The 56,593-nt window shown below is 62.6% G+C and carries 50 protein-coding genes, 2 tRNA genes and 1 riboswitch (2 of these 53 running past the window's edge); of the genes, 25 read left to right on the top strand and 27 right to left on the bottom strand.

From position 1 onward, the window contains the following. The 7 genes from ACNPAA_RS04640 to moaA all read right to left on the bottom strand — a co-directional run. A protein-coding gene (locus ACNPAA_RS04640) for a nitrate reductase cytochrome c-type subunit (RefSeq protein ID WP_029314277.1) crosses the window boundary here: on the bottom strand, positions 1–191 show its 5' end (the start). Its footprint begins 265 nt before the window's first position; only the first 191 of its 456 coding nucleotides appear in the window; the start codon lies at positions 189–191; its stop codon lies beyond the left edge, outside the window. Next, positions 191–1,066 (bottom strand): quinol dehydrogenase ferredoxin subunit NapH, encoded by an 876-nt coding sequence (gene napH, locus ACNPAA_RS04635; protein ID WP_102948211.1) that lies wholly within the window; start codon positions 1,064–1,066, stop codon positions 191–193. Before napH ends, ACNPAA_RS04640 begins: the two co-directional genes overlap by 1 nt. After that, complete coding sequence (gene napG, locus ACNPAA_RS04630) at positions 1,063–1,797, bottom strand: ferredoxin-type protein NapG (protein WP_102948210.1); 735 nt, start codon at positions 1,795–1,797, stop codon at positions 1,063–1,065. Before napG ends, napH begins: the two co-directional genes overlap by 4 nt. A gap of 16 nt (positions 1,798–1,813) precedes the next feature. After that, positions 1,814–4,303 (bottom strand): nitrate reductase catalytic subunit NapA, encoded by a 2,490-nt coding sequence (napA, locus tag ACNPAA_RS04625; RefSeq protein ID WP_010674155.1) that lies wholly within the window; start codon positions 4,301–4,303, stop codon positions 1,814–1,816. A gap of 188 nt (positions 4,304–4,491) precedes the next feature. Then, entirely contained in the window at positions 4,492–4,794 is a 303-nt protein-coding gene (locus tag ACNPAA_RS04620) for a chaperone NapD (protein ID WP_010674154.1), read from the bottom strand. Next, on the bottom strand, positions 4,791–5,300 hold the full coding sequence (napF, locus tag ACNPAA_RS04615) for a ferredoxin-type protein NapF (protein ID WP_010674153.1): 510 nt from the start codon (positions 5,298–5,300) through the stop codon (positions 4,791–4,793). The genes ACNPAA_RS04620 and napF overlap by 4 nt, the downstream gene beginning before the upstream one ends. 251 nt (positions 5,301–5,551) lie before the next feature. Beyond that, positions 5,552–6,547: a GTP 3',8-cyclase MoaA gene (gene moaA, locus ACNPAA_RS04610; protein ID WP_010674152.1), complete on the bottom strand. Its 996-nt coding sequence runs from the start codon at positions 6,545–6,547 to the stop codon at positions 5,552–5,554. Beyond that, positions 6,535–6,674, bottom strand: a riboswitch (molybdenum cofactor riboswitch). Its footprint overlaps the gene before it by 13 nt. A 78-nt stretch (positions 6,675–6,752) precedes the next feature. Between moaA and narQ the strand changes: the two genes are divergently transcribed. The 4 genes from narQ (at position 6,753) to ACNPAA_RS04590 (ending at position 10,553) form a co-directional block, all read left to right on the top strand. Continuing rightward, positions 6,753–8,465 (top strand): nitrate/nitrite two-component system sensor histidine kinase NarQ, encoded by a 1,713-nt coding sequence (gene narQ / locus ACNPAA_RS04605; protein ID WP_417891616.1) that lies wholly within the window; start codon positions 6,753–6,755, stop codon positions 8,463–8,465. After that, positions 8,465–9,103 carry a two-component system response regulator NarL gene (gene narL, locus ACNPAA_RS04600; RefSeq protein WP_039038841.1) on the top strand — a complete coding sequence of 213 codons (639 nt, stop codon included), beginning with the start codon at positions 8,465–8,467 and terminating at the stop codon, positions 9,101–9,103. The genes narQ and narL overlap by 1 nt, the downstream gene beginning before the upstream one ends. Positions 9,104–9,249: 146 nt before the next feature. Further along, entirely contained in the window at positions 9,250–9,675 is a 426-nt protein-coding gene (locus tag ACNPAA_RS04595) for a globin domain-containing protein (RefSeq protein ID WP_043154256.1), read from the top strand. Positions 9,676–9,977: 302 nt separating this feature from the next. Next, entirely contained in the window at positions 9,978–10,553 is a 576-nt protein-coding gene (locus tag ACNPAA_RS04590; RefSeq protein ID WP_043154220.1) for an LON peptidase substrate-binding domain-containing protein, read from the top strand. A 272-nt stretch (positions 10,554–10,825) separates the two neighbouring features. Here the strand turns inward: ACNPAA_RS04590 and ACNPAA_RS04585 are convergent, their stop codons facing one another. Together ACNPAA_RS04585 and ACNPAA_RS04580 are read right to left on the bottom strand one after the other, a co-directional pair. After that, the gene (locus ACNPAA_RS04585) at positions 10,826–12,901 is read right to left on the bottom strand and encodes an ATP-binding protein (RefSeq protein WP_323937823.1); all 2,076 of its coding nucleotides are present in this window, start codon (positions 12,899–12,901) and stop codon (positions 10,826–10,828) included. Between the two features lie 18 nt (positions 12,902–12,919). Beyond that, the gene (locus ACNPAA_RS04580; RefSeq protein WP_041215518.1) at positions 12,920–14,101 is read right to left on the bottom strand and encodes an FIST signal transduction protein; all 1,182 of its coding nucleotides are present in this window, start codon (positions 14,099–14,101) and stop codon (positions 12,920–12,922) included. 113 nt (positions 14,102–14,214) lie between these two features. Between ACNPAA_RS04580 and ACNPAA_RS04575 the strand changes: the two genes are divergently transcribed. Then, complete coding sequence (locus tag ACNPAA_RS04575) at positions 14,215–15,138, top strand: gluconeogenesis factor YvcK family protein (RefSeq protein WP_161470246.1); 924 nt, start codon at positions 14,215–14,217, stop codon at positions 15,136–15,138. A gap of 12 nt (positions 15,139–15,150) precedes the next feature. Here ACNPAA_RS04575 and ACNPAA_RS04570 read toward each other — a convergent pair whose 3' ends face one another. The 3 genes from ACNPAA_RS04570 to lpcA form a co-directional block, all read right to left on the bottom strand. Beyond that, positions 15,151–15,486 (bottom strand): Hpt domain-containing protein, encoded by a 336-nt coding sequence (locus ACNPAA_RS04570; protein ID WP_039038838.1) that lies wholly within the window; start codon positions 15,484–15,486, stop codon positions 15,151–15,153. A gap of 300 nt (positions 15,487–15,786) precedes the next feature. Further along, entirely contained in the window at positions 15,787–16,584 is a 798-nt protein-coding gene (locus ACNPAA_RS04565) for a class II glutamine amidotransferase (protein ID WP_043154215.1), read from the bottom strand. Between the two features lie 111 nt (positions 16,585–16,695). Further along, the gene (lpcA, locus tag ACNPAA_RS04560) at positions 16,696–17,274 is read right to left on the bottom strand and encodes a D-sedoheptulose 7-phosphate isomerase (protein ID WP_039038837.1); all 579 of its coding nucleotides are present in this window, start codon (positions 17,272–17,274) and stop codon (positions 16,696–16,698) included. Positions 17,275–17,526: 252 nt separating this feature from the next. Here lpcA and fadE point away from each other — a divergent pair, with 252 nt between their 5' ends. Continuing rightward, the gene (fadE, locus tag ACNPAA_RS04555; protein ID WP_128296643.1) at positions 17,527–19,983 is read left to right on the top strand and encodes an acyl-CoA dehydrogenase FadE; all 2,457 of its coding nucleotides are present in this window, start codon (positions 17,527–17,529) and stop codon (positions 19,981–19,983) included. Positions 19,984–20,157: 174 nt separating this feature from the next. Further along, positions 20,158–21,675 (top strand): HD domain-containing phosphohydrolase, encoded by a 1,518-nt coding sequence (locus tag ACNPAA_RS04550; protein ID WP_039038835.1) that lies wholly within the window; start codon positions 20,158–20,160, stop codon positions 21,673–21,675. 75 nt (positions 21,676–21,750) lie between these two features. Here ACNPAA_RS04550 and ACNPAA_RS04545 read toward each other — a convergent pair whose 3' ends face one another. Together ACNPAA_RS04545 and dnaQ are read right to left on the bottom strand one after the other, a co-directional pair. Continuing rightward, entirely contained in the window at positions 21,751–23,001 is a 1,251-nt protein-coding gene (locus tag ACNPAA_RS04545; RefSeq protein ID WP_171864876.1) for a TIGR03503 family protein, read from the bottom strand. Further along, complete coding sequence (dnaQ, locus tag ACNPAA_RS04540) at positions 22,998–23,732, bottom strand: DNA polymerase III subunit epsilon (protein ID WP_041212726.1); 735 nt, start codon at positions 23,730–23,732, stop codon at positions 22,998–23,000. Before dnaQ ends, ACNPAA_RS04545 begins: the two co-directional genes overlap by 4 nt. Before the next feature lie 75 nt (positions 23,733–23,807). On the opposite strand from dnaQ, the gene rnhA reads away from it, so the two are divergent. Further along, positions 23,808–24,272: a ribonuclease HI gene (gene rnhA, locus ACNPAA_RS04535; RefSeq protein ID WP_171864875.1), complete on the top strand. Its 465-nt coding sequence runs from the start codon at positions 23,808–23,810 to the stop codon at positions 24,270–24,272. A gap of 6 nt (positions 24,273–24,278) precedes the next feature. Here rnhA and ACNPAA_RS04530 read toward each other — a convergent pair whose 3' ends face one another. Beyond that, positions 24,279–25,001, bottom strand: coding sequence for a class I SAM-dependent methyltransferase (locus ACNPAA_RS04530; protein ID WP_161469592.1), 723 nt, complete (start codon positions 24,999–25,001; stop codon positions 24,279–24,281). A 78-nt stretch (positions 25,002–25,079) separates the two neighbouring features. Here ACNPAA_RS04530 and gloB point away from each other — a divergent pair, with 78 nt between their 5' ends. Then, complete coding sequence (gene gloB / locus ACNPAA_RS04525; RefSeq protein WP_109112289.1) at positions 25,080–25,844, top strand: hydroxyacylglutathione hydrolase; 765 nt, start codon at positions 25,080–25,082, stop codon at positions 25,842–25,844. Positions 25,845–25,931: 87 nt separating this feature from the next. Here the strand turns inward: gloB and ACNPAA_RS04520 are convergent, their stop codons facing one another. Next, positions 25,932–26,204: a hypothetical protein gene (locus ACNPAA_RS04520; RefSeq protein ID WP_010674135.1), complete on the bottom strand. Its 273-nt coding sequence runs from the start codon at positions 26,202–26,204 to the stop codon at positions 25,932–25,934. Between ACNPAA_RS04520 and ACNPAA_RS04515 the strand changes: the two genes are divergently transcribed. After that, complete coding sequence (locus ACNPAA_RS04515) at positions 26,205–27,455, top strand: LysM peptidoglycan-binding domain-containing protein (protein WP_010674134.1); 1,251 nt, start codon at positions 26,205–26,207, stop codon at positions 27,453–27,455. It begins immediately after the preceding gene. Positions 27,456–27,550: 95 nt separating this feature from the next. Here the strand turns inward: ACNPAA_RS04515 and ACNPAA_RS04510 are convergent, their stop codons facing one another. Then, positions 27,551–28,396 carry an endonuclease/exonuclease/phosphatase family protein gene (locus ACNPAA_RS04510; RefSeq protein ID WP_029314263.1) on the bottom strand — a complete coding sequence of 282 codons (846 nt, stop codon included), beginning with the start codon at positions 28,394–28,396 and terminating at the stop codon, positions 27,551–27,553. A gap of 111 nt (positions 28,397–28,507) precedes the next feature. On the opposite strand from ACNPAA_RS04510, the gene ACNPAA_RS04505 reads away from it, so the two are divergent. Beyond that, positions 28,508–28,732: a hypothetical protein gene (locus ACNPAA_RS04505; protein WP_010674132.1), complete on the top strand. Its 225-nt coding sequence runs from the start codon at positions 28,508–28,510 to the stop codon at positions 28,730–28,732. Positions 28,733–28,738: 6 nt separating this feature from the next. Here the strand turns inward: ACNPAA_RS04505 and yciA are convergent, their stop codons facing one another. The 5 genes from yciA to ACNPAA_RS04480 all read right to left on the bottom strand — a co-directional run bounded on the left by yciA (position 28,739) and on the right by ACNPAA_RS04480 (position 36,032). Then, the gene (yciA, locus tag ACNPAA_RS04500; RefSeq protein WP_029314261.1) at positions 28,739–29,137 is read right to left on the bottom strand and encodes an acyl-CoA thioester hydrolase YciA; all 399 of its coding nucleotides are present in this window, start codon (positions 29,135–29,137) and stop codon (positions 28,739–28,741) included. Between the two features lie 139 nt (positions 29,138–29,276). After that, entirely contained in the window at positions 29,277–30,089 is an 813-nt protein-coding gene (locus tag ACNPAA_RS04495; protein WP_043154205.1) for an NAD-dependent epimerase/dehydratase family protein, read from the bottom strand. Positions 30,090–30,335: 246 nt separating this feature from the next. Further along, entirely contained in the window at positions 30,336–31,334 is a 999-nt protein-coding gene (locus ACNPAA_RS04490) for a LacI family DNA-binding transcriptional regulator (RefSeq protein WP_039038828.1), read from the bottom strand. Between the two features lie 178 nt (positions 31,335–31,512). After that, positions 31,513–33,429 (bottom strand): transglycosylase SLT domain-containing protein, encoded by a 1,917-nt coding sequence (locus tag ACNPAA_RS04485; protein WP_417891615.1) that lies wholly within the window; start codon positions 33,427–33,429, stop codon positions 31,513–31,515. An 83-nt stretch (positions 33,430–33,512) separates the two neighbouring features. Next, complete coding sequence (locus ACNPAA_RS04480) at positions 33,513–36,032, bottom strand: EAL domain-containing protein (RefSeq protein ID WP_417891614.1); 2,520 nt, start codon at positions 36,030–36,032, stop codon at positions 33,513–33,515. Positions 36,033–36,424: 392 nt separating this feature from the next. Between ACNPAA_RS04480 and hpf the strand changes: the two genes are divergently transcribed. After that, the gene (gene hpf / locus ACNPAA_RS04475; RefSeq protein ID WP_010674126.1) at positions 36,425–36,757 is read left to right on the top strand and encodes a ribosome hibernation-promoting factor, HPF/YfiA family; all 333 of its coding nucleotides are present in this window, start codon (positions 36,425–36,427) and stop codon (positions 36,755–36,757) included. 63 nt (positions 36,758–36,820) lie between these two features. Here hpf and ACNPAA_RS04470 read toward each other — a convergent pair whose 3' ends face one another. Further along, a complete protein-coding gene (locus tag ACNPAA_RS04470) occupies positions 36,821–37,333 on the bottom strand; it encodes a VC2046/SO_2500 family protein (protein ID WP_052815832.1) in 513 nt (170 codons plus the stop codon). A 126-nt stretch (positions 37,334–37,459) separates the two neighbouring features. Between ACNPAA_RS04470 and ACNPAA_RS04465 the strand changes: the two genes are divergently transcribed. Further along, positions 37,460–37,544: transfer RNA gene (locus ACNPAA_RS04465), tRNA-Tyr, on the top strand. 31 nt (positions 37,545–37,575) lie between these two features. Further along, a tRNA-Tyr gene (locus ACNPAA_RS04460) sits at positions 37,576–37,660 on the top strand. Between the two features lie 204 nt (positions 37,661–37,864). Here ACNPAA_RS04460 and ACNPAA_RS04455 read toward each other — a convergent pair. Both ACNPAA_RS04455 and ACNPAA_RS04450 read right to left on the bottom strand, forming a co-directional pair. Further along, positions 37,865–41,638 carry a translocation/assembly module TamB domain-containing protein gene (locus tag ACNPAA_RS04455; RefSeq protein ID WP_408763180.1) on the bottom strand — a complete coding sequence of 1,258 codons (3,774 nt, stop codon included), beginning with the start codon at positions 41,636–41,638 and terminating at the stop codon, positions 37,865–37,867. A gap of 76 nt (positions 41,639–41,714) precedes the next feature. Then, positions 41,715–43,490 (bottom strand): autotransporter assembly complex protein TamA, encoded by a 1,776-nt coding sequence (locus tag ACNPAA_RS04450; protein ID WP_042017328.1) that lies wholly within the window; start codon positions 43,488–43,490, stop codon positions 41,715–41,717. A 536-nt stretch (positions 43,491–44,026) separates the two neighbouring features. Here ACNPAA_RS04450 and ACNPAA_RS04445 point away from each other — a divergent pair. The 10 genes from ACNPAA_RS04445 to mltB all read left to right on the top strand — a co-directional run bounded on the left by ACNPAA_RS04445 (position 44,027) and on the right by mltB (position 53,658). Next, positions 44,027–44,422, top strand: a complete 396-nt coding sequence (locus tag ACNPAA_RS04445) for a hypothetical protein (RefSeq protein WP_043154193.1) — start codon at positions 44,027–44,029, stop codon at positions 44,420–44,422. A gap of 59 nt (positions 44,423–44,481) precedes the next feature. Further along, the gene (locus ACNPAA_RS04440) at positions 44,482–44,760 is read left to right on the top strand and encodes a peptidylprolyl isomerase (RefSeq protein WP_039039827.1); all 279 of its coding nucleotides are present in this window, start codon (positions 44,482–44,484) and stop codon (positions 44,758–44,760) included. Positions 44,761–44,887: 127 nt separating this feature from the next. Continuing rightward, a complete protein-coding gene (locus ACNPAA_RS04435) occupies positions 44,888–45,598 on the top strand; it encodes a DUF1499 domain-containing protein (RefSeq protein WP_041212718.1) in 711 nt (236 codons plus the stop codon). Then, positions 45,588–46,163 carry a carboxymuconolactone decarboxylase family protein gene (locus ACNPAA_RS04430; RefSeq protein WP_161469597.1) on the top strand — a complete coding sequence of 192 codons (576 nt, stop codon included), beginning with the start codon at positions 45,588–45,590 and terminating at the stop codon, positions 46,161–46,163. Before ACNPAA_RS04435 ends, ACNPAA_RS04430 begins: the two co-directional genes overlap by 11 nt. Beyond that, complete coding sequence (locus tag ACNPAA_RS04425) at positions 46,160–48,316, top strand: FAD-dependent oxidoreductase (protein ID WP_417891613.1); 2,157 nt, start codon at positions 46,160–46,162, stop codon at positions 48,314–48,316. Before ACNPAA_RS04430 ends, ACNPAA_RS04425 begins: the two co-directional genes overlap by 4 nt. 19 nt (positions 48,317–48,335) lie before the next feature. Then, positions 48,336–49,505, top strand: coding sequence for an ABC transporter substrate-binding protein (locus ACNPAA_RS04420; protein WP_227263525.1), 1,170 nt, complete (start codon positions 48,336–48,338; stop codon positions 49,503–49,505). Between the two features lie 48 nt (positions 49,506–49,553). Further along, positions 49,554–51,179, top strand: coding sequence for an ABC transporter permease (locus ACNPAA_RS04415; RefSeq protein ID WP_417891612.1), 1,626 nt, complete (start codon positions 49,554–49,556; stop codon positions 51,177–51,179). A gap of 29 nt (positions 51,180–51,208) precedes the next feature. After that, positions 51,209–51,871 carry an ATP-binding cassette domain-containing protein gene (locus ACNPAA_RS04410; RefSeq protein WP_279955675.1) on the top strand — a complete coding sequence of 221 codons (663 nt, stop codon included), beginning with the start codon at positions 51,209–51,211 and terminating at the stop codon, positions 51,869–51,871. After that, positions 51,864–52,466 (top strand): CDP-alcohol phosphatidyltransferase family protein, encoded by a 603-nt coding sequence (locus tag ACNPAA_RS04405; protein WP_109112012.1) that lies wholly within the window; start codon positions 51,864–51,866, stop codon positions 52,464–52,466. Before ACNPAA_RS04410 ends, ACNPAA_RS04405 begins: the two co-directional genes overlap by 8 nt. A gap of 94 nt (positions 52,467–52,560) precedes the next feature. After that, on the top strand, positions 52,561–53,658 hold the full coding sequence (mltB, locus tag ACNPAA_RS04400; protein ID WP_182954424.1) for a lytic murein transglycosylase B: 1,098 nt from the start codon (positions 52,561–52,563) through the stop codon (positions 53,656–53,658). 45 nt (positions 53,659–53,703) lie between these two features. Here the strand turns inward: mltB and ACNPAA_RS04395 are convergent, their stop codons facing one another. Then, entirely contained in the window at positions 53,704–54,186 is a 483-nt protein-coding gene (locus ACNPAA_RS04395; protein ID WP_010674111.1) for a MarR family winged helix-turn-helix transcriptional regulator, read from the bottom strand. A 94-nt stretch (positions 54,187–54,280) separates the two neighbouring features. On the opposite strand from ACNPAA_RS04395, the gene ACNPAA_RS04390 reads away from it, so the two are divergent. Beyond that, on the top strand, positions 54,281–55,162 hold the full coding sequence (locus ACNPAA_RS04390) for a DMT family transporter (protein WP_109112014.1): 882 nt from the start codon (positions 54,281–54,283) through the stop codon (positions 55,160–55,162). Positions 55,163–55,235: 73 nt separating this feature from the next. On the opposite strand, the gene pgm is transcribed toward ACNPAA_RS04390, so the two are convergent. Next, positions 55,236–56,593, bottom strand: partial view of a phosphoglucomutase (alpha-D-glucose-1,6-bisphosphate-dependent) gene (gene pgm / locus ACNPAA_RS04385; RefSeq protein WP_010674109.1) — the 3' portion only. Its footprint extends 292 nt past the window's final position; the window shows 1,358 of its 1,650 coding nt (coding positions 293–1,650); the start codon falls outside the window, past its right edge; it ends in the stop codon at positions 55,236–55,238.

Genomic DNA, 56,593 nt, shown 5'->3' with positions numbered 1-56,593 from the left:
ATGTACTGGCGATCGTAGAGGTCGCCATCCTTGCGAAAGTTCTTCATGGGGGCCGCGTCGGCATCCGTCACCAGATCCGTGCTTCCCCGCTCCGACTTGATGCCCCCCGTGCTGTTGGTGATCTCGGGGACGGCCGCCATCAAGGAACCCGCCATCAGGCAGGCCAGCATTGCTCCAATCAGCTTCTTCATTATGTGTTCTCCGACGTTTTCTCTGCCTTGACGGCAAAACCTACAGTGATTTCAAAAACTTGCTCCGCGCAGACATCGATGCAACGGCCGCAGTTGGTACACTCCTGAGCCGCAATCAAGGGCCCGTGACCACGCCTGGCACCGTGAACGGGGCCGCGCAGGATGGGGCGCTCCGGGCAGACCGCATAACAATCCATGCAGTTGCTGCACCGCTCGCGCCCCGAGGCTGCAATCTTGATGAACCCGACCCGGTTGACCAGGGCATAGAAGGCCCCCACCGGACAGAGGTGACCGCACCAGCCCCGCTCCACCACAAAAAGGTCGAACAGGAACAGCGCCGCCAGCAGGCCCCAGCCCGCCCCCATGCCGAACAGCAGGCCGCGCAGGGTGAGGGGCACCGGATTGACCAGCTCCCACACCAGCACGCCGGCGATGGCCGGCGCCACCAGCACCATGGCCAGCAGCCAGTAGCGGGTAGCGCGGTTGAACTGACCGTTGCCCTTGAGCCCGAGCCGCCCCCTGAGCCAGGCGGCGGCATCGGTGACCAGGTTGACCGGACAGACCCAGGAGCAGAACACCCGCCCCCCGACCAGCCAGTAACCCGCGAGCACCAGCCCGGCCCCGAGCCAGAGGGTGGGGATGGGCCACTGGCCCGCCGCCACCGACTGCAACAGGGTCAGGGGATCCGTGAGGGGCACCGTCTCCAGCAGCAGGGAGCTGGAGAGGTTGCCCTTGAGGATCCAGATGCCCGCGAGCGGCCCCAGCAGGAACAGCCCCAGCACCCCGAACTGGCAAAGCCGGCGCAGCAGCAGGAAGCGGTGGGCACGCCACCACCCCAGCCTGGCCGTGGCCTCGGCCCCCGGATACCGACTCATAGACCCTCCGGTTTGCGGGTCGGCAGGGTCAGTCGCTCACCGATGAGGGACTTGCCCGCCTTCTCCTTCTCTTCCCACCCGAGCCGGTAGTGGTGACCCAGCTCCCCCTTGGCAAGCTGGCGAGGCACCACCTTGATGGCCGCCTCCTCCAGCACGCAGGCGTGCTCGCACTTGCCGCAGCCGGTACAGAGATCGCTGTGCACCGTGGGCAGGAACATGGCGTGCTTGCCGGTGCGCGGGTTGTGCTGCAGCTCCAGGGTAATGGCCTTGTCGATGAGGGGGCAGACCCGGTAGCAGACGTCGCAGCGCAGCCCCAGGTAGTTGAGGCAGGTCTCGTGATCGATGAGCACCGCCACCCCCATCCGCGCCTGATCGATGTCGGTCATGGCCCGATCCAGCGCCCCGCTCGGGCAGGCCGCCACGCAGGGGATATCGTCACACATCTCGCACGGGACGGCGCGCGCCTTGAAATAGGGGGTGCCGGTGGTCACGGGTTCAAACAGCCGGGCGAGCTTGAGGGTGTCGTAGGGGCAGGCCAGGGCGCAGAGCCCGCAGCGCACGCAGGCGCCGAGAAACTCTGCCTCGTCGAGGGCCGCCGGCGGGCGCAGCGCCTGGGCAGGCAAAGCCTGCACCTGCTGGCGCGCCACGCCGCCAAGCCCCACACCAAGCAGGCCCACACCGCAGGCCCCCTTGGCGAGGTCGGCCAGAAACTGGCGCCGACTACGACTCATCTCGCGCTCCCCCGCCTCAGGCCTTCATGACCTTGACGGCGCACTTCTTGTAATCCGTCTCTTTGGAGAGCGGATCGGTGGCGTCCAGGGTCAGCTTGTTGACCAGCTGGCTCGCATCGAAGAAGGGCATGAACACCAATCCCTTGGGCGGACGGTTGCGGCCGCGGGTCTCGACCCGGGTCTTCACCTCGCCCCGGCGGGAGGAGACGATTACCTCTTCGCCACGGCGCACGCCACGGGCCTTGGCATCTTCCGGGTGCATGAAGAGCACCGCATCCGGGAAGGCGCGATAGAGCTCGGGGACACGGCGGGTCATGGTACCGGTGTGCCAGTGCTCCAGCACGCGACCGGTGGAGAGCCACATGTCGTACTCTTTGTCCGGAGCTTCGGCAGCCGGCTCATAGGGCAGCGCGAAGATGACCGCCTTGCCGTCGGGCTTGCCGTAGAAGCGCACCCCCTCCCCCGCCTTCACGTAAGGGTCGAACCCTTCGCGATAGCGCCACAGGGTCTCCTTGCCGTCCACCACCGGCCAGCGCAGGCCACGGGCTTCGTGATACTGATCGAACGGCGCCAGGTCGTGGCCATGGCCGCGACCGAAGGAGGCGTACTCCTCAAAGAGCCCCTTCTGGACGTAGAAACCAAAGTGCTCGGCCTCGTCGTTCAGGGCCCCCTTGCTCTGCTCTTTCGGGAACTGGTTCACCTGGCCGTTGGCATAGAGCACGTCGAACAGGGTCTTGCCCTTCACTTCCGGCATCTTGGCAATCAACTCAGCCGGCCACACCTCTTCCACGGTGAAGCGTTTGGAGAATTCCATCAGCTGCCACAGGTCGGACTTGGCGCCTTCCGGTGCCTTCACCTGCTGGTGCCAGAACTGGGTGCGACGTTCGGCGTTGCCGTAGGCCCCCTCTTTCTCCACCCACATGGCGGTGGGCAGGATGAGGTCGGCCGCCTGGGCGGTCACGGTCGGATAAGGGTCGGAGACCACGATGAAGTTGGCCGGGTTGCGATAACCGGGCAGCGCCTCTTCGTTCATGTTTGGGCCGGCCTGCATGTTGTTGTTGCACATCACCCAGTAGGCGTTGAGCTTGCCGTCTTTCAGCATGCGGTTTTGCAGCACGGCGTGGTAGCCCACCTGCTCCGGGATGGTGCCTTCCGGCAGCTTCCAGATCTTCTCGGCGATGGCGCGGTGTTTGGGATCCGTGACCACCATGTCCGCCGGCAGACGGTGGGCGAAGGTACCCACTTCACGGGCGGTACCACAGGCTGAGGGCTGGCCGGTCAGGGAGAAGGGGCCGGAGCCCGGCTGGGAGATCTTGCCGGTCAGCAGGTGGATGTTGTAGCAGAGGTTGTTGGCCCAGACGCCCCGGGTGTGCTGGTTGAAGCCCATGGTCCAGTAGGAGACCACCTTCTTGTCCGGATCCGCATAGATCTGGGCCAGCTTCTCGAGCTTGTCCTTGGGCACGCCGGAGAGCTTGGAGACGGACTCCAGATCGTAATCCGCCACGAACTTGGCGAAGTCCTCGAAGCTCATGGGGGTGGAGTCGCCGCTGTCCGGGTTCTTGGCCTTTTGCTGCAGCGGGTTGGTGGGACGCAGGCCGTAGCCGATGTCGGTCACCCCTTTGCGGAACTGGGTGTGCTTGTTGACGAACTCCCAGTTCACCTTGTCGTTCTGGATGATGTAGTTGGCGATGTAGTTGAGGATCGCCAAATCGGTCTGGGGGGTGAACACCAGCCCGTTGTCCGCCAGCTCGAAGCTGCGGTGCTCGAAGGTGGAGAGCACGTGCACCTGCACATCCTGGTGGGACAGACGGCGATCGGAGATGCGCGACCAGAGGATGGGGTGCATCTCGGCCATGTTGGAGCCCCACAGCACGAAGGCGTCGGCCTGCTCGATGTCGTCGTAGCAGCCCATGGGTTCATCCATGCCGAAGGTACGCATGAAGCCCACTACCGCGGAGGCCATGCAGTGACGGGCATTGGGATCCAGGTTGTTGGAGCGCAGGCCTGCCTTCATCAGCTTGGCGGCGGCATAGCCTTCCCAGACGGTCCACTGGCCGGAGCCGAACATGCCGACGGCGGTCGGGCCCTTCTCTTTCAGGGTCGCCTTGAACTTCTCGGCCATGATGTCGAAGGCCTGATCCCAACTGATGGGGGCGAAGTTGCCGTTCTTGTCGAACTTGCCGTTCGTCATGCGCAGCATGGGCTGGGTCAGGCGATCCTCCCCGTACATGATCTTGGAGAGGAAGTAGCCCTTGATGCAGTTCAGGCCACGGTTGACCGGTGCATCGGGATCCCCCTGGGTCGCCACGACGCGGCCAGCCTGGGAGCCCACCAGCACGGAGCAGCCGGTCCCGCAGAAGCGGCACGGCGCCTTGTCCCAGGTGATGGCGGTCTTGTCGGTACTGGTGATCAGGTTCGCCGCCAGAGTGGGGGCACTGACACCGGCCACGGCAGCGGCTGCCGCCACCGCATTGGCCTTCATAAAGTCGCGTCGACTCAGCTTCATGACATATCCTCGCATTGCTTAATCACATCAATGACAGCCATTGTGACGAGCCGCGCTGGCTCAGCTCCATGGCGCTTTATTCCTTTGCTCTGGGCTTTCGTTCATCGAACGCAGACAACAGACCCGGCATCCCGTGTATTACCCATGGCGGTCAGCGAACGACTCTTGCGCTTCTGCCACATGACGCCTTATTCCCCATCTTCGGCGTCCATTTCATCGAACTGGTGGTAGATCAGGGCCGCAGAGAGCACCCCGGGCAACCCCTGAATGGTGTCGATGGCCGCCATGATGGGGCGCTGGCTCGGCCCCTCCAGGGTCACCACCAGCTTGCCCTCCTCGCTGACGGCGTGGATCTCGGCCCCGTCCAGGGTCGCAATCCGCTCTGCCAGGGCGTGGCGCAGATCGGGCTGGGTCAGCACCACCAGGCTGGATACATGGAACTCTTCTCGCGTCATATCACCGTTTTCCAACTTGTTCGTCTCTTGGGTCATCGCGAAGCCTCGCCACGAGACAGACCGATGCTGATGCTGCCCACCGGGCAATCCGCCACGCAGGCCCCGCAGCCATTGCACGACTCGGCATGGATGCTGGGGGTGGGTACGCGCCCCAGCCGGGGGGAAAAGCGGATGGCCTGCTGCTCGCAGCTGTCCTGACAGCGCTGGCAGAACACCTGAGCAGTGGCCAGACAGCCCGCCTCGATATGGGCCACATACTCCCAGGGTGTCTGGGTTGTCGGCCTGAACACCGGCGCCTGGCAGGCGCTGACACACTCGGTGCAGAAGGTGCACTCGCCGCGGTGAAAATCCACCGTGGGGAAGCCCCCGTCTCCCTTGATCAGGATCTGCTCCGGACAGGCCGCCAGACAGTCGCCGCAGCGGGTGCAGCCGGCCACGAACTCGTCCCAGGAGACGGACCAGGGCAACTGGATCCCGGCCTTGGGGGCGCTCAGGCGTCCCCGAAACAGGCCTCTGCGTGACAAGTTGACCCCGTCGGTCATATCGACTCCTCTTTTCGGGGACGGATGCCCCCGCGCGGATCCCGTGACTGGCATTTTCAATACCAATTATAAGCGTGGGTGTATATTGCGGCCCTGACAAGTCAGGGGATATACCACCAGGGAGATAAACAGGGGGGATTCTTGCGCTGGATCAAACCCTTGGCGCAATTAGACACAGCAGGGGCAAGGTAAATTACCCCTATGTGAGGATTGATAATTAATCGAAGGTTATTTGAGGTGCACGGCGGCTGTCAGCCGCCGATGGAGGCCAGGTGGGGTGTCATGCCTGCATTGCCTTCATGGAGGCGATGGGTGGCGGCCTTGCCGGTCAGCGCCTGGCGAATACGCCATTGCAGCGCCTCCTGCTGGCTGTCATCGGTGAGCAGATCCCGCAGTTCCACCCCGTTGTCGCCAAAGAGACACAGGTGCAGCTTGCCCTTGGAGGAGACCCGCAGCCGGTTGCAACCGGCGCAAAAATCCTTGCTGTAGGGCATGATGAGCCCCACCCCGCCCCTCGAGTCCGGATGCGTGAACACCTGGGCAGGGCCATCATCCAGGCCGCGCAGCTGCTGCACCCAGCCGCTCTCTTGCAGGCGCTGCTTGATGAGTTCACCGCTGGTATGGTGGTCGCGAAACAGGGCGTCCATCTCGCCGGTCTGCATCAGTTCGATGAAACGAAGCTCGATGGGTTTGTCCCGGATCCAGGCGAGGAATGTCTCGAGCTGATGATCATTGAGCCCCTTGAGCAGCACGGCGTTGATCTTGACCGACCGAAAACCGGCACTCAGGGCGGCGTCTATCCCCGCCATCACCTCCGCCAGCTTGTTCTCGCCGGTGATCTGGTGGAACTGACGGGGATCCAGGCTGTCGACGCTGACGTTCAGGGCCGTCAGCCCCGCATCGAACCACTCGCGGGCACGCTCCTTGAGGCGATACCCGTTGGTGGTCATGGCCACCTTCTCGATGCCGGGAGTATTGGCCACGGTCTCGATGATGGCCGTGAAGTCGCGGCGCAGGGAGGGCTCACCTCCGGTCAGACGCACCTTGCGCGTCCCCATGGCCGCAAACCCGGAGACGACGCGACGGATCTCCTCCAGGGAGAGGAAGGACTGGCGCCCCTCACCATCTCCTTTCGGCGGGTGATAGCCGTCCGGCAGACAGTAGGTACAGCGGAAATTGCAGACGTCGGTGACCGACAGACGCAAATAGTAAAAGCGACGGGAAAAACCATCTTCAAGTGGCAACATAAACACCTTTCCAAATACGGGAGGCCAGGGCATTTCTTTCCTGACCCTTTCAGCTCGAACATCGGCTGACGGCGATCTCCCCCTATCTCAATGACTTAGGCAAAATCGCTCGGAGTTCATCTAGTTTTTCGATGCTAGCACAACTTGGAGTACACTCCCATGCTACTTTGTGGGGTCTTTGTGGGTGAAAAGGGAGCCGGTCGGCATGGGAAAATGGTTCAGAGTGCAGTCGGTCAGCAGCGCCATCGGTCGCTCCATGGTGCTGATCCTGTTCATGGCCAGCCTGATCGCCCTGGTGGCCATGGTCACCCTCTTCTATTCGGTTCCCGATGCCAAGGCCATCAACCTGTCGGGATCCCTGCGCATGCAGGCCTACCGCATGGCCTATGAAATCGAGAAGGATCAGGTCGTCCTCGGCCGGCTCGCCCAGTTTGAACAGACCCTTCATGCCCCCGAGCTGCAGGAGACCCAGCGCTGGATCACGCCCGCCTCACTGCGCCGCACCTATGGTGAAGTCCTGCTGCAATGGCAAGTGATGCGCGAACACATCGAGAATGCCACCCCCAGCCGTTATACCGACAATACGGAACAGTTCGTCGCCGCCATCGATGACTTCGTCAACCAGATGCAGTACCACGTGGAGTTCAAGGTGCGCATGCTGGCGCTGGCCGAGGGGCTAGGGCTGCTCGCCATCATCACCATCGCCTGGTGCACGGTGCGCTTCACCCGCCAGCAGGTGGTAGCGCCCCTCAACCAGCTGGTCTATTGCGCACGCCAGATCCAGCGTCAGGAGTTCGATCTCACCCTGCCCCCCCACTGTGAGAACGAGCTGGGAGAGTTGTCGGGGGCGTTCGCGACCATGGCCGACGAGCTTGGCAAACTCTACCGGGAGCTGGAGAGCAAGGTGGAGGAGAAAACGGCCAAGCTGCAACAGGCCAACGACACCCTGTCCTTCCTCTATTCCACCGCCCAGAAACTGCACGCGGCGCCCCTCAGCCGCCGCACCCTGCAAAAGCTGCTGGAGCGGGCCGCCGCCCACCAGCACATCGAGTACATCCGCCTAACCCGCTTCGAGCACAATGCGATGCCGGTCTACATCACTGGGCGCAAGGGGTGGCCGGGGGATCTGGACGCCGTGGTGAGCTTTTACCTGCAGATGGATGACGAGGAGTACGGCCGGCTCGACTTGATAAGCGACCACCCCATCGACGAGCGGCTGATGAAGAACTTCTCCATGTTGCTGGCCCAGGTGCTGCACAAGGATCAGACCCTGCTGCAGCACCAGCGCCTGCTGCTGATGGAAGAGCGCGCCGTCATCGCCCGTGAACTGCACGACTCCCTCGCCCAGGCCCTCTCCTACCTGAAGATCCAGGCCACTCTGCTCAAGCGCTCCTTCGCCAAGGGGGACAGGGCCAAGACCGAGGCAGCCATGGAGCAGATCGACGAGGGACTCAGCAATGCCTATACCCAGTTGCGCGAACTGCTCGGCACCTTCCGCCTCAGCATCGGCGATGCCAACCTGGGTGAAGCCATCGCGGTCATGCTCGAGCAGCTCAAACCCCAGACGCACGCCGACATCAGGCTCCAGTACGGACTGACGGACACCGACCTTGAAGCGGGGCAGCACATCCACATCCTGCAGCTGATCCGTGAGGCAGTGCTCAATGCCATCAAGCATGCCAGCGCGCGGCACATTGACGTTAGCTGTGAGACCCTGGCTGATGGTAACATCCAGGTTCAGATTGCAGACGATGGTGTTGGAATAAGGGGCGCAAGCTCGGCGGTGAATCACTACGGTCTCAGCATCATGAATGAACGCGCCAGCAAATTGCGCGGCCAGTTGACCATCAGTGAACCGCCCTCCGGGGGCACCCGCATACACCTGACCTTTCCCACCAGCCTAACAAGAGACGCCTGATGGACGAGATGAAATACAGTGTTCTGGTCGTGGATGACCATCCCCTGATGCGCAAGGGAATTGTGCAACTGCTGGAGTTGGAAGATAACATCGACGTGGTTGGCGAGGCCTCCAACGGCACCGACGCAGTGGCCATGGCCAAGGAGTCCGAACCGGACCTCATCCTGCTCGACCTCAACATGAAGGGGTTGTCAGGTCTCGATACCCTCAAGGCGCTGCGGGCCGAAGAGGTGACTTCCCGCGTGGTGATCCTGACCGTCTCTGACGCCCGCCAGGATGTGGTTGCCCTGCTCAAGGCAGGCGCGGACGGCTATCTGCTCAAGGACACCGAGCCTGACATGCTGCTGGCCCAGCTGGCTGACGTGATGACCGGCAAGCAGATCCTGAGCGAGCCGCTACGTCCCTATCTCGAGAACATCTACGAGCTGGACCACCTGCAGCAGAAGCTGGAGAGCCTGACCCGACGCGAGATGCAGATCATGCGTGAAATCGCCAAGGGGTTGTCCAACAAGCAGGTCGCCTCCGTGCTCCATATCTCCGAGGGAACCGTCAAGGTCCACGTCAAGAGCCTGCTGAAAAAGCTCGAGGCCCAAAGCCGCGTCGAAGCAGCCGTCATGTACCTGGAACAGCGCAACTGAGGTCCCGGCCTCCTGCCAGCAAGGGGTCACCATCCGTGCCTCCTTGCTGGCCCCCTCTCCTTTTCCCCAAATGGCGCGGAACCCGGTGCTCTATTGAGTAGATGGATTATTATTTTCATGACATCGCACGGGAAGGAAACATCGACATGACCTTTGAGCAGATAGAGCTGGTCCAGAAAGCCTGGGGCAGGGTGAGCGCCCTGAACAACAGCTATGTCCAGGAGGTGTATGAAGAGCTGTTCAGATTGTCCCCCGAACTCAGGGCCCTCTTTCCCCCACATGAGGAGCTGCCCGTTGCCAAGGTGTCGGACACCCTGAACACCGTCATCACCAGCCTCTCCCAGCTGGATGCACTGGGTTTCATCATTCGCGATCTCGGCAGGCGTCACCAGCGATTCAACGTTCAACCCCACCAGTTTGCGCTGCTCAAACAGGCGCTGACCCAGGTACTGGCACGGCGTCTCGGCAGTGGTTTTACCCCGGCACTGGCACAGGCCTGGTCGCAGATGTATGACGAAATAGCCGCCCTGATGCTGGACGGCATGACACAGCACACCGAATTGACCACCTGATCCCCTGGCCTTTGCCCCCAATCGCTCAATGGGTCTGTAACAGGCATTTTGCATGAATCAAATTTGCAATATGCGAAAATAGACTCATTCTGCACACGGGGTATGTTCGGCGCCCTAACACCTCACCTGAATCCCTTTCGCACTGCCTTGCCTGCATTCGCGACATCAAATCACAATAGATTGATTTTAAATGGATATTAAAAATAACCACGGGAAATGACTCACCCCTTCGCCACGCCACCTCTCTCTGGCACGGTCACTGCATTGTCACATTCAGCAATGACTGATTAGGAGGATGGAACATGAAACTTCAACAACTGGCACTGTTCCCCTTGCCGTCCCACATACTGCCCGGTGGCAAGCTCCCCCTTCGCCTGTTCGAGCCGCGCCACCTGCAGATGCTCAAGGAGTCCTTCCTCGAGGATCGTGGCTTTGGCATCGTGATGGAAGAGACCACCAGCACGGGCACCTGCGGACGGATTCTCCCGGTCGGAACCCGCGTCAAGGTGACTGATTTTTATACCCTCAACGACGGTTTGCTCGGGGTCACCGTGCTCGGCCTTGAACGCTTCTGCATCCACGAGATGGAAACGGATGACGCAGGCCTCAGGCACGCCCAGGTCGAGCCGTTGCCCAACTGGCCGAGTGCGGATTCTGATATCAGCGACAACCAGCTGGTCAGCCGCTTGAGAGAGGTCTTTGCACAATACCCGGAACTGGATGAGCTCTACCCGGACAAGCAGTTCGACGATGCAGCCTGGCTCTGCCAACGCTGGCTCGAGATCCTGCCCATGCCGATCTATGAAAAACAGATGTTGATTGCCAAACAGAACAGTGAAGCGGCGCGCCAGTTCTTGCGCCGACTGATCGCACAGTGAGTCAAAGAGTGAGTCAACGGTTGGTTTGCAAAACGCGAATTCTCGGCACTACATTCTTATAATGAAAAAATGAGAATTGCATTTTGCAATCATGGTAGCGATAAATAACACACAACTCAGCTACAGGCCGCAAATAACAGGTTTTGAAAAGTTGGCACGACTTTTTCATATAAAACCGTACAACCCGATTTATCCCGTGCTCTCTTCAGTATTTGCTGAAGAATTGGTCAACCACCAGGTTGACCATTTTTTTTACCCAAAATCGGCCGACATCACCTGCAATGGCGGAGCAGGCAGCTTCGCAGCCTGGCAAGACTGATGGGTTTGGCCAGAAAATCGTTCATGCCCTGGGCAAGGCAGCGGGCCCTGTCCTCCATCATGGCATTGGCCGTCAACGCGACGATGGGCACCTCGCACCCCATGTCCCGCAGGCGCCGGGTCGCCTCCAGCCCATCCATCTGCGGCATCCGCATATCCATCAGGACAAGGTCCGGCTGCTGCTTCGCCACCTGTGCCAGGGCCTCCAGACCATTGCCTGCCAGCCTCACCCTGCACACCAGCTTCTGCAGCATCAGGGATACCACCAGCTGATTGACCGGACTGTCTTCCACCACCAGCACATCCAGCTCCAGTCTGGCGCACTCTTCACTGCCGGGGGCGGCGGTCGGAGCACAGGGAGAGGCCATCCCGGGCAGCTCGAACCAGAAGCAGCTTCCCAGCCCAGGCGTGCTCTGCACGCAAATCTCTCCCCCCATCAGCTGCACCAGCCGCCTGCAGATGGCCAGTCCGAGCCCCGAGCCGGAGAAGCGGCGGGTTGCCGAACTGTCGACCTGATAGAAGGGTTCGAACAGCAACGCCTGATCCTCGGTGGAGATGCCGATCCCCGTGTCGCTGACCATGACCCCCAGCTTTTCCTCCTCCCAGGTCAACGCCAGACGCACGCTGCCGACGGAGGTGAACTTCACGGCATTGCCAAGCAGGTTGCCTATCACCTGGGAGAGGCGGACGGCATCCCCTTGAAGGCGTTCAGGGAGCGTCTCATCCAGATGCCAGTGCAGTGTGATGCCCTTGGCACTGGCCTGTGCCTGCAAGGGCTCCACCAGGGCACGGCACAGCTCGGCTGGCTGAAAGGGTTCACAGTGCAGCGTCAGGGTATGTGACTCTATTTTCGAGAAATCGAGCACGTCGTCGATGATGGTCTGCAAGAGATGCGCAGAGTGGGTGGCATGGCCGATGAGGGTCTGTTGCGGAGTGTCGAGCCGGCCGTGCTGCAGCAGATCCAACATTCCCAGCACGGCGTTCATGGGAGAGCGGATCTCGTGGGTCATCATGGCGAGGAACTGGGATTTGGCACGGTTGGCCGTCTCGGCATCATCCCGCGCCCGCGCCAGCTCCTGCTCGCGGCGGATCTGGCTGCCTATCTCCCGCGCCGTGCCCCGATAGCCGAGGAAGCGGCCACCGGCATCATGGCAAGGCTCCGCATTGATCTCCATCCAGCAAGGCCCGCCCGCCAGCATCACCTGGGCCCGCATTCCCCTCACCGGCAGATGGTGGGCGATCAGGTGCCGGTAGTGACTCCAGGCCGGGTCCTGCTTGTCGTGGGCAAAATCATAGAGGCTTCTCCCCGTCTGGCGGGCCAGCACTTCCCCCTGATAGCCAGGGGCAGAGACATAGCTGAGCCTGTGCTGGGGATCGGTCTCCCAGAACCAGTCGGAGGCCATGGCGGCAAAACTGCGAAAACGCTGTTCGCTGGCCTGCAGAGCCAGGGTCTTGAGGTCAACCTGTTCTTGCAGGCGAGCCCGATAGGCGATGTTGACCAGGGCCTGGGAGATGAGCGGGCGACAACGCTGCATCGCCGCCTTGCTCTTGAGATCGAAGGTGCCCGCCACGCCGTGCCGGCAGATGAGCACACCGGAAAACCCCGGTCCCTGCAAGCCTGTCATCATGACGCTGGCCCAGCCCGGCGCCCCCGCCAGCGGCGCCAGCTCAGGCAGTTGGGCAGGATCATAGATAACCAGGGTCTCCCCCTCGATGGCCCTGGAGAAGAGCGGTGTCAGCGACCAGATCCTGCCGACCTCGTCCGGCTGGGTGCTCAGATGGGTGCTGCCCCCCACGGCCTCCCAGGCAACCACGTCCGCCTGTTCGAATCCGATAAAGGGCTTGAGAGCAAGAATGAGACTCTCCAGTACCTGCTCCAGACTCTGGGCCTGTGCCAGGGTCGCCACCCCGCACAACAGGGCTTGGGACTCCTCCCGATATCTGGCCTCCCGCTCCCGGCAACGCATCAGCTCCACCAGCGTGGTTTGCAGTTTGTCACCCAGGGTTTCGAGTTCGCTATTGCCTATCATCTTGAATCCAGCACAGTGTCAGCTCTCGAGGAAGATTACGCTCGACACCATGAGGTTGCCGTGTGCCAGCTCACCATGGGGTAATCGTCCCTGTTCACCGAAGGTAAAGGGCGTGATGAAGGGGATCTCACCCAGCCTCTGACTGAATTGACTGACGATGTCCCCCAGCCTGTCCCCCAGTGCCAGCCGACAACCGGCACAAAACACCACCAGGGCGCCAAAGGGGCGCATATTGCTCGCCATGCCATATTCAGGCTCGATATTCACCGCATTCAGGCTGCGCTGCAACAACCCTTCCTGGCTGCTGTACATGAGCAGCAGCCGCTCTCCCAGTCGGGTCTCGGTAAAGAGGCGCAGCCCCTCCCGCGCCGTCACCGCCTCGGGATGGGAGAGCTTGTAGTAGGGCAGGTCATCGAGCATGCCGACCTGACGGGCCAGTGGCGAGAGCGTCGTCTCCCTGAGGATGGGGCCCACCGGCCAGGGCGTCGCACGCTCGGTCCAGCGACCATAGACCCGGGCCGCCGGCTCGTGATCGATGGTCAGCACCTCCCGCCCGTCTATCCCGGTAATGATGCCGCGACACTCGGTGGGTACATAGCCTGAATGAAACTGGAACGCCAGTTGGCAATCGGGGTAAAGCACCGCCAACACGCACCCTTGTGATCCCTCCCCTTCGTCCCAGCACAGCTGCCACTGCCCGGCCACGCCGTCGTCTGCCGCCGACCCGCCGACGACGGGAACGGTCGCGCCAAACTCGGCGTCGATCCCCGCGAGCACAGCCTCCTCCAGCCCCGGGCTGGTGTGCAGCAACACGAGCTGCGGCAGCTCTCCCGGTCGGCCACCATCGGCGATGGCGCGGCGCAGCAATGCCCGCACATCCGGTTGATCCCCCATCTGGCCAGCCACGCCATAGGCCCCCTTGTCATCATAAAGGGCGGCGACCGACAGGCTCCAGCCATGCCGACCATGATGGCCATCCTGGGTCAGGATACCGCCGCAGGAGCTGCAACCTATCAGCCGGGTATCGGGAAAACGTGCCTTGAGCGCACGGCGCAGTTCCGCCGCCTCGTGTGCTTGGGTAAAATAGACCAGCAACAACGATGGAACATGGGATGACTGGGCATGCAACCGCTCTGTAACTTGTTGGGCGGCCAGTGGGGTCGTCTCGGCAAGCGAGTGAGCCGTCAGGAAGTTCAACATCGTCTCCTAGGGGTACGGGATGCTGGCATCAAGCAAAAATCATACCCTTATCAAACAATTACCTGGCCATGGAGACTAGAATGGTGCCCATTGGCCTCCCACGGGATCACTGCATGTGGCAGAAAAATATCAATGACTTCGACCGGGTTGTCGCCATCGGCGGCGGGCACGGTATGGGCCGGGTGCTCTCTTCCCTGTCGTTCTTGGGATCCCGGCTGACGGGCATCGTCACCACCACGGATGATGGCGGCTCCACCGGACGCCTGCGCAAAAGCCAGGAGTGCATCGCCTGGGGGGATCTGCGCAACTGCCTCAACCAGCTGGTGACCACCCCCAGCATCGGTAGCCAGCTGTTCGAGCACCGCTTTACCGGCCGCGGCGAGCTCGCGGGCCACAACCTCGGCAACCTGATGCTGCTGGCCCTCGACAACCTCTGCGTGCGCCCCCTGGATGCCATCCGGCTCATCAGCGACATGCTGGAAATTGAACCCAATCTGCTGCCCATGTCCGAGCATCCCACCGATCTGTGCGCCCACACCGTCTGTGGCGATCAGATCCTGGGGGAGGTCTCCATCGATCAGCTCACCACGCCGCCACGGGCCCTGAGCCTGAAACCGGTCGTACCCGCCACGCGCGAAGCGGTCGAGGCGCTGAGCCAGGCCGACATGATCATCTTGGGGCCGGGCAGCTTCCTCACCTCCATCATGCCTCCTCTGCTGCTGCGCGAGATTGCGGAGGCGATCCGCAGCAGCCGCGCCATCGTCGTGTTCATCAGCAATCTGGTGGACGAAGAGGGTCCGGCAGGCCAGTTGTCACTGTCCAGTCAACATCGGTGGCTGGAAGAGCGGATAGGCAGCGGCCGGATCGATGCCATTCTGGCTCCCGAGGGCCCCCAGGTACCCGAGCTGCAGCACTGCCTCGTTCGGGCCGAGCTGGGTGAAGCAGCCCTCCCCCACCGCCACGACCGCCTCAAGCTGCGGCTGGCACTCGACACCGTGATCCTGAACAGGCTTGGCGAGCGCGACATGGCGGGCTGATGCCCTTCTGGATCAGTGAAACTGGGCCAGATGGGTGAAGACCTGGGGCAGGGAGTGCTCCAGCTCAGCCAGCAGTCTGCCGGCCTCTTGCTCATCTTCCCGGCGACAGGCGGACTCCAGATCCATGACCTGCTGATAGCTGGGTTTGGCGCCATAGCTGCCACAGGACGATTTCATGCTGTGGGCAACACGCGCCAGGGCTGACCAGTCCCGCTGCTCAAAAAGCGGTCTTAATTGGGCCAACTGCTCGCCTACCTCTTCGACAAACACCGAGATGACGACCGGCATCATCTCGTGACCGATATCATCTGCCAGTTGTCGCAGCACTTTCTGATCCAGCCACTCCATCTTCTCTTCCCTATGATGGTATTCAAACAGACCACAATATAGCGGACCCACAGCCCCGCTGTCACCCGCCCTTCGGGCATACCCGTATCGCTCCGGATGCTCTTGGGACACCAGAATGTGAGCAGCTTCAAGTTATCGGTATGTCAGTCAGAATGGAGAGAGATAAAGGTTGTCACAAAATTAACATTAAAGTAACAATGCAACCCATGAGAATGATGCGGCTCAGCAACACCTCTCTCATCCCTTTTTGCCTGTATGGCTGCTGCGAAGAACCAGGGTAGACATCTACCCTGGTATTTTTTATTTCTGGTTCAACAAGTTGGCTGCATTGCCATATTCCAGCTCGCCCAGCCTGAACAGGCAGAACTCCCCGGGCACCATCTTCACCCAATTCTCGTTGCCGGTGAGCGGCCGGGTGGCGATCAGGGTCACCACATCGTTCGGCGTGGTTTCACTCTGAAAGTCGATGGCCACATCCTCATCCAGCAGACGAGCTTCGCCAAAGGGAGCCCTGCGCGTCAACCAGTAAAGGTTGTTGCTGCAATAGGTCATCACGAACTCTCCGTCCGACAGCAGCATGTTGAACACCCCGAGCCCGCGCAGCTCGTCGCACAGGGTCGCGAGGTAACGGAACATGGCGGGGAAATTTGCCGGCCGTTTGGGGTACTTGTGCTCCAGCCTGTCGAGCAGCCAGCAGAAGGCGTGCTCGCTGTCGGTGTCGCCTACCGGGCGGTGCCGCCCCGTGGGCAGCTTCTTGTAACCGGTCAACTGGCCATTGTGGGCAAAGGTCCAGTAACGGCCCCACAGTTCGCGGGTAAAGGGGTGGGTGTTTTCCAGGGAGACACACCCCCGGTTCGCCTGCCGGATATGGCTGACCACGGCACGGCTCTTGATGGGCAGTGCCTGGACCAGCTTGGCGATGGGAGATTGGGCACTGGGTTCGGGATCCTTGAAGGTGCGAAAACCCCGCCCCTCATAGAAGGTGATCCCCCAGCCATCCTTGTGGGGACCTGTCTTGCCGCCCCGCAGCATCAGCCCGGTAAAGCTGAAGCAGATGTCGGTCGGCACATTGGCACTCATGCCGAGCAGTTCGCACATATACCATCCACTCCCTGAATGTCTTGACTCTGGTTTCGTCAATCAACCGTCACGGCTGGATGAGAGGGCCGGTATGGTCACCCATCCCCCCTCTCAATCCCGGATCGTTGATTACTTGGCCATCTCTTTTTCAACCAGCTGGATCAGGATGTGGATCACCTTGATGTGCACTTCCTGGATGCGGTCGGCATAACCGAAGTGCGGCACACGGATCTCCACATCGGCCAGACCAGCCATCTTGCCGCCGTCCTTGCCGGTCAGGGCAATCACCTTCATTCCTTTGGCACGGGCCGCCTCGATGGCTTTGAGGATGTTGCCGGAGTTGCCGCTGGTGGAGATGCCAAGCAGCACGTCACCACGACGGCCGACGGCCTCCACATAGCGGGAGAAGACATAGTCATAGCCAAAGTCGTTGGAGACGCAGGAGAGGTGGCTGGGATCGGAGATGGCGATGCCGGCATAGCCTGGGCGGTTCTCGCGATAACGACCGGTCAGCTCCTCGGCAAAGTGCATGGCATCGCAGTGGGAGCCGCCGTTGCCGCAGGAAAGAACCTTGCCTTCCTGCTTGAAGGAGTCGGCGAGCAGCTTGGCCGCCGCCTCGATGTTTTTCAGATTTTGCTCATCTGCCAGGAACGCCTGAAGCACGCTGGCAGCCTCGGTCAACTCGTTGCGGATCAGTTCTTGGTACATGGTTCTTGAAATCTCGTCGTCCAACATAGGGTGGCGGCATTGTCGCACAAGCCAGTCCAATCGTCGCCCCCCGCCCGCCAAGATGGGGCGGGCAGCGCGTTATGCCGATCACAGAGCCAAGGTAACAGGCTTGTAAACAGCTTGATAAGTTTGTGCGTATGAATTACAACAGGGGCCACATCCAACAGGTCAGACCTCTGGATCAGTTAACGCCAATTTCCCAACCTCGGCAATTCATGCAAGGAGCAAACAATGACGACGACCCTCACTCTGCTCGGGGTGATCCTGGTGATCGGCGCCATGGCCTATCGCCGTGCGTCCCTGTTCACCGCCACGCTTGCCACGGCCGCCGCCCTGGTCGCCGGCACCTTCTATGGCCATGTGCCCCTGCTGGTGTGGGCGCTGTTCGCGGTGATAGCCCTGCCCCTCAATCTGGTGGAGTTTCGCCGCAACCAGCTGACCAAGCCGCTGTTCAAGATCTACAAGTCCATCATGCCGGAGATGTCCCGAACCGAGAAGGAAGCCATCGAAGCGGGGACGACCTGGTGGGAAGCGGATCTGTTTGCCGGCAACCCGGACTGGAAGAAGCTGCACGCCATTCCGGTCAGCACGCTGTCTGCCGAAGAGCAGGCCTTCATGGACGGTCCGGTTGAAGAAGTGTGCCGCATGGTCAACGACTGGGAAGTGACCCACGAGCGTGCCGATCTCTCTCCCGAGGTGTGGCAATACCTGAAGGACAACAAGTTCTTCGCCATGATCATCAAGAAGAAATATGGCGGGCTGGAGTTCTCCGCCTACGCCCAGTCCTGCGTGCTGCAAAAGCTGTGCGGCGCCAGCGCCGTGCTCGCCTCCACCGTCGGCGTGCCCAACTCCTTAGGGCCGGGTGAGCTGCTGCAACACTACGGTACTGACGAGCAGAAGGATTACTACCTGCCCCGTCTGGCTGTCGGCAAGGAGATCCCCTGTTTCGCCCTGACCAGTCCGGAAGCGGGTTCTGATGCGGGCTCGATTCCCGACTTCGGCATCATCTGCAAAGGCGAGTGGGAAGGGGAAGAGGTGCTCGGCATGCGCCTGACCTGGAACAAGCGCTACATTACCCTGGCTCCCATCGCCACCGTACTCGGCCTCGCCTTCAAGCTGCGTGACCCTGACCACCTGCTGGGTGAGGAAGAAGAGCTCGGCATCACCTGCGCCCTCATTCCGACCCACATCAAGGGGGTCGACATCGGCCGTCGCCACTTCCCGCTCAACGTGCCGTTCCAGAACGGCCCGACCCGCGGCAAGGACGTGTTCGTCCCGCTCGACTTCATCATCGGCGGTCCGGCCATGGCCGGTCAGGGCTGGCGCATGCTGGTGGAGTGTCTCTCCGTCGGTCGCGGCATCACCCTGCCCTCCAACAGCACGGGCGGCGTCAAGATGCTGGCCCTGGCCACCGGTGCCTACAGCCGCATCCGTCGCCAGTTCAAGCTGCCGATTGGCAAGATGGAAGGGATTGAAGAGCCGCTGGCACGCCTGGGTGGCAACGCCTACATCATGGGCGCCGCCGCCAAACTGACGGTCACCGGCATCGATCTCGGTGAAAAACCCTCGGTCATCTCCGCCATCGTCAAGTACCACCTCACCGACCGCGCCCAGAAGTGCATCATCGATGCCATGGACATCCATGGCGGCAAGGCCATCTGTATGGGGCCGAGCAACTATCTGGCCCGTGGCTATCAGGGGGCGCCCATCGCCGTGACCGTCGAGGGAGCCAATATCCTGACCCGCAGCATGATCATTTATGGTCAGGGAGCCATCCGTTGCCACCCCTATGTGTTGCCGGAGATGCTGGCCGCCAGCCACCCCGACAAAGAACAGGCGCTGAAAGATTTCGACAAGGCGATGTTCAGCCACGTGGGCTTTGCCATCAGCAACCTGGTGCGCAGCTTATGGCTGGGGCTGACCGGTGCCCGCTTCGCCGCCGCGCCCTACAAGGATCAGACCAAGGGCTACTATCAGCAGCTCTCTCGCCTCTCCGCCAACCTGGCCTTCCTGTCAGACATGGCGATGGGCACCCTGGGTGGCGAGCTCAAGCGCAAGGAGCGGGTCTCTGCCCGCCTTGGCGATGTGCTGAGCCAGCTCTATCTGGCCTCCAGCGCCCTCAAGCGCTATCAGGATGAAGGACGCCAGCAGGCCGACCTGCCGCTGCTGCACTGGGCACTGCAAGACGCCCTGTTCAAGGCTCAGGAAGCGATCGACGAGTTGCTGCGCAACTTCCCGAATCGCTGGATTGGTCTGGCCCTGCGCGCCATCGTGCTACCCCTTGGTCGCGACCTGAAGCGTCCCTCCGACAAGCTCGACAGCCAGGTGGCCCGCCTGCTCCAGGTGCCAAGTGCCACGCGCAGCCGTCTGGCCGAGGGCCAATATCTGACGCGCGAGGAGGGCAACCCCTTCGGGCTGCTGGAACAGGCGCTGGACGATGTGCTGACCGCAGAGCCGCTGTTTGACAAGGTGTGCAAAGCCGAAGGGAGCAAACGCCCCTTCACCCAGCTCGACAAGGTGGCAGAGGCGGGCCTGAGCCTCGGTGTCATCAACCAGGCCGAAGCGGACCTGCTGCGGCGCGCCGAGGAGAGTCGCCTTCGCACCATCAACGTCGATGACTTCGATCCCGTCGACCTGGTGGCCAACAAGGCACTGTTTGAAGCCTCCGCCTATCACAGGGCAGCTTGATGCCTCTGATGCCAGAACGCCTCCCTTGTGGAGGCGTTTTTCATGAAAGGGCTGGTGGATGGCATTCGATACGAAGAAAGAGAAACCGGCTGGATCATATTTTGGATATCAATCCGTTTCCTATATTGAATGAAGCGGTTAAGGTAAGCACAGGATCACACACAGGATTGCATAATGGATGATCAAATCCTGATTATTGATGATGAAGATCTTCCCCAATCAGCACCGCGTCCCGCCGGCTGGAAGGTGATGATAGTGGACGATGAACCCGAAGTGCATCGCATCACCAAAATCACCCTGAACAAGTTTGAATTCGACGGCAAGCCGATCGATTTTCTGCACGCCTACTCTGCGGCTGAAGCCAAAGCCTTGCTCGCCCTCACCCCGGATGTCGCCCTGCTGCTGCTCGACGTCGTCATGGAGGTCGATCATGCCGGTCTCGAGGTGGTCAAGTTCGTGCGCGACGAGCTGCAAAACAAGATGGTGCGCATCGTGCTGCGAACCGGTCAGCCTGGCCAGGCCCCGGAAGATGACGTGGTGACCAACTACGACATCAACGACTACAAGGACAAGACCGAACTTACCTCCCAGAAACTGCGCACCCTGTTGCGCGCCAGCCTGCGTTCTTACCGGGACATCCGAACCCTTGAGAGCAATCGACAGGGGCTGGAGAAGGTCATCGAGGCGTCCAAGGGGATCTTCGAGCAGCGTGCCCTGCGCCAGTTCGTCGAAGGAGCCCAGACCCAGCTCAGCGCCCTGCTCAATCTGGAAGAGTCCCAGATTTACGATGTGAAGCACCTGGCGTATGAGGTGCGGGATCAGGTGCTCGAGCCTCTGCTCAGCGATGGTCCCATGCTGCGCCTCGTCGATGCGCCGGAAATCCTGCGCTGTGCCATGGCCAAGGGAGCCAATGTCTACGATGGCAACCAGATGGTGCTCTATTGCCAGAATGCCCGTCATCACCTGCTGTTCCACATCGAGACCACTCGCCCGCTCAGCCAGATGGATACCGGGCTGCTGAGCCTGTTCACCGAAAACATCATAGTGGCGCTGGAGAATATCCGGCTCAACGAGGTGATCGGTGACAACCAGCGAGAGATCATCTATCGCATCGGCGAGCTGGTGGAGAGTCGCTCGAAGGAGTCCGGCTTGCACGTCAAGCGGGTGGCCCTCTACACCGAACTGTTCTGCAAGCTGCTCGGCATGAATGAGGACAGGTGCGAGCTCATCAAGCGGGCCTCTCCCCTGCACGACATCGGCAAGGTGGGGATCCCGGACGCCATCTTGCACAAACCGGGCAAACTCACTCCCGAGGAGTGGGAGATCATGAAAACCCACGCCCAGCTTGGGCAGGACATGCTCTCCGGCAGTGACCTGGCCCTGTTCCAGATAGGCGCCACCATCGCGGGCAACCATCACGAGAAGTGGAATGGCAGCGGCTATCCCCGCGGATTGAAGGGAGAGGACATTCCGCTTGAAGGACGCATCGTCGCCCTGGCGGATGTGTTCGATGCCCTGGGCTCGGATCGTTGCTACAAGCAGGCCTGGCCGCTGGATCAGGTGCTGGCGCTGATCAAGGAGGAGAAAGGAGAGCACTTCGACCCCCTCCTGGTGGACCTGATGCTGGCCAATCTGGAGAAGTTCCTCGATATTCGCGAGCAGTACAAAGACATCTATATCGGCGCTCACTGATATCGGGTTCACCCCATCCACTTGCCACCATGAAGAAGCCGCCCATTGGGCGGCTTCTTTGCAATGTGCGCGGAATTATTGCTCCGGCAGATTGAGATCCAGTTTGGGGGTTGCTGGCGTCTCTTCAAGTTGCGCCTTCTGCGCCGCCATCGCCTTGTGCAGGGTGCGGCGCTTTTGCAGCAGAATGAAACCACCGGCCCCCAGCAAGAGCAGCAACACGCCACCTCCCCCCAGCGCCCAGGGCAGCCAGACCGGACTCTCCCGCTCCTCGAACCGGTCGGGGGTGGCGGCGGATGCGGGCATGGCCGCAGAGGGTGCGGGAGGGGGGGGAGGCGGTGCTATGGTGAACGACTTGGCCGGCAATTGCAGTTGCACCTCGCGACCGAGCCGGGTTGTTCCAAAGAGGGTGGCCTCCACCTTGTACTGCCCTGCCGCCTTGAGGGCGGAGAGATCCACGCCAAAACGCGGCGCTGTCGCCACCTCGTTGAACGTCATGCTACTGCCGCTGCCGTCGATGGCCTTGCCCTGGATGACCACGGAGGCGGGATCCAGTTCATCCACATCGATGACCAGAGAGAGCTTGGCTCCCCCCTCCCCGGAGGGGGGATTCAGGGAATAGCTGACCGGCCAGGGGTAGAGCAGCACCTGCTGTGACTGGGCTCGTGAGAAGACCTCATTGCCGGTGCTGAAGAGGGCTCGGTATTTTCCCGCAGGGACGTCCAGTACCGCCTCGGCGGTCAAGATACCGTCCCCCGGCACTTCGTCCACCCCCTTGCCATCATCCATGTAGCGTCCCAGGGTCTCCTCGAACACGGGATCGCCGCTCTGGCTGGCATCGTTGAACTGCTGCAGCTTGACGGTCATGCCCAGATCGGTGAGGTAGTAACCCGCCCCAGGCGCCGCGCCATCGATCAGCAGACGGGATTGCAGTTTGACACGCTCACCCTGATAGAGGCGGGCCGGCAGCGGCTCGCTCTCGACCTGGATGTCGGTGAGCAGGCGCACCCGATTGTCGGGGTCCACCTCCCCGATCGCCTGCCAGGGGCCGGGCATGGGGTCGCGGATGGTGATGAGATCCTGATCCTTGAGGGGCAACCAGCCCACGTCGGGCGGCTTGACCTTGCCCACATAGAGCTTGCTGCCATCGGGTCGCACCAGGATCACCGAGGGCGTCCCCGGCTTGCGCTTGATGATGAAGGTGATCTCCTTCACGCCGTAATCGATGCGAAAGCGGTTGTCGAGCAGAGGAATGTCGGAAGGCGCAAACACCTCGTTGGCCGCGGCCGGGAGGGAGGCCAGCAGCAGCAGCCCCCAAAGCGATCTCATTGCCGCCACAGGCAGGCACCTCCTTTTTTCTGTACCAGATCCAGCCTCGCTTCATGAACGGCCGCCACCTCGTCGCTCGCGCGAACCACCCTGAGCGGCGGGCGATTGCTCTCCAGACGACGAATGCCGGTATCCTGGCTGGTCTCGCTCTCGCTGGTTTCACTCGCCAGATTGAGTTTGGTCTGGCCACCCGTCATCAGGAGGTAGACGTCCGCCAGGATCTCCGCATCGAGCAAGGCGCCGTGCAGGGTACGGTGAGAGTTGTCGATGCCGTAGCGATCGCACAACACGTCCAGGTTATTGCGCTTGCCCGGGAAGAGATCCCGCGCCATCGCCAGGGTATCCGTGATGCCGCAGATATCCGCCGTCTTGAAGTTCAGACCGAGCTTGCTGAACTCATAGTCCATGAAGCTCACGTCAAAGGGGGCGTTGTGGGCGATGAGCTCGGCGCCGCGAATGAACTCGATGAAATCGTCCGCTATCTGGCTAAAAGAGGGCTTGTCCGCCAGGAAGGCATCCGTGATGCCGTGCACGGCGATGGCCTCGGGGTCCACCAGCCGATCCGGCTTGATGTAGACGTGGAAATGGTTGCCGGTGAGTTTGCGGTTGATCACCTCCACACAGCCGATCTCGATGATGCGGTGCCCAAGATAGACAGGGCCGCCCGCGGTGTTCATGCCGGTGGTTTCGGTATCCAGAATGATCTGGCGATTCAGTTGGGGTGTGCTCATGATCAAATCCATGTCAAACTTCGGTTTTACTCGCTAGTTTACCCCAAGCCTCTCGCTAAAACAGATTGATTGCTCATGTTGAAACAGATTGATTTATTCACGGATGGCTCCTGCTTAGGCAACCCGGGCCCCGGCGGCTATGGTGCCGTCATGGTCTATGGCAAGCATCGCAAGGAGATCTCCGCCGGTTTTCGATTGACCACCAATAACCGGATGGAACTGATGGCTGCCATCATGGGGCTGCGGACCCTGAACGAACCCTGCCAGGTGCGGCTCACCACCGACAGCCAGTATGTGCGCCAGGGGATCACCCAATGGATCATCGGCTGGAAGAAGAAGGGCTGGATGACCGCCAACCGTCAGCCGGTCAAGAACGTCGATCTCTGGCAGGCCCTTGATGCGGAAGTGGCCCGTCACCAGATCGAATGGTTCTGGGTGAAAGGACACTCGGGCCACCCGGAAAACGAACGCTGTGACGAGCTGGCCCGTGAGGCCGCCAACGGCAAGCAGCTTGCCGAAGACAGCGGCTACCAACCCTGATGCCCGCTAGCCGCCCTGGCGCGCCATTCCTGGCGCGGCCATCGACTCCGGCAGCCGCCAGCGGCGACGCACCGGTGTCACGGGGAAACGCCGCTTGCGGGCGGCAATCACGTAAACAGACGCCAGGGAGCGGCAATAGTCCCGCCCCAGACTCTCCCGCCACCAGCCGATCTTGCTCTGCCTGCCCATGAAGGAGAAACCGAACCGCTCGTCGAACATCACCTCGCAGCCGAGCAATTGCAGCCAGTCGGTCACCCGTGCGGGCGTGAACATGCGGGCAGACCAGGGCAGATGCCGCCGCATGAAGGGCAGATAGTGACCCAGCCCCACCAGGCTGAGCGGGTTGTAACCGCTGACAATGAGCCAGCCATCGTCGGTCAGCACCCGTTCTGCCTCCCGCAGCACCTGATGAGGATCCGGCGAGAAATCGAGGCAGTGAGCCAGCAGGCAGGCATCCACGCTCCCCGATCGCACCGGCAAGGCGAGCGGATCCCCCTGGATGTCCAGCAGCCGTCCGCCGGAGGCGACACCGATTTGATGGCGAATGGTGGAACAACCGCAGGAGAGTTCGGCGCTCAGGGCACCTATCTTGAGCAAGTGATAGCCAAAGAGGTGGGGGCACCAGTTGTCGAGGCGCTCCTGAAGCTCGGCGGCCACCCAGTCCCCCATGGGCAGTGCGGACCAACTGGTCGGAAGCGCGATCTGTTGTTCGGTACGTGCCAGTTGCATAATGGGACCAACTCGGGGGCGAATGCCATCCAGTTATATAAGATCCCTTCCTTAAAGAGAACACAAGAGCCTCGACCCATGTACACCGTCATCACAGTTCCCGCCTTCAGCGACAACTACATCTGGTTGATCCGTCACGAAAATCACTGCCTGGTCGTCGATCCAGGCGAGGCCGATCCCGTGCTGGAACGGCTGGCTGCGCTGGATCTGGTGCTGGATGCCATCCTCCTGACCCATCACCACCGCGATCACGTCGGGGGCGTATCCGAGCTGCTACAACACTTCCCCCACGCTCGCCTCTATGGTCCCAAGCATGACCCCATGCCGGACCATCACGGCCAGTGGCTCGACGACGGGGATCAGATCAACTGGCATGGCCTGAGTCTGGATGTCCTCCATGTGCCCGGTCATACCCTGGGGCATATCGCCTATTACGGCCAGGGCATGCTGTTTTGTGGCGATACCCTCTTCAGCGCCGGTTGCGGCCGTCTGTTCGAAGGGACCCCGGCACAGATGCACACTTCCCTGCAACGGCTCGCGGCACTGCCCGATGAGACCCTCCTTTATTGTGCCCATGAATACACGCTCTCCAACCTGCGTTTCGCCCATGCGGTCGAGCCCGACAACCTGGCGATCCAGCGGCAGATCGGCGTGATCAGCAAACTGCGTCAGCAGGGCCTCCCGAGTCTCCCCTCCCGGCTGGGAGATGAGCGGAATTTCAATGTTTTTCTGCGCTGCGAGCAGGACTCGGTAAAATTTTCTGCTGAGAAATACGCCCTTAAATGCTTGGAAAATCCAGAGGATACCTTCGCTGTTCTGCGGGCCTGGAAGGACGTTTTTTGAACAAACCTTGATCAGGGGGGCATTGCCCCTTATGATGCGAGCTGTTTTTCCACAGATGACCTGAGCGAGATGAAGCTACGAACGGCCTTATTGGCAGCGCTGTTTCTCAGCGGCTGTCAAAACCTGAGCCATCAGGATGACCGGGCGGTAACGGCAATCGAGCCGATCAAATCCCCCCAAGTCAGCAAGAAAACGTACAAAAAACACTCTTCGCGGATGCTGTTCGGCGACGAACAGATAGAAGAGCTGGATGACACTGATAACCTGTGGGTGCGTATCAGCGATGATATGCAGCTGGACTCGCACGATAATGCCCGGGTTCGCCAACAGCGTGATTGGTTGTTGCGCAATGATAAGCATATGGCGACCATTGCCAGCCGGGCTGAGCCCTACCTGTATCTGATGGTAGAGGAAATCGAACGGCGTGAGCTGCCAATGGAGCTTATTACCATCCCCATGATCGAGAGCATGTTCGATCCCAATGCCCGCTCCCGCAGCAATGCGGTCGGTCTTTGGCAGTTCGTTCCTGCAACCGGCAAGAATTTCGGCCTGCGCCACGACAACTGGTACGACGGTCGACGCGATGTCCTGGCATCCACCAATGCCGCACTGGATTACCTGGAGTACCTGAACCGGTTCTTCGACGGTGACTGGCTGCAGACCCTGGCCGCTTACAATGCCGGTGAAGGTCGGGTGCGCAACGCCATCACCCGCAACGAACGGGCTGGTCGTCCGACCGACTACTGGTCGCTGGACCTGCCCCGCGAAACCCGGATGTATGTGCCCAAGATCCTGGCCATGGCCGACATGATCCGCAATGCGGACAAATACAATGTCACCCTGCCGGTGCTGGCCAACAAGCCGCAATTGCGAACCATCAATACCGGTGGCCAGATTGATTTGAACGTGGCCGCCCAGCTGGCTGGTGTTTCCGCCTCCCAGCTCAAGGCGCTCAATCCTGCGCTCAAGCGTGGCATGACCTCGCCGCAGGGCCCTTACAACCTGCTGGTCCCCGTCGAGTACGCCGACACCCTGGAGCTGGCCCTGGCCGATCTGCCCCAGCGTGAACGTACCCGTGGCGTGCGCTCCTATCAGGTCACCAGTGGTGATACGCTGTCACGGATCGCCCAGAATCACGGGGTGACCGTGCAACAGCTCAAGCTGGCCAATAACATGCGTGGCAACAACCTGCGCCGTGGCCAGAGCCTGATCATCCCCAATGGCGGGCGCGCAACCCAGGTTGCCCAGAGCAAGCCGCAGCAGCTCGCCAGCCGCAGTGGTGGCAAGGTGAACTATCAGGTGCGCTCCGGTGACAACCTGTGGAGCATCAGCCAGGCACACGGGGTCACCCACGCCGACCTGGCCAAGTGGAACGGCCTGAACGCCAAGTCGGCCCTCAAGCCTGGCATGAAGCTGGTGGTCTGGCCCAAGCAGGGCAAGAGCAGCAACAAGTCCATGGTCTATCAGGTGCGCCGCGGTGATTCCCTCTCCTCCATCGCAGCCCGCTTCCAGGTCGCCGTCAACGATGTGATGCGCTGGAACCAGCTCGGCAAGAGTGACTATCTCAAGCCGGGTCAGGAGTTGACCCTGTTCGTGAAGAACAACAGCTGATCGCTCGTCGCAATCCAAAAAATACCCCGCTTGATGCGGGGTATTTTTTTGTCTGCATGAACCAGCGGCGACTCCGCTCTCCCCTGAGGGATGACTCAGGGAGTGATAGCCTGGGCCGCAAAGCGCGCCAGAATGGGGTTGTGGTCAGAGGCATCGGTAGCAGGTGAACTCACCTCCACCAGATCCAGATTGCGATAGTAGAGGTGATCCAGCGGGCGGCCAAAAGCGGTGCGACGCAGATCAGGCACAGGTATGGCCTCCTGCAGGCCAAGCTCGCCCACCAGCTTGTTCAACCAGAACGCGCGCTTGTCGCTCCAGGTGTTGAAATCGCCGCCCAGGATGACCGGCCCCTGGTGGCGATGGATCAACGCAGTCAGATCGTTGAGCTGCTCGCGGAAGGTCGCCATGCCCAGTTCGAAATTGACCGCATGGAGATTCACCACCAGCACGCCGTCAGGATCCCCCTGCAAGGGATAGAGACTGACCAGACCTGACTTGGGGATACGCAGCAGGGGTTCGGGGGAACGGACGCCACAAACAAACGCCTGCGGCGTTTTCGCCACTGTCATCACGCCAAAGGAGACACCTCCCTGGGTGAAGGCCTGCAACTGCTGCCACTGGAAATCGCCTCTCTTCAGCCAGTCCAGCATCTCGGGCCGGGTCGCCGACTCTTGCAGCAGCACCAGATCCTGGGACTTGGCATACTCATCCAGCCCTTCCCGCCAGTTCTTGCGTTGTCCCTTGTAGAGGTTCCAGACGGTGATGCCAAACTCCCTCGGCAAGGCCGTGGAGGCGAGCGCCACCAGAGGTGGTCTGTCACAGCTTGCGCCAGGTATGATACCTGCCGCAGTCACCAGATGATCTTGATCCGGTACCTCGAAGCAACCGACCAGCCCCAACGTCAGCAGGGACGTTCCCAGAATCCGATAACTATTTTTCATTGGCTAACAATCACCTGCCTCTGCAAGACGACATGGCCCTCACACAGGCCACGGTCGCCGACTAGTCTCATTATTCGTGTCCGGCCCGACTCATCCAGAAGGAATTCAACGATGGCGAGACAGCACCAGTACCGCGTGACATTTTACGATCAACAGGGAACCTGTCATCAAGTGGAGCTTTCCACCGTCTATCAAATCAGGCGGGATCCCCAATGTGATCTCTGTCTGTTCGACACCCGGCAGTGCGTGGGGTCGGAAGAGATGCTGGAGCGCATGATACGGCAAAAAACCGGGCTTGAGCAGGAAATATCCATCATCAATGCCCGGCTCATCTGAGCAGACTCAGACCGGGACGGGGCGGGATTTGCCCTGATCGTCGATGGCCACATAGGTGAAGACGCCCTCGGTCACGCAGTACCGCTGGGCTTCGTTCTCCCGCAATACCGGCTTGACCCAGACCTCCAGCTTGAGTCGCATGGAGCTGCGACCAATCTTGAGGCAGCGACCGTAACAGCACACCACGTCACCCACCTTGACCGGGCTGTGGAAGGTCATCCCCTCCACCGAGACGGTACAGATGCGCCCTTTTGCCAGCTCCTTGGCCATGATGCCCCCACCTATATCCATCTGGGACATAATCCACCCGCCGAAGATATCGCCATTGGGGTTGGTATCGGCTGGCATTGCCAGGGTTCTCAGCAACAGCTCCCCATCGGGGTGGCGCTTGGTCTCTTCCATCATTACCGCTCTCTTTATCATGGATGGCGGCATGATAGGGGGCGATCCCCCCCTTGGCAAACCTCAATTGTCCCGGAGCGCGCGCCGTATCTGGTTTGCACGCCAGATGACCGACTCCGGGGCCCGGATGGCGACGACCCGTTCAACCCTTCAAGGCCGCCCCGTCCGCAAACCAGTGGGCCGGATCCGGCCAGCGATAGACGAAACCAAGCTGCTGGCAGATGCGCTGACCTTCGATGGGAGCAAACTCCCCCGCCGGCTCGACGAACTGCGGCGGCACCAGCCCGAGCAAGCGGCTCGCGAAGGGGTAGAGCTGCTCCCGGCGCGGGTGAACGGGGGCACTCAGATTGTAGGCATCCCCATCCTGCCCCTGGGCCAGCATCAGCTCACAGGCGGCTACCACGTCGTCCAGATGCACCAGGTTCACAGCCTGGCCTCCCCCGGCCAGCGTCTTGCCCGCCAGAAAACGGCCGGGGTGACGGTCAGGACCATAGAGTCCGGCCGGGCGCAAGATCATGGCGCAGTCAACATGCCCTTCCAGCACGGCAAGCTCGGCCGCCCGCATCCGCGAGCCTCTGTCATGGGCTGGAGCGGGCGTATCCTCCTCCCCCTGTCCGGCCCCCCAGACCGAAGTCGCGCTGATAAAAAGAACCCTCTGAACACCCGCCTCCCTCGCCTGTCGGCACAGGCGGGCCACGGATGCCGGGTAATCCCCGGTCTTGCTGGGGGGCACGCAGATCACCAGGTCATGACAGCGAAAAGGCAGTGATCCCATGTCAGGGGTGAGCAACAGCGGCCAGGCGGCGATGCCCTCCCCCCGCAGCCGTTCAGCCTTTTCGGCCGTACTGACCGTCACCGCGACAGATTGCCCCTGCTCTTGCAATGCCCTGGCCAGGGGCAACCCCAGCCAGCCGGCGCCCACGATACCCGTCTGATACTCAAATTCGTTCGTCATACCCGGATCCTGACAAAAAAAAACGGCCATCCAATGATGACCGTCGAAAGTAACGAAGGAAATAGCCGGATTAACCGGTTACCTCCCACAGCGGGAAAATCGGGAGCGCACGCTCCTAATTCGTGGCCCTATCCTAGTGGCAGCGCGGTCAAAAAGCTTTGAAGCGGATCACAGTTGAAAAGGATTTCTGAAAGCGCTTTCACTGTTATGCAAAAAAGTCGACCCGCACGGGGCCAACTTCATGACTCAGGCCACAGATTCCCGCCGTACCAGTTCGGCTTCGAATTTGAGCGCCAGCCCCTCAACCGGCTTGTGATCCAGCAGCCTCAGGGCCAGCTCAGCGGCCCGCTCTCCCATCTCCTCGATGGGGTAACGTACCGTGGTGAGCTTGGGATAGATGTATCGGGCATAGGGGATGTCATCAAAACCGACCACAGAGACCTGCTGGGGTATTTTGTAACCCCGCTCCAGCAGACAGGAGATGGCCCCCGCCACCATGGCATCGTTGAAACCCAGCACAGCGCTGAACTCGACGCCGCGCGCCAGCAGCTCGCTCATGGCCACATAGCCACCTTTTTCGTCGGCATAGGCACGGCCGATGAGGGCAGGATCCAGCTCGATACCTGCCCGTTGCAGGGCGAAGCGATAGCCGGCCATCCGCTGCTGACCATCCACAAACTCCTCGTCATCGGAGGTGACGAAGGCAATCTTGCGATGTCCCGCGTCCAGCAGATGCTGGCAAGCCGTGGTGATGCCGGCCTGGTTGTCCAGCCAGACGCAGCGATCCTCGCAGCCTGGCACCTGACGGTTGATGAAGACGATGGGGGTCGTGCCCGACGCCAGCTCGCTGAGCTCTTCGTCAGGCAGCGCCTTGCTGTGAAGGATAAGGGCATCACACTGGCGCTGCAGCAGCGCCTGGATGGCGTGCCGCTCACGGGTCGCGTCGTGGTTGCCGGACACCACGATGGTGAACTTGTTCGCCTTGTCGACCATGCTTTCGATGCCGCGCATCATCTGGGCGAAGAAGGGGCCGCCACACAGATCCCCCACCAGCACACCGATACAGTTGGAGCGCTTGCTCACCAGGGCCTGGGCGAAGCTGTTTGGACGAAAGCTGAGCTCCTTCATGGCCGCGAGGACAGCCTCGCGCTTCTCGGGCGCCACCTGCGCCGTGTTGTTGATCACTCGAGACACTGTCGAAATGGAGACATTCGCCAGCTGAGACACATCTTTGATCGTTGCCACTCTCGATTCCTTTGTTGGAAAAGCCTGTCAGTGATGATCGGGCATTGTATCGAACCTGACAGACCAAGACGCGGCGCCCGATCACCTGGCAGGTTTCCTTTTGTAACAAAGCTTAAGGGATGATAACCATTTTGGGGCAAGAATGGGAGGCCGCCGCCACAACGACTGCCCCCCGAACTCAATAGGCGTGATTCAGCTCGCGTTCCGACATAAAACGCAAAGGCTGCTGCAGCTTGTGTTGATAGATGAGATCGAAAGAGAGCACGTTCTGGACATAGTTGCGCGTCTCCCGATAGGGGATGCTCTCCACCCAGACATCCATCGGCTTGTTGTCGCTCTGCTCGCGCCAGCGCTTGACCCGGCCAGGACCCGCATTGTAAGCCGCCGCCGCAAGGATCCGGTTGCCGTCATACACATCCAGCAGGCGCTTGAGGTAGGCGCTGCCAAGACGAATGTTCATGGCCGGGTCGAACAGTTGCTGCTCGTTGCGATAGGGCACCCCAAGCTTGCCGGCCGTCTCTTTCGCGGTGGCAGGCATCAACTGCATCAACCCCCTCGCCCCGACCGGTGACTGGGCCAGGGGATAGAGTGCGCTCTCCTGACGGGAGATGGCGTAGAGCAGACTGGTGTTCATGGTGCGCTCTTGTGCCATCTGGGAGAAGGTGCGCTTGAGGGGCAGCGGGAAGCGCAGGTCCAGCGCATCCCAGGCCTCGGCACGGATGCTGGAGAGGATCGCCAGCTCGTGCCAGCCCTGGTTGAGGGCGATGTGGCCAAACTCCAGGCGCTGGGCCACGCTGTTGCGATCCATGTTGTGGATCCACTCAGAGCGGGCCGCCGTGATCTCGTTCATCGCCAGCAGTTCACGCACCCGCAGCAGGAAGGGCCAACGGCGACTGGCACTTTGCCAGTCCGGCACCTTGTGCGCCACGCTCTGGTTCTTCATGCGATAGGGCACACCGGTGCGCTGGGCCGCCATGAAGCCGTAGAAGCCGCGCAGGCTCGCAGTCTCGAGATAGAGGTCCCGCGCCGGTTTCTGCCGCCCCTGTTTCTCCAGCGAACGCGCCATCCAGTAACGCCAGCGATCCTCTTTTTGCAGCCCCATGGGCATCCGCTTGACCCAGCCTTCGAGGCCGCGCCAATCCTGCTCCCAGATGGCAAGACGGGCCCGCAGCTCCACCAGCTCCGGATCCTTGAGCCGCACCAGAGCCGTATCCAGCCAGGCGCGCTGGTCAGAAGATCGGTCCAGCAACAGGCGGCGGGCGGCCGCCTTCTCTACCCGATTCACCTCGGCATGGTTCAGGCCGAAGCGACGGGTCATCTCCCCCAGCTGGCGCAGAACCGCGTCGGGCTCCTGGTTGGCATAGCGGGCCAGCCCCAGTGAGAGCAGATGCCGCGACGGGGGCGCCGCCGTGAAGTTGGCCGGATTCATCGCCCGCACGGGTTGGTCATACAGGGCGATCATCTGATCGCCATACCCCTTCATGCCGCTGCCGAGCTGGGCCCCGAGGTGGCGAATGAGGTTGGGGTTCTGGGCCTCGAAAGCCAGGTTCATGCGCTCCCAGATCTTCTCCTGGGTGCGCAGACCCGCTTGCTGCCAGAGCTGGAACAGGGGATCGCAGGCATCGGGCCTGGATTGACCGCTCAACCAGAGCTTGCCTGCCTCCTGCAGGGCTTCACTTTTGTGCCCCGTGTAGTAGCGGGCCTGATAGTGCTGACAGAGCAGATCGGTGGAGCTTGGCTTGGCCGGATAGAAGCGCAGGAACTGGGACCATTGCTGGCTCTGGGCAAGATAGGTGAGATAGCTGCGCTCGAGCCGGTTGGACTGGGGGGTGTCCCCGTGCTGGCGGATGAAGCGGGTCACATCGTTGTAGTCTGCCGCCCCGGGACGGAACGCAAGCTGGTAGTAATCCAGATAGGGCAGCAGTGGATAGTGGATCAGGCGTGCCCGAAGCTGGCTGAATTTGACCTGATCATTGGCACGCACGGCCTCATGGGCCTGGCGATAGAGAGACTGCTCCATGGTTTGCGCAAAGGCGGGTGCCACTAGCCCTGGCACGCACAGCGCCGAAAAGATGATTCCCTGCACGGCTTTCACGAAAGGTATTCTCCCTTGAGAGGCATAACCACCGCCCGCTGGCGGTGGTGAGATACCTTCATTCTACCCGTTAAATATGGGCGCTACGCCACACTATTTTTATCGGTGCAGACGGGGCGATCACCGCGTACCTGGCGGCTGACATAGCGTTCAAGGTAGGGAACAGGGAGCGGCTTGGAGGCGAGGTATCCCTGGAAGAAATGGCAGCCCTGCGCCTGCAGAAACTCCAGTTGCTGGCGGGACTCCACCCCCTCCGCCGTCACGTTGAACCCCATGTGGCGGGCCATGGCGATCACGGCCTCGACGATGGCCATGTTGTCACCATCCTTGGGTATGTCCTGGATGAAAGAGCGGTCGATCTTGAGCTCATCGGCCGGCAGCCGCTTGAGGTAGCTCAGGGAAGAGTACCCCGCCCCGAAGTCGTCGATGGCAAAGCTGATGCCCAGGGTCTTGAGTTCCGCCATCTTGCTGATGGTGTCTTCCGCATGACCCAGCACCACCGACTCGGTGATCTCCAGGTTGAGGCAGGCGGGATCCATGCCGGTGGCCGCCAGCACATCGTGAATGCGATCGACGAAGTCGGGAGCATGGAACTGTTTGGCGCTCACGTTGACCGAGAGCTGAGGGACGTGGATCCCGTTCTCCTCCCAGGAGACGTACTGGGTACAGGCTTCGTGCAATACCCAGTTGCCGATGTCGACAATGAGATCCGTCTCCTCGGCAATGGGGATGAACTCGGCAGGCGACACCAGGGCACGCCCGGGGGGTTGCCAGCGGATCAGCGCCTCGACACCGATGATCTCCCCCCCCGCCACCATGTGCTGGGGCTGGTAGTGGAGAGTCAACTCCCCATTATCGAGGGCACTGCGCAGCTCGTTGTGAATGTGCAGACGCCGGTCGGCCTGCAACTGCATGGAGGCATCAAAGAAGCGCCGGGTCTTGCGGCCCGCCGATTTCGCCTGATACATCGCGGTGTCAGCCTGCTTGAGCAGATCCCCCGCCTCCTGCTCCCGACCGGGAAAGAGGGTGATGCCGACACTGGCGCCGATGTGCAGCACCTGGCCTCTGAAATCATAGGGGGCGGCGATCTCCCCGATGAGCCGCTCCGCGATGAGGTCGGCCTGCATCTCCGCCTGGGGAGGGCTGATGGAGAGCGCTGGCAGCAACAACACGAACTCGTCGCCGCCGAGACGGGCCAGACAATCCCCCTGGCGCACCAGCCGCTTGAGACGGCTGGCCACCTCCTTGAGCAGCCAGTCGCCGGTGGCGTGACCCAGGGAATCATTGATGGTCTTGAAGTGGTCGAGATCGATGAACAGCAGGGCCCCGATGAGGTGACTGCGATTTGCATCGGTGAACGCCTGGGTCAGGGTTTCGTGCAGCTGACGACGATTGGGCAGGCCGGTCAGCTCGTCATAGAAGGCGAGATCCTGAATGCGGCGCTCCGCCGCCTTGCGCTCGGAAATATCCTCGAAGAAGATGACATAGTGGCTGATCCCCCCCTTCTCATCCTGCACCGGCGTGACGATCTCCCACTGGGGATAGGCGTGACCGTCGGCGTGCAGGCGCAGGGTTTCCCCCTGCCAGCGATCCAGGGCGTTGAGCTCGTAACCCAGCCCTCCCAACCCCGACCAGAGATCGTTACCAAGATGCAAACCAATCACCCCCTGGTTGTCAAAGCCGGTGATCTGGCTGAAGGCGTAATTGACCCGCAGGATCTTGAACTCGGGATCCGTGATGATGATCCCTTCGTGAGTTTCAAAGGCCACCGCAGGCAGCCGCATCAGGGCATCGCTTTGCAGGCGCTCCAGCTCGGCCACCATGCGCACCGAGAAGATGGTCAGGACAGAGTCCAGATCCGTGGTCCGGGTCTGGCTCGGGAACAGCAGGGCGAGATGACCCAGGATCTGACCGTTGCGATCGAGCAGCGGCTGGGCGTAATAGTGCTGGCACGGGGGCAGGTCAGGATACCCGGTCAGGGGTTCACTCACGGGGACCGCGCAGGAGGACCCCTGGCGATAGAGCTGCTGGCAGGGCATGTCACAGAGGGCATACTCCTTGACGTCGATGCCGTGGCTCGCCAGCACTCTCAGCCTGTCGAGACCAACCCGCTCCGTCAGCCAGACGGCAGTGGCTCCCAGGATATGGGCCAGCTCGTTGACCAGGGTCTGGCAAAAATCGAGCCCCGTCTTGGCGGAAAGCGCCTGCGCCAGCTTGGCCAGCAAGGGGGCCTGCAACATGGGAAGCGGCGGTGTCACGCCTGCGGGGGAGTTGGCGCGATCCATCTCGCGATGCATCATTTCGAGGGGGGCAAGCCAGCCACAACAGAGCCCCTGTGCAGGCACATACTGACCGTACCAGAGCGCGTGGTGTACCTTGCCGTCCTCATCGCGCAGGTGACCGATGAACTGGCCTGGCTGGCAGGAATCGTGGAGTCTTGCAAGAAAATCGGCGAAACCCGCTTCATCTTCCCGCTCAAGTTGGGTGGCCCAGGGGTGGGTTCCCTCCCCTGCCCAGGGTTCACAAGAGACATGATCAGACAGGCTCCATTGCCCATGCTGCCGATCATAAAACCACATCATCTGGGTGGCTTGCTGCTTCATCTACGACTCCAACCACTACAACCACGTTATCCACCCCGACTCCTGCAGAAAAGCATATCCGTTTGCGCGCATATCTCCACCGGCGCATGGCAATGATTTTGCGATGCGATGAGGCGATGTGGGTGGAGAAAATTCGAGACTATGCGGCAAAAACCAAACATCGGGTCGACACAAGGCGCTGCCGAGGGGGGACAGAAACGATCCTATTTGCTGATACTGCCTGCCTGTTTCACTGAGCTCAAGCGGTTTTTGGCATGAAACGGGAAAAGCTCACAATTTATGGACAGCGGGATTCCCAAGGGCATTTTTCGTGATATAGATCACATTTTGATTTGGCGACATGGGTAATCTGGAGGTGAAGACACAAGCAAGACGACCCGAAGGGGGCCATTATGAAAATCGAAATGACCAGTAAAATCATCGACATCACCCCAGCCATCCGCGAGCGCATTGAATCCCGTTTTGAAAAGCTCGAGCGTCTTCAGGTGCCTCTCATCACACCCCATGTGATCATCTCCAAAGAGCGTTTGATGTATATCGTCGAAGCCACTATCGGCATTCCCAACGGCAAACTGTTTGCGCAGGCAGAGCACGAGGATCTCTATGCTGCCATCACGGACCTGGGCCAGAAGCTGGAACGCCAGCTCAACCGTCACACGGAAAAACCCATCGCCCGTCGTGCCGCCGGCAAGGAAGTGCCCCAACCGGACGAAGCAGACGCCTGACAAGGTTCACCACTCATAAAGCAAAAGGCGGGTTATCCCGCCTTTTTGCATTCTACCGTGCCGTCACCCCAGCCAGCGCAGCCTGGCATCCACCCCATGCGCAAGCTCATCGAGCAGCGGCAGCATCATCAGCGGAGCCTCCTCCCTGGGGTCAGCGCCCATAGGGCGGGCCTGCCATCGCTCGCGACCCAGTGCCGAGAGGTTGTCATACACCGCGGGATCCAGCGCGGGCGTTCGGCTCACCAGTGGCGGGGAGCGCAGCGCCAGCCAGAGTCTCACATCCGTCATGCACCCGCCCTGTTGCAGACGCTCGTTGAGGCTGGTGGCATCGCTCTCTTCCACCCCGCCTTGCAGGGACGCCCGGGGCATCAGACCGAAACGGGAGCGCCAATCCATCTCACCCGACGCAGGCTTGGGCGGGGCATCAAACCAGGGCTGCTCTTCCACTGCATCAGTCAGCAGCGCCAGATGCAGCCTGAAGTCGGCACGGTCCCCCGCACGGAGATCCTGGTTGAGCCGTTGGCCCAACTGGGCCTCATCCACGAGCAAGCGGTCACGAATCGCACTGGGCAGCATGAGATAAATCTTGGAAATGAAGGTTTCATTGCTTATCGGCCATCAACCCGATCCTTTAAGCATTAAAAATCCCGGCAGAGGGGTTCACAAGCGCGACAGATCTGTTAGTATGCGCCTCGCACTTGGGGAGGGGTTCCCGAGCGGCCAAAGGGATCAGACTGTAAATCTGACGGCTCTGCCTTCGAAGGTTCGAATCCTTCTCCCTCCACCATTCAAGTGCGCACAATCAGGTCATGCCCCGTGGAGGGGTTCCCGAGCGGCCAAAGGGATCAGACTGTAAATCTGACGGCTCTGCCTTCGAAGGTTCGAATCCTTCTCCCTCCACCATCTTTCAGAGAACCCGGCTTTGTGCCGGGTTTTCGCTTTTCTGCCTTCCACAAATCCCCTTCTTCTTCAAAAAAACGGGAGGCCAGGCCTCCCGTCAATATATGCACGCTCTCACCCCGAACCTGCTTGCGACAGCTGTCATCAGCAGGTCGGGCAGAGGGGGATCAGCGTCCCCCCAGGCATCTGTCTTGTCATCCGCGCCCCTTACAGGGTGAAGCGATAGAAGATATCCACCGCCTGGGCCACCCCGCTCATGGCCTGCAGATAGAGCCTTGGCATCAGCTCGTAGCGCAGCTTGAATTCGGCGATGGGGCTGAACACCCCGACCCCGTACTGGAACTGCAAGCCGGGCAGCAGATAGGCCGACAGGGTCACCTGGGTGTCATCGCCACTGCCTGCGGTATCGAGGGCCACGTCGCTCATGCCGAGGGACTCCCCGATGCTGGAGACCACGCCGCTCGCCTGGCTCACGGCCCCCGCCACCAGCAGGCCGTTGAAGCCGCCATCCTCGCCGCTGGTCTGCAATCCCTTGCCCCGCAACAGATAGGAGAGCTGTTCGGACTGCGCCATCTGCGGCTCGGAATAGACAGTGATCTTCGGCTTGGCGGCCGGCCCCGTCACCCGCACCCCGACGGTCACGTTGTCCTCGATGGTGTCCGGATCCCGATAGGTCTCGATGTTGAGATAGGGCTGATCGATGGGGCCGGAGAAGAGGATCCGCCCCTCCTTGATGATGAGGTTCTGGCCATAGGCCTTGAAGCGCCCGTCCCTGAGCTCCAGTTGCCCGTTGCCCGAGAGCGGCTTGGAGGGATCCTGGCGAATGTTGAGGGCCCCTCCCACCTTGGTTTTGAGTCCCATGGCTTCAAGGCGGACGTCGTCCCCGAGCCGGATGGCGAGCCTGATCTCCATGGGCAGCGGTGCCGCCTTGGGGACCGGCGGCAGATCGTCGTAGATGACGGTGACGTCATCGGAGACCGCTACCGCGCTGTCTGGCAGGCTCTTGACCAGGATGCGCGACCAGGGGATGTCCACCTGCCCGGTCACCCTGGTCTCCTCCCCGAGAGAGATGGCGATGTCAGGGGTCACCCTGACCCGGCCCATGCCCGGGTACTGGGCCTCCAGCTCCTTGCCCTGAATGGTGAGGCTGCCGGTCACCGGCTGCTGGGCCCAGCTCAGCCAGCCCCCCAGCACCAGGGGGCCCTTGCCCACCATCATGGAGCCGTCGAGTTCGGCCCGGTTGCCTTCTATCTTGAGGCGGGTCACCAGCTTGGAGAGGGTCACCATGTCGGAGTGGGTCTGAACCTCCCCCTCCTTCAGGTTCAGCTCGCCATACAGCAGGGGGGCAGCCAGGGTACCGTCGAAGCGGGCATCCGCCGAGATGACCCCTTGCAGGGAGCGCACTTCGGGAATGAGCGGCGCAAAGGTCGCAAGCTTCAGATCGTCAAACCTGAGTTGACCGCCGAGGTTGCCGCGGCCGGCGGGATCCCGGATCAGCAGATCGGTGTCGATGTTGCCGATCTGCTCGGAGGCGAAATCGACCCGGATGGCGGCCTGCTGGCGCTCGAAGTCGATCCCGAGCTCGAGGCGCTGGTAGTCGGTCTTGAGTTCGTCGGCGACGAAGGTCCCAGGCGTGGTGCGCACGGTGGCGTGCAGGGTCGGCTGGTTGCCGCGCCAGCTGGCGCGCCCGTCGGCCGACAGCACCGCCTGCCAGCGGAAATTGTCCGGCAACCAGGGGCGCAGCCGCTTGAGATCAAATTCGTTCAGGGCAAATTCCAGATTGCCCTGGGACTGGGCTATCCGGCTCCCCTTGACGCAGAGACTGGCCTTCTGGGACGCGAGGCAGAGATCCCCCATGGTCAGCTGCTGTTTCGGCAGATCCAGGTCCAGAGACCAGGGGGCGGTCAGCGCCCAGCGCTTGAGGGGGGTCTTGAGCTTCAGCTCGGCAAGGGCGCCACGCCAGCGGTCACCGCGCAGGCTGCCATTCAGGCTGAGGTCTGCCGCCAGCGGATCCCCCTTCATGGTCAAGGTGAGCCCGTGGCGCTCGAGATCGCCGCTCAGGTTCAGGGCGATTTGCGAGAGCTTGGTCTCCCCCTGCGCCAGGCTCGCCACCGTCACCGCCACCTCACCGGCGGGCTTCTCCCCGACCAGGGCGTTGGCCCTGATGACGGTCTCCTTGAGGACGGTGCCCGCGTAGGCGAGTCGGCCCGACACCAGATCGGCATTCACGCGCGGCGCCTGCTGGTTGCCGGTGACGCGCACCTGGCCCTTGATGTCCCCTCCCAGACCCGGGTAGATACCCCCAAGCTTGGGCGCATCCAGATCCGCATCCAGCTTCCAGGCCTGGGTCGTGAGCGAGCCTTTGGCCTGCAGCCGGTTGGGGCCGCTTTGCAGCGTCAGGGCCGGGATGGTCCACTCCATCTTGTCGTTGCCGCTGAGCCTGCCCTGCAAGGCCAGGGGATACTGGTTGAGCTTGCCATCCACCTTGAGCTCGGGCAGGGCAAGCTGCCAGTGGCCCGCCTCATCCAGATCGAAGCGACTGGTGATCTTGCCCGCCAGTGCCCCCTTGATCTCGGGCACCAGCTCCGCCGGGTTGATCCCCTTGAATTCGGTCGTCCCCTGCCACTGGACCCCCTTGCTCCAGGCCAGCTTGCCGTCGAGCTTGAGCTCCCCCTTGAGGGCCCCCAGCAGCAGCTCGATACAGCTCAGCTGGTTGAGATCCCCCTTGCCCGAGAGCGCCACCTTGAAGGGGGGCACATCGGTCCCCTTGCCGGCGGTGTTGAGCGCAAACTGATAACCGGAGAGCTTGCCCTTGGCGCTCAGGGTGCCCTTGTCCAACCGATAGCTGGGCTCATCCTTGGCAGGCTTGTGCAGGGGCCAGGAGAGGCTCTTCCAGTCCAGCGCCAGATCGAAGGGCAGATCCGGGTCGAGGGCCGCAAGGGATCCTTTGAGATTGGCGCCCACCGGCCCCTTGGCCTTGAGTGCCAGCCCAAGCTTGCCCACAGAACCGTCCAGGACGAGATTGACCTGCTCCCCCTTGAGCTCCCCGTCCAGCAGCCCTTGACGCGCCTTGGCATCCAGAGTCAGGGTGAGGGGGTAATCCTCGTGCAGGCGCACCTGACCACGCAAGGCCAGATCCGCCATGGCATGGCGCAAGGAGAGCTCCCGGATGTCGATGCGCTCCTCCTCGGCGGTGGCCGACAGCAACAGGTTGTCAAGCCCCTCCACCAGCTCACCTTGCTGATAACGGAACGCCGTGGCTTTCAGCCCCTCCAGCTGGATGGGGAAAGGCAGTCGCACCGCCGGCAGCACCATGGGCTCGGGCTTGCTTGCGGCCTGCGTCTTGTCACCGGGGACAGCCTTGCCCTCGCCGGCCGCCAGGGTGGCGCTTTTCTCATCCGCCGGTTTGGCGCCCTTGTCACTGGCCGCCTCCACCGGGGATGGTGCTACCACCACGTTCAGGCCATCGAGCACGGGGCCGCGCACGATGAGCCCGGCGCGATCCAGGGCGGCGCCAATGTCCAGATCCTTGAGGGTGATCGTCACGCCGGGCACCGCCACATCGAGATCGGCAACCTTGAGGCTGTCGACCTGGATTTTGAGCGGCAACGGATGCCAGACGAAGGGCTCCGACGGCTCTTCCGGCACCGGCTCGGACTCCGCCACCCGGACCACGGGGCGAGTCACCGCCAGAGTCTTGATCCAGAGCTTGCCCTGCAGGAGCTTGCCCAGATCCCAGTCCAGCACGGCCCGCTCCACGGTGACATCCACCAGCTCGTCCTGCCAGCCAACCCCTTCGAAGGTCCAGCCATAACCGAGTTGCCCCGCCACCAGCTCCCCCTTGAGGGAGGGCAGCGCGGCTCTGGCCTGTTGCCACAGCCACTTGTTGCCCTGATGGGTGAAGCCCAGCAGGCTGACGCCGATGAGCAGCAGGAAGAAGAGGCCCATGAGCCACAAGAAAATGCGTTTTACCCAGATCACGATGCAGACCCCTGCAAGGAAAGCAGCCGCAGCGGCCAGAAAAGAGAAAGAAGAGGATATGCGCCTGGTTGCCGGGTCATAGTTCCGGCCCCAGTGCGAAGTGCAGCCGCAGCGGCTTGTCCTCCTCGGAGATGCCCACCGCCAGATCGAGCCTGACCTGACCGATGGGGGTGACCCAGCGCACCCCGACCCCGGTGCCTATCTTCCAGGCCTCGCTGTAGTCGACGGTGGCGGTCCCGGCGTCCACGAACAGGGCACCGAGCCACTTCTCGCTGAAGCGGTAGTTGTACTCCAGGCTGCCGACGCTGGCGTAGCGTCCGCCGGTCAGCTTGCCATCGTCCCCCCGTGGCGAAATGGTCTCGTAACCGTAGCCCCGGACCGTCTGATCGCCGCCGGTGAAGAAGCGCAGGGAGGGGGGGACCAGGGAGAAATCATCCCCGACGATGGCCCCCTGTTCGGCCCGCATCAGGAAACGGTGATCTTCGCCCAGGGTGCGCAGCCACTTGCTGCGCCCCCACACCCGCATGAAGCTGATGTCGGACCCCCAGTAGGGGCTCGAGAACTCCATCGTCAGTTGCTGGCGATCCCCCCAATCCGGCACCAGACCGCCGCGCACCCGCAGCCGTGACCAGGAGACGCCGGGGATCAGCAGCAGGCTGTTCCCCTCGTCCTGACCCTGGACGTAGCGCTCGTTCTCCAGGCGCACAAAGACGTCTCTGTCCCAGCTCTCCGGTCGGCGTGTCCAGCGGTGCACCCCGAAGGTGGCCAGATCGGAGCGGGTGTCGTTGTTGTCGGTGTATTGATAGCCCGCCTGCAGGGAGTAGTAATCCCGCAGCGGGTTGCCCACCGGGATCTGGTAGTCGAAGCTGAGCTCCGCTTCCGGCGCCGAGATCTTGGCGGTGCTGGAGAGGCGGTGACCATAGCGGTTCACCCAGGGTTTCTCCCAGGTGGCACTCAGGCGCGGCCCCACGTCCGTGGCATAACCGATACCGGTCTCAATCTCGTGATCGACCCGGTTGGAAAGGGTCACCTGCACCGGCACCCGGTTGCCCTCGGCCTGGCTGATCAGGGGTTTGATGTCAACCTGCTTGAACAGCTTGGTGGAGGAGACATCCTGGGACATCTCCGCCAGACGGATCGCCAGATAGGGGTCGCCGCTCTTGATGTTGATGAGCGGGCGAATAAGGTGCAGTGCCTCCGGCGTCGCGTCATAGCGGATCTCGCCGAAATGGTAGCGCGGGCCAGAGCGAAACAGGATGTAGATCTCCGCCTTGCCCTGTTCCGGGAAAACCTTGACCTGACTCTTGCTTATCTTGGCGTCAAAATAGCCACGGGCCAACCCCAGACTGCCGAGATCCGCCTTGATGGATTCATATTTGCCGTGGTTGAGGGGATCTCCCTCCTTCAGGGGCAGCTTGTCCAGCAGCTCGCTGTACACCTCGTCGCTCCCCGCATCCCCTTCCAGCAGGATGTCGAGGCGCGAGATGATCACGGGTTCCCCCCGCTCAATCTCGATCACCACCTTGGCGGGCGTCTTCTTGTCGCGGTTCAGGGTGATCTTGGGCTGGTAGTAACCATAGACCTGCAGCGCCTTCTGTACGCTCTCGGTGATCTTGGCGCGGGCGGGGCGGTACTGGCGTTCCTGATAGACGGGCAGGGCGTTGAGGTAGGCCTCGACGTTGTCTTTCTGCTCTCCCCTGACCCCCTTGATCTGGTAGGTCAACTTGGCCGCCATGGCGGGCATCGCCATCAGCCAGAGAGCGAGGGCGAGCAGCAAGAGACCGGGCCCGGGGCGACGGGATCGCCCGGATGAAGTGCTCCCGGTGAGAAAAGTAGGATAGCATCCTGTCAAACGTCATTTTCCCCGAATAACATGATTTAAAGATTGTGTTATTTAGTACGATACCGAGACTCATCCCGGGCGAGTGCCGCTCATCCTAGCATAATCACGACGGCGAAATCCCACGCTCGGGGCCCCTTTGCGTGCCGCTCTGCCGCCCCCGGTGCGGGGATCGCTTCGGCCCAGCAAGGAGCCAGCCGGGTGTGAGGAGCCAAACTGCGCACAATCCGGGCAAGGGGCGAACAAAACGCCACCACCGACCCCGCCACGCCGGATCTCCCCTGGCGGCCTTGGGCTGGCAGCAGGGTCCGGCTCGTCGCGACAACCCTTGTCGGACACCCCGCATCCGGCGGGTTTCGTCAACCCGTCCCCCTCGACTTGCTCCGTGCCCTCTTCCCCGCCCTGCCTGCTATTGAACAGGAAAATAAGTTTAAATCAATCACTTGAATAGATGGCACTAAAGCTTCGTTCAATTCAATCGATTTATCCCGCTGCCCCTGCGCTCCTGCCTGTCCCACACTGATCCCAATCATCGCAGGAGAGACCCCATGCACCTACGTAGCGAACAACTGGCTGACTACATCGCCGACCGACTCGAGTTCATCACCTTCCTGGCCTGCTGCAGCGCCCTGCTGGCATTGCTGACCGGCATGAACGGCCAGCAGGCCCTCGCCTTCACCGCGCTCAATCTGCCCTTTGGCCTGGCCCTGCTGCTGGGCATGGCCCTGCTCGCCCCCCTGTCTGCCCACTGGCGCCTGCCCGGCATAGTCCTGCTGCTGGTGAGCGCAGCCCTGGCCACCCTGCAGATGGGAGGCAACTGGCTCAACCCCCTGGCCATCTGGAGCCTCTATGCCCTGCTGGGGCTGGAGATCCTCTGGCAATCCCGGGCCAGGGTCCCCCTGGCCGCCGGCCCCCGGAGCCGGGTCTCGCGCCCGAGGGGCTGACGCGGAGGCGCAATTGCAGTAATCTTGCGCCCCCTTTCCCCTCGCCGAGGAGCATTCCGATGAAAAAAGCCTGTGCCCAGCACATCCTGGTCAAGACCGAGAAACAGTGTCTGGAGATCAAGGAGAAGCTCGCCAAGGGCGCCGATTTCAGCCAGATGGCCAAGCGTTTCTCCACCTGCCCTTCCGGCAAGCGTGGCGGCGATCTGGGAGAGTTCTCCAAGGGGGACATGGTCAAGTCCTTCGACGATGCCGTGTTCAAGGGGGAGCTGCTGACCGTGCTGGGGCCGGTGCGCACCAAGTTCGGCTTCCACCTCATCAAGGTGCTCTATCGCAACTGATCCAGGGCGACGAGGCCATCGGTTCTCTGAGCCGCACGCCTGGGATTGATGATCATTTACTAACGTTATCAGGCAATTAAGTTTATCCTTCTGGGCATAGTTCCATCCTGACCCGTGGATCCCTCTTATGCACAGCTCTTTGTGGTGGCCGCTGCTGACCTGGCTATTGCCCCTTTGTGGGGCTCTTGGCAGCCGCGCCCATCTCTGGCCCTGGTGGCTCGGCTTCATCCTCTGTCTCGCCAGCGCCCTCCTCAGCCTCGTGCTGCTGCTGCGCCTGCCCTGGCGCTATCGCCGCACCACCAACCTCTGGCCGGATATCTGGGGCATTGCTCCCCTGCTGTTGCCCCTGCTGTTTCTCGTCCAGGCGCTGCGCTCCCCCCTCACCAACGACGTCAGCACGGATCCCTACCATCCGCCACGGCTCCAGTGGGCCGAGCAGCTCAGAAGCCCGGAGGATCTCCCGGTCTCCCCCCCGCCCCTGCAACTATTTCCAGGCAACCCCGGTCCTCTCTATACCCGGGCATCCCCGGTCGAAGTGCTCGCGGAAGCCGAGGAACTGATGACGGAGCTGGGCTGGCAGGTTCACCCGGGCAGCGAGGGTATCGATGCCGTCGTCACCACCGGCTGGTTCGGGTTTCAGGATGACGTGGCCCTGCGGGTCTTTGCCGGGCCCAAAGAGACCCGTATCGACATGCGCTCCGCCTCGCGCCAGGGGCGCAGCGATCTGGGGGTCAACCGGGCACGGATCATCGATTTCCTGAATCGGTTGAACGAGCGCCTGGGCGGGGCCTACAAGCCCAAGATGGAGAAGCTCAAAGAGGAACAAGATGCGCATTGAGGTCAAACCGGACCGGGCCTACGCCTGGTTCATCCGCCCCTTCTTCTGGCTGCAGAAACGCAACTACGGTCAGGTACTGATCCCGGGCAAGTGCTGGGGGCGCTCCCCCAGGCTGTTCGCCGCGGTCGCCACCCTCTACGGCGTCATCAACCGCAAGCGCTCCCCCATCGACCCCGTGCTGCGCTCCCTGGTGACGGTGCGGGTCTCCCAGCTCAACTGGTGTCGTTTCTGTGTCGACATCAACGCCATGACCCTCGTCAAGCGGGCAGGCTCCAGCGACAAGGTGGAGGCGCTGGCCCGGTGGCGCGACAGCCCCTTGTTCGACGAGCGGGAACGGGCCGTGCTGGACTATGCCGAGGCCATGACCGGGCTGGATGGCGTGAGCGACGAGCAGGCCGCCCGCCTCAAGCCCTGGTTCGATGACGACGCCCTGGTGGAGCTCACCGGCCTCATCGCCTTCCAGAACATGTCCGCCAAGTTCAATGCCGCTCTCGACATCGCTCCCCAGGGGTTCTGCCAGTTGCCGGTGCAACCCGAGAGTCCCCTCGACAAGGGGCAGGGATGAACAGGGCACGCCTGCTGCTGTTGCTGGCGATGGGGGTCCTGGTCGGCACCTTCTTTGCCCTCGACCTTGACCACTATCTGAGCCTCACCCAGTTGCAGGCTCATCAGGCGCGCCTGGCCCTTTGGGTCGACCGCCATGTTGTCGCAGCCAGCCTGCTGTTTCTGGTGATCTATGTGCTCACCACCGCCCTCTCCCTGCCGGGGGCTGCCCTGCTCACCCTGGCGGGCAGCGCCGTCTTCGGCATCCTGTGGGGGCTCTTGCTGGTCTCCTTTGCCAGCTCCCTCGGCGCCACCCTGGCCTTTCTCAGCGCCCGCTTCCTGCTGCGGGACTGGGTCGAGACACGCTTTGGCGACAAGCTGGCGAGCGTTCAGGCCGGCATGCAAAAGGAGGGGGCCTTCTATTTGCTGAGCCTGCGCCTCATCCCCCTCTTCCCCTTCTTTCTGGTCAACCTGGTGATGGGGCTCACCCCCATCAGAGTCAGCACCTACTACTGGGTCAGCCAGCTCGGCATGCTGCCGGGCACCCTCGTCTACGTGCTGGCGGGGAGCGAGCTGGCGACCCTCACCAGCACAGGCAACCTCTTCTCCCCCGGCCTGCTGGCCGCCCTGACCCTGCTCGGCCTGATGCCCTGGCTGATGCGTGCCTTGCAGCGCCGTCTCGCCCTCTACCGGTTGCACGCCCCCTACCGCAAGCCGGCGCACTTTGACTACAACCTGCTGGTGATAGGTGCCGGCGCCGGAGGCCTGGTCACCAGCTACATCGCCGCCGCGGTGAAAGCCAGAGTGGCCCTCATCGAGCAGCACAGGATGGGGGGGGATTGCCTCCATACCGGCTGCGTCCCCTCCAAGGCGCTGATCCGAAGCGCCCGCTTCGCCATTGAACAGCGCAAGGCCGGGGAGCTTGGTTTTACCCCGAGCCAGAGCCGCGCCGACTTCGCCGCCGTGATGGCGCGGGTCGCCCGGGTCATCGAGGAGGTCGAACCCCACGACTCGGTGGCGCGCTATGAAGGACTCGGGGTGGAGTGCATCCAGGGGCGGGCGCGAGTCACCTCCCCCTGGGAGGTGGAGGTCAACGGCAAGCGCCTGACCAGCCGTCATATCGTGATCGCCACCGGCGCCCGCCCCCGGGTGCCCGCACTGCCGGGGCTGGACAGGGTTCCCTACCTCACCTCCGACACCCTCTGGCAGCGACTGCGCGAGCCCCCCCGCCATCTGCTGGTGCTGGGAGGAGGCCCCATCGGCTGCGAGCTGGCCCAGAGCCTGGCCCTGCTCGGTATCCCCGTCACCCTGGTGGAGCAAGGCCCTCAGCTGCTGCCCCGGGAAGATAGGGACGTCGCCGGGGCCCTGGCCGCGCAGCTGGAGCACGACGGCGTCACCCTGCACCTCGGCTGGCAGGCTACCTCGGCCGGGTATATGGACGGTAAAGGCGCCAACCTGCCCATCCGGCTGTACCTGCGCCGGGGGGACGAGACGCTGGTGGTTGAGGGGGACCAGCTGCTGCTGGCCCTTGGCCGGGAGGCCAACGTGAGCGGTTTCGGGCTGGAGGCGCTGGGGGTTGAACTGGCCCCCGGCGGCACCCTGGCCATCGACGGCTTCCTCGCCACCAACTACCCCAGCATCCTGGCGGTGGGGGACGTTGCCGGCCCCTACCAGTTCACCCATTTTGCCGCCCATCAGGCCTGGTATGCCGCCATCAACGCCCTCTTTGGCCAGTTCAGGCGCTTTCGGGCAGACTACAGGGTCATGCCGGCGGCCACCTATACCAGTCCGGAGATAGCCAGGGTCGGCCTCAACCAGAAAGAGGCTCGGGCCCGAGGCATCCCCTTCGAGTCGACCCGCTTCGAGATGGCCGAGCTGGATAGAGCCATCACCGACGGCGAGTCAGGGGGCTTTGTCGAGGTGCTGACGGTGCCGGGCCGTGACAGGATACTCGGGGCCACCATAGTGGGTGCTCACGCCGGCGAGCGGATCGCCGAGTTTGCTCTCGCCATGCGCCACCGCCTGGGACTTGGCAAGATCCTCGCCACCGTTCACCCCTACCCCACCCTGATGGAGGGGAACAAGTACGTGGCTGGCGCCTGGCGCCGTGCCCGCCAGCCCGGGCGCCTACTGGCGCTGCTGGCCCGTTATCACCGCTGGCGCCGCGGCGCCTGACTCTGACGAGGCAACCATCATGTTCACGACCCGACTTCGCGCCCTGCTCCGTCCCCTGATGGCCGCTGTCCCCCTGCTGCTGACCTCCCCGCTCCACGCCAATGACGCATCGTGGCAGCAGACCCTGCTGGCCGCCAGGGGGCAGACAGTCTACTTCAACGCCTGGGGGGGCAGCCCCGAGATCAACGCCTACCTGGTGTGGGCCAGGCAGGAGATCGCTCGCCAGTACCAGGTCGAGCTGGTGCAGGTGAAGGTGGATGACATCGCCCAGAGCGTGAGCCAGTTGCTGGCCGGCAAGCAGGCTGGCAAGACGTCGAGCGGCCCCATCGACCTGCTCTGGGTCAACGGCGAGAACTTCAAGGCGCTCAAGGAGCAGGGGCTGCTGGGGGACCCCTTTACCGACGAGCTGCCCAACATGGCCTTGGTGGACACCGCCCTGCCGGTGAGTGAAGACTTCACCGTGCCGGTCGAGGGGCTGGAGGCCCCCTGGGGCATAGGCCAGCTCAATCTGATGGTGGATGGCGACCAGGTAGACGCACCTCCCACCTCGGCGGCTGCCCTGCTTGCCTGGACCAAGGCTCACCCCGGCCGCTTCACCTACCCCAAGCCTCCCCAGTTTCACGGCTCGAGCTTTCTCAAGCAGATCCTGCTGGAGCTGACACCGGATCAGGCGCCCCTCTATCGGGAGGCGACCGATGCCGACTTCCTCCGCGTCACCGCCCCTCTCTGGGCCTGGCTCGACCAGCTTCACCCCGCGCTCTGGCGAAAGGGCAGGCTCTTCCCCACCGGCGCCGCCGAAACCAGGCAGTTGCTCGATGACGGCGAGCTGGCCATGGCCATCAGCTTCAACCCGGGGGAAGCCCAGAGTTCGGTGCAAAACGGCACCCTGCCCCCCACCGTCCAGGCCATCGCCATGGAAAAAGGGGCGCTCACCAACAGCCATTTCCTCGCCATCCCCTTCAATGCCTCCGCCCGGGCCGGGGCCAAGGTGGTGGTCAACTTCCTGCTGAGCCCCGCCGCCCAGGCGCGCAAGAGCGACCCCGCCTTCTGGGGGGATCCCAGCGTGCTGCGCCAGGAGGCGCTGCCAGGCCAGACCCGTCCGGCATTGCGCTTCAAGGGAGTGGCAGAGCCCCACCCCAGCTGGCAGACACGGCTGGAAGCGGCCTGGGCCGAGCGCTACGGCCACTGATCCATCATGCAGGCGCGCGCCCCTCTTCTCCTCCTGCTGCCCTTTTTGATGCTGGGAGCCCTGCTGCTGGGGATCCCGCTCGCCGGGGGCCTGCTGTTGCTGGTCATCGAGGGGCTCTCCCCCGCCAATCTATCCCTCTTGCTCCCCCAGCCCGGACTCTGGCACTCCGCAGGGTTGAGCCTCTGGGTGGCGGGGGCCTCCACCCTGGGGGCCCTCGGCGCCACAGCCCTGCTGCTCGCCCAGGGGGACGGGCGTCCCTGGATGCGCTGGCTGCGCCGCCTGCTCTCCCCCCTGCTGGCGCTTCCCCACGTCGCCTTTGCCATTGGCATCGCCTTTCTGATCGCTCCCTCCGGCTGGCTGCTGCGCCTCGTCGCCCCCCTGCTTGACCTCACCCATCAGCCCCCGGACTGGCAAACCCTCAAGGATCCCTGGGGCCTTGGCCTCATCGTGGTGCTCATCCTCAAGGAGACCCCCTTCCTGCTGCTGATGGCGCTGGCGGCACTGGATCCCGCCAAGGTGGCGCGCCAGCAGTGGCTGGGGGCCAGCCTCGGCTTCAGTGCCCCCCGGATCTGGTGGCGCCTGCTGCTGCCCGCCCTCTGGCCCGCCCTGCGACTGCCCCTCTACGCGGTGGCCGCCTATGGTCTGGCGGTGGTGGATCTCGCCCTGCTGCTGGGGCCGGATGCCCCGCCGCCCCTGGCGGTGCGACTCTGGCTCTGGTATCAGGATGCCGACCCCGCCTGGCGCGGCGCCAGTGCCAGCGGCGCCCTCTTGCTGCTCGCCCTCAACTTGCTGCTGCTTGGCGCCCTCAGGCTGCTGGAGCGGACCCACCTCACCCTCGGCAAGGCACGCTGGCTGGATGGGCGACGCGCCCCCGCCTCGCCCTGGCCCGCACTCATTGCCCGCATCGGCGTGTGGGGGCTGCTCCTGACCAATCTGCTGGTGCTCGCCGCCCTGCTACTCTGGTCCCTGACCCGGCGCTGGCCCTTTCCCGCCCTCTGGCCTAGCCAGTGGAGCGGCCGCTATTGGCTCGAACTGTTGCCGACCCTGTCGCCGCTGCTGACCACCAGCATCCTGCTGGCGCTGGCGAGCGGAGCCATAGCGCTGGTGATGGCGGTGCTGAGTCTGGAGGCGCAGGCCGGCCGCCGCCCCTGGCCGCTCTGGCTCATCTGCCTGCCGCTGCTGCTGCCGCAGGCCAGCCTGCTGTTCGGCATTCGCCTCGGGGTGGACAGGTTCAGCCTCGGGTGGGGGGGCGATGGCATCGGCTGGCGCTGGGTGCTCTGGAGCCAACTGCTGTTCGTTTTTCCCTACGTTTATTTGTGCCTGCACGGCCCCTATCGCCAGTTCGACGCGCGGCTCACCCAGAGCGCCCTGCTGCTGGGGGCAACCCCATGGCGAGCCTGGTGGCAGGTGAAAGGGCCGCTGCTGGCGCGTCCGCTGTTGTTTGCCTTCGGCGTCGGTGCCGCGGTGAGCCTGGCCCAATACCTGCCGACCCTGCTGTTTGGCGCAGGCCGGGTGGTCACCATCACCACCGAGGCGGTGGCCATCGGCAGCGGCCTCAACCGGCGGTTGGCGGGCCTCTACGGCCTGCTGCAACTGCTGCTGCCGCTCGTTATCTATCTGCTGGCGCTCTGGCTGCCGGCCCGACTCAACCCGGCGCTCAAGGGGGGCGGCTAACGATGAACTCTCATGTTGGAAATAACCATATGCTGAGCACCACGCCCCTTCGCCTCTATCTGGAGGAAGCCCTGCTGCTCTCGCTGCCCGCCCTGCAGGTGGCACCGGGCGAGGTGTTGACCCTGATGGGCCCCAGTGGCTGTGGCAAGAGCTCCCTGTTGGCGGCGCTGGCGGGGGTATTGCCGGCAAGCGGCCCCATCCGGCTGGAGGGGAACGTGACCCTCGGCGCACGCAGGCTCACACAGCTACCGCCCCAGGCGCGGCGCATCGGCATGCTGTTTCAGGATGATCTGCTGTTCGACCACCTGACGGTGGCCGAGAACCTGATGTTTGGCATGCCGGCCAGCGTGAAAGGGCACAGGGTGAGGCGAGAAAAGGCGGTGGCCGCGCTGGCACAGGTAGATCTGACAAATCAGGCGGACAAGCTGCCAGGGGCGCTCTCCGGCGGCCAGAAAGCCCGCGTCAGCCTGCTGCGTGCCCTGCTGGCCGAGCCTAGGGCATTGCTGCTGGACGAGCCCTTCTCCCGCCTCGACAAGCCGCTGCGGGCGGCATTCAGAACCCTGGTGTTCGAGCGCCTGCGCACGCAGGCCATCCCCGCGCTGCTGGTGACCCACGACGAAGAGGATGCGCCGGGCACCATCTTGCAGCTGATCCCCCCAGCCATCCCAGAAGAGGAGCACCACCTTGTTTGATCGCCACCTGATCCCGGTTATCCGCCGCCCCCTCGCCGCGCTCGCCCGCCCCCTGTGCCGGGCCGGGGTGAGCGCCAACCAGGTGAGCCTCGTCGGCTTTCTCATCGGCATGCTGGCGCTGCCGCTGCTGGCATTTGGCTGCTATCAGTGGGCGTTGGCGGCGATTCTGCTCAACCGGCTGCTGGACGGGCTGGATGGCGCCGTGGCGCGGGAAACGGGCATCAGCGACTGCGGCGGGTTTCTCGACATCACGCTGGATTTCATCTTCTACGCCGCCGTGGTGCTGGGCTTTGCCCTCGCCGACCCGGCCAACGCCCTGGCCGCCGCCACCCTGCTGTTCGCCTTCATGGGCACGGGATCGAGCTTTCTGGCCTTTGCCATCATGGCGGGCAAACGGGGCATCGAGAGCCCCGTCTACCGCCACAAATCCCTCTACTATCTGGGCGGGCTCACCGAGGGGAGCGAAACCATCGCCCTCTTCGTGCTCATGTGCCTCTGGCCCGCCGCCTTCGTGCCACTGGCCTACGGTTTCGCCCTGCTCTGTGCCATCACGACCCTGACCCGGATCTGGAGCGGCTACCACACCCTGCGCTGACGGGATCCCGGGGGACGCGCCGGCACGGAGCACTTGCGCCTGCACGCCAATGTTTTACCATGACGGCACTCTTTTTCAGGCTCACGAGAACCCTATGCGTCGCCTTGTCTGTGTCCTCTCCCTGTTTCCCCTGATCTACGGCTGCAGCAGCACGCCGGCGCCCAAGCCCGTGGTCAAACCCCAACCCAACAGCGCCTTCATCAACCAGACGCCGCCGAGCAAACCCTTCTACGGACAGGTGAGCCAGCCCGGGGTCAGCAAGGGGGACTTCGCCAATCGTTCCAACGTGGACAACTTCGTGCAGCGGATGGTGCAAAAGCACGGCTTCGACGGCGCCGAGCTGCACCGGGTACTGGCCCAGGCCGAGCGTTATGACTGGATCATCAAGCTGATGGACGCCCAGGCCCCCACCACCAGACCGCCCACCGGCCCGACCGGCGCCTGGAACCGCTACCGCGCCAAGTTCATCACCCCGGACAACGTACAGAACGGCGTCAACTTCTGGCGCGAATACGAGAGTGAACTCAACCGGGCGCAGCAGATCTACGGGGTGCCACCCGAGATCATCGTCGGCATCATCGGGGTGGAGACCCGCTGGGGTCGGGTGATGGGCAAGACCCGCATTCTCGACGCCCTGGCGACCCTGGCATTTGACTACCCGCGCCGCGCCGACTTCTTCACCGGCGAGCTGGAAGCCTTCCTGGTGATGACCCGGGATGAAGGGATGGATCCCACCGAACCCAAGGGCTCCTATGCCGGGGCCATGGGCTACGGCCAGTTCATGCCGTCGAGTTTTCGCAACTACGCGGTGGACTTCAACGGCAACGGCCACACCAACCTGTGGGATCCGGTGGATGCCATCGGCAGCGTGGCCAACTACTTCAAGGCCCACGGCTGGGAGAAAGGGCAGCCGGTGGCGGTGCGCGGCCAGGGACAGCTGCCGGGCTATGAGCACGGCTTCCAGACCCGCTACCCGGTGGCCACCCTGCGCGGAGCCGGGTTGACCCCAATCGGCTCCCTTGGCAATCACAAGGAGGCGAGCCTGCTGCGTCTGGATGTCGGCACCGGTTACCAGTACTGGTACGGCTTGCCGAACTTCTACGCCATCACCCGCTACAACCACAGCACCCACTACGCCATGGCGGTATGGCAGCTTGGCCTTGCCGTCAGGGATGCCAGAGGCGGCTACTGAGTCAGCCTCAATGCCAACGAAAACGGGCCCGCAGGCCCGTTTTTTTTATTCGTTTTCCAGCAGCCAACGTTTGAGCAGGGCGGCCAGCTGCTCCTGTTCGACCAGGCTCAATGGGGCCAGCAGGCGGCGCTCGTTCGCCACGTGCTGTTCCACCGCATGGTCAACCAGCTCCCGCCCCGGCTCCGTCAGGCAGACCAGCAGGCTGCGCCTGTCATCGGGGGAGGCTTCACGTCTTATCAGGCCACGCTGCTCCAGTTTGTCGAGCCGGGCCGTCATGGCCCCTGAACTCAGCATGGCGGACTGGTAGAGCGCGGTCGGAGTCAGCGGCTCGCCGGCCCGACGCAGGGTCGCCAGGATATCGAAATCAGACCCCAGCAGACCGCACTCCTTGAGGGTCTCGCTCACTTCGCGCCCGGCGATCGCCGCCATGCGCGCCACCCTCCCCAGCACCCCCATAGGGGAGCAGTCGAGGTCCGGGCGCTGCCGGGCCCACTGGGCCAGCAGCTGATCTACATGATCACTCTCCATTCGGGCTCCATTATCTTTACATGAAGATTCTTGATAATAAACCAACTCGCGGCTAATGTATCTTTACTTAAAGATACTTTATTACGAGATAACCATGCCACTGCTGATCGCCCTGCTTGCCCCCCTGCTCTGGGGCAGCACCTATGCCGTCGTCAGTCTCTACCTGACCGACTACTCCCCCTACTGGGTGGCCGTGTGGCGCGCCCTCCCCGCCGGGGTGCTGCTGCTGTTGCTCCATCCCCGCAGACCGCCTCTCGTCTGGAGCAGGCAGTTCCTGCTGGCGTTTTGCAACATCACCGCCTTCTTCGCCCTGCTGTTCGTGGCGGCGTTTCGCCTGCCCGGCGCCGTGGCGGGTACGTTGGGAGCGACGCTGCCCCTCATCCTGATGGGGCTGGCCTGGCTGCAAGACGGTGTCAGACCGACGCTCAAGTGGCTGTTGCTGGGGGTGATGGGGCTCGTCGGGGTGCTCTTGCTGCTCAATCCCTCTGCCAATCTGGATCCCGTCGGCGTGGCGTGCGCCCTGCTCGCCACCCTGCTCATCGGCCAGTCGAGCCGCTGGATGCAACGCTGGCCGGTGGACGATCTGCTGGCCCTGACCGCCTGGCAGCTGCTGCTGGGCGGCCTGATGCTGATCCCGCTGGCCTGGTGGCTGGCCGGCCCCATGCCCCTGCCCCGGGCTGACGCCACTCCCGGGCTTATCTGGCTGGTGATCCTCAATACGGCTCTGGCCTACTGGGCCTGGCTCTGGGGACTCAAACGCCATGGCCCTGAGGTGATGGGGATGCTGGCCCTCACCAATCCCATGGTGGCGGTCTCCTGCGGTGTGCTGATGGTGGGAGAAACCCTGGATGGCCGTCAGTGGCTCGGCATCGGCATCATCCTGCTCTCTCTCTTCCTGATGAAGCTGCCGGCCCGCTCTTTCCTCAAGCGCTGGCAGAACCGCAAGGCCGCCACCGGCAGCGTCGACAACGGCTGATCCGCAGTCAACCCGACACAAAAAAAGAGGAGCCACCAGGGCTCCTCTTTCACATGGGTTGTTGCCGTGAGGGTCAAACGCCTGCCTTGGCCAGGGCGGCGGAGACGATCTGCTGGGCTTCCTGCTGGATGAGGTCCAGGTGCGCCTCCCCCTTGAAGCTCTCCATGTAGATCTTGTAGATGGACTCGGTACCGGAGGGGCGCGCCGCGAACCAGCCGTTCTCGGTCACCACTTTCAGGCCGCCGATGGCGGCATCGTTGCCAGGCGCCTTGGTCAGCTTGGCGAGGATGGGCTCACCGGCCAGGGTGGAGGCTTCCACCAGGGCCGGATCCAGCTTGGAGAGCACCGCCTTCTGGGCGCTGTTGGCCGGAGCATCGATGCGGCGGTAGCTGGAGCGGCCGAATCTGGCTTCGAGCGCATCGTAGTGGGCCTGGGGATCCTTGCCGGTCACCGCCAGGATCTCGGCCGCCAGCAGCGCCAGGATGAAGCCATCCTTGTCGGTGGTCCAGACGGTACCGTCCTTGCGCAGGAAGGAGGCACCCGCGCTCTCCTCGCCGCCAAAGCCGAACTCGCCGCTGTAGAGACCGTCCACGAACCACTTGAAGCCGACCGGCACCTCTTTGAGGGTGCGACCAATCTCGCCGGCCACCCGGTCGATCATGGAAGAGGAGACCAGCGTCTTGCCGACGGCCGCCCCCTTGGGCCAGCCGGTTCTGTGGGTGAACAGATACTGGATGGCCACCGCCAGATAGTGGTTCGGATTCATCAGGCCCGCCTTGGTGACGATGCCGTGACGGTCGTAGTCAGGGTCATTGCCAAGGGCGATGTCGAACTTGTCTTTCAGAGCAATCAGGCTCGCCATGGCGAACGGGCTGGAACAGTCCATCCGGATCTTGCCGTCTTTGTCCAGGGTCATGAAGGAGAAGGTCGGGTCGACCTTGTAGTTCACCACCTCGATGTCCAGACCGTAGCGCCTGGCGATGACGTCCCAGTAGGCGACGCCGGAGCCACCCAGCGGATCCACGCCGATCTTGATGCCAGCCTGCTTGATGGCGGCCAGATCCAGCACGTTTTCGAGATCATCCACATAAGGGGTGACATAGTCGTGTTCCACCACGAACGGGCTCTTGAGGGCCTCGGCAAACGGCATCCGCTTCACGCCGGCCAGGCCCGCTTCCAGGATCGCGTTGGCGCGGTCTTCCACCCACTTGGTGATCTCGCCTTCGGCAGGACCGCCGTGGGGCGGGTTGTATTTGAAGCCACCATCTTCCGGCGGGTTGTGGGACGGGGTGATCACCACGCCGTCCGCCTGCGCCACGGGTTTGCCTGCGTTGTGGCGCAGGATGGCATGGGAGATGACCGGGGTCGGCGTGAAGCCGAGGCCGGCCTGAATGCGGGTCTCGACACCGTTGGCCGCCAGCACTTCCACCG

Source organism: Aeromonas sp. PS2Canimalfood6 (assembly GCF_048276795.1).
Taxonomy (GTDB): Bacteria; Pseudomonadota; Gammaproteobacteria; order Enterobacterales; family Aeromonadaceae; genus Aeromonas; species Aeromonas caviae.
This window is presented reverse-complemented; position numbering and strand designations above follow the sequence as displayed.

Excerpts from the sequence above, each read along its gene's own strand:
- napH (WP_102948211.1), bottom strand. The coding sequence starts at position 1,066 with ATGAGTCGGTATCCGGGGGCCGAGGCCACGGCCAGGCTGGGGTGGTGG.
- napG (WP_102948210.1), bottom strand. The coding sequence starts at position 1,797 with ATGAGTCGTAGTCGGCGCCAGTTTCTGGCCGACCTCGCCAAGGGGGCC.
- napA (WP_010674155.1), bottom strand. The coding sequence starts at position 4,303 with ATGAAGCTGAGTCGACGCGACTTTATGAAGGCCAATGCGGTGGCGGCA.
- ACNPAA_RS04620 (WP_010674154.1), bottom strand. The coding sequence starts at position 4,794 with ATGACCCAAGAGACGAACAAGTTGGAAAACGGTGATATGACGCGAGAA.
- napF (WP_010674153.1), bottom strand. The coding sequence starts at position 5,300 with ATGACCGACGGGGTCAACTTGTCACGCAGAGGCCTGTTTCGGGGACGC.
- moaA (WP_010674152.1), bottom strand. The coding sequence starts at position 6,547 with ATGTTGCCACTTGAAGATGGTTTTTCCCGTCGCTTTTACTATTTGCGT.
- narQ (WP_417891616.1), top strand. The coding sequence starts at position 6,753 with ATGGGAAAATGGTTCAGAGTGCAGTCGGTCAGCAGCGCCATCGGTCGC.
- narL (WP_039038841.1), top strand. The coding sequence starts at position 8,465 with ATGGACGAGATGAAATACAGTGTTCTGGTCGTGGATGACCATCCCCTG.
- ACNPAA_RS04595 (WP_043154256.1), top strand. The coding sequence starts at position 9,250 with ATGACCTTTGAGCAGATAGAGCTGGTCCAGAAAGCCTGGGGCAGGGTG.
- ACNPAA_RS04590 (WP_043154220.1), top strand. The coding sequence starts at position 9,978 with ATGAAACTTCAACAACTGGCACTGTTCCCCTTGCCGTCCCACATACTG.
- ACNPAA_RS04585 (WP_323937823.1), bottom strand. The coding sequence starts at position 12,901 with ATGATAGGCAATAGCGAACTCGAAACCCTGGGTGACAAACTGCAAACC.
- ACNPAA_RS04580 (WP_041215518.1), bottom strand. The coding sequence starts at position 14,101 with ATGTTGAACTTCCTGACGGCTCACTCGCTTGCCGAGACGACCCCACTG.
- ACNPAA_RS04575 (WP_161470246.1), top strand. The coding sequence starts at position 14,215 with ATGTGGCAGAAAAATATCAATGACTTCGACCGGGTTGTCGCCATCGGC.
- ACNPAA_RS04570 (WP_039038838.1), bottom strand. The coding sequence starts at position 15,486 with ATGGAGTGGCTGGATCAGAAAGTGCTGCGACAACTGGCAGATGATATC.
- ACNPAA_RS04565 (WP_043154215.1), bottom strand. The coding sequence starts at position 16,584 with ATGTGCGAACTGCTCGGCATGAGTGCCAATGTGCCGACCGACATCTGC.
- lpcA (WP_039038837.1), bottom strand. The coding sequence starts at position 17,274 with ATGTACCAAGAACTGATCCGCAACGAGTTGACCGAGGCTGCCAGCGTG.
- fadE (WP_128296643.1), top strand. The coding sequence starts at position 17,527 with ATGACGACGACCCTCACTCTGCTCGGGGTGATCCTGGTGATCGGCGCC.
- ACNPAA_RS04550 (WP_039038835.1), top strand. The coding sequence starts at position 20,158 with ATGGATGATCAAATCCTGATTATTGATGATGAAGATCTTCCCCAATCA.
- ACNPAA_RS04545 (WP_171864876.1), bottom strand. The coding sequence starts at position 23,001 with ATGAGATCGCTTTGGGGGCTGCTGCTGCTGGCCTCCCTCCCGGCCGCG.
- dnaQ (WP_041212726.1), bottom strand. The coding sequence starts at position 23,732 with ATGAGCACACCCCAACTGAATCGCCAGATCATTCTGGATACCGAAACC.
- rnhA (WP_171864875.1), top strand. The coding sequence starts at position 23,808 with ATGTTGAAACAGATTGATTTATTCACGGATGGCTCCTGCTTAGGCAAC.
- ACNPAA_RS04530 (WP_161469592.1), bottom strand. The coding sequence starts at position 25,001 with ATGCAACTGGCACGTACCGAACAACAGATCGCGCTTCCGACCAGTTGG.
- gloB (WP_109112289.1), top strand. The coding sequence starts at position 25,080 with ATGTACACCGTCATCACAGTTCCCGCCTTCAGCGACAACTACATCTGG.
- ACNPAA_RS04520 (WP_010674135.1), bottom strand. The coding sequence starts at position 26,204 with ATGCTTATCATTGCGCAACAACCAATCACGCTGTTGGCGAACCCGGGC.
- ACNPAA_RS04515 (WP_010674134.1), top strand. The coding sequence starts at position 26,205 with ATGGCGACCATTGCCAGCCGGGCTGAGCCCTACCTGTATCTGATGGTA.
- ACNPAA_RS04510 (WP_029314263.1), bottom strand. The coding sequence starts at position 28,396 with ATGAAAAATAGTTATCGGATTCTGGGAACGTCCCTGCTGACGTTGGGG.
- ACNPAA_RS04505 (WP_010674132.1), top strand. The coding sequence starts at position 28,508 with ATGGCGAGACAGCACCAGTACCGCGTGACATTTTACGATCAACAGGGA.
- yciA (WP_029314261.1), bottom strand. The coding sequence starts at position 29,137 with ATGATGGAAGAGACCAAGCGCCACCCCGATGGGGAGCTGTTGCTGAGA.
- ACNPAA_RS04495 (WP_043154205.1), bottom strand. The coding sequence starts at position 30,089 with ATGACGAACGAATTTGAGTATCAGACGGGTATCGTGGGCGCCGGCTGG.
- ACNPAA_RS04480 (WP_417891614.1), bottom strand. The coding sequence starts at position 36,032 with ATGAAGCAGCAAGCCACCCAGATGATGTGGTTTTATGATCGGCAGCAT.
- hpf (WP_010674126.1), top strand. The coding sequence starts at position 36,425 with ATGAAAATCGAAATGACCAGTAAAATCATCGACATCACCCCAGCCATC.
- ACNPAA_RS04470 (WP_052815832.1), bottom strand. The coding sequence starts at position 37,333 with ATGCTGCCCAGTGCGATTCGTGACCGCTTGCTCGTGGATGAGGCCCAG.
- ACNPAA_RS04445 (WP_043154193.1), top strand. The coding sequence starts at position 44,027 with ATGCACCTACGTAGCGAACAACTGGCTGACTACATCGCCGACCGACTC.
- ACNPAA_RS04440 (WP_039039827.1), top strand. The coding sequence starts at position 44,482 with ATGAAAAAAGCCTGTGCCCAGCACATCCTGGTCAAGACCGAGAAACAG.
- ACNPAA_RS04435 (WP_041212718.1), top strand. The coding sequence starts at position 44,888 with ATGCACAGCTCTTTGTGGTGGCCGCTGCTGACCTGGCTATTGCCCCTT.
- ACNPAA_RS04430 (WP_161469597.1), top strand. The coding sequence starts at position 45,588 with ATGCGCATTGAGGTCAAACCGGACCGGGCCTACGCCTGGTTCATCCGC.
- ACNPAA_RS04425 (WP_417891613.1), top strand. The coding sequence starts at position 46,160 with ATGAACAGGGCACGCCTGCTGCTGTTGCTGGCGATGGGGGTCCTGGTC.
- ACNPAA_RS04420 (WP_227263525.1), top strand. The coding sequence starts at position 48,336 with ATGTTCACGACCCGACTTCGCGCCCTGCTCCGTCCCCTGATGGCCGCT.
- ACNPAA_RS04415 (WP_417891612.1), top strand. The coding sequence starts at position 49,554 with ATGCTGGGAGCCCTGCTGCTGGGGATCCCGCTCGCCGGGGGCCTGCTG.
- ACNPAA_RS04410 (WP_279955675.1), top strand. The coding sequence starts at position 51,209 with ATGCTGAGCACCACGCCCCTTCGCCTCTATCTGGAGGAAGCCCTGCTG.
- mltB (WP_182954424.1), top strand. The coding sequence starts at position 52,561 with ATGCGTCGCCTTGTCTGTGTCCTCTCCCTGTTTCCCCTGATCTACGGC.
- ACNPAA_RS04395 (WP_010674111.1), bottom strand. The coding sequence starts at position 54,186 with ATGGAGAGTGATCATGTAGATCAGCTGCTGGCCCAGTGGGCCCGGCAG.
- ACNPAA_RS04390 (WP_109112014.1), top strand. The coding sequence starts at position 54,281 with ATGCCACTGCTGATCGCCCTGCTTGCCCCCCTGCTCTGGGGCAGCACC.